The sequence below is a fragment of the Streptomyces sp. SCL15-4 genome (assembly GCF_033366695.1).
Taxonomy (GTDB): Bacteria; Actinomycetota; Actinomycetes; order Streptomycetales; family Streptomycetaceae; genus Streptomyces.
Genome location: NZ_JAOBTQ010000001.1, coordinates 804036 through 860252 on the forward strand (window position 1 = coordinate 804036; position 56217 = coordinate 860252).

The 56217-nt window shown below is 72.6% G+C and carries 50 protein-coding genes and 1 pseudogene (2 of these 51 running past the window's edge); 22 read left to right on the top strand and 29 right to left on the bottom strand.

What is annotated here, in order from left to right; genetic code table 11:
- The 6 genes from ahcY to SCK26_RS03350 all read right to left on the bottom strand — a co-directional run.
- Positions 1-1278 carry the 5' portion of an adenosylhomocysteinase gene (ahcY, locus tag SCK26_RS03325; protein WP_318199730.1) on the bottom strand. 186 nt of this gene lie to the left of the window's left edge, so the window shows 1278 of its 1464 coding nt (coding positions 1-1278); the start codon lies at positions 1276-1278; its stop codon lies off the left edge, out of view.
- A gap of 68 nt (positions 1279-1346) precedes the next feature.
- Positions 1347-2228 carry a methylenetetrahydrofolate reductase [NAD(P)H] gene (metF, locus tag SCK26_RS03330; protein WP_318205892.1) on the bottom strand — a complete coding sequence of 294 codons (882 nt, stop codon included), beginning with the start codon at positions 2226-2228 and terminating at the stop codon, positions 1347-1349.
- 96 nt (positions 2229-2324) lie between these two features.
- Positions 2325-5822: a methionine synthase gene (gene metH, locus SCK26_RS03335; protein ID WP_318199731.1), complete on the bottom strand. Its 3498-nt coding sequence runs from the start codon at positions 5820-5822 to the stop codon at positions 2325-2327.
- Positions 5819-6802 carry a carbohydrate kinase family protein gene (locus SCK26_RS03340; RefSeq protein WP_318199732.1) on the bottom strand — a complete coding sequence of 328 codons (984 nt, stop codon included), beginning with the start codon at positions 6800-6802 and terminating at the stop codon, positions 5819-5821. The genes metH and SCK26_RS03340 overlap by 4 nt, the downstream gene beginning before the upstream one ends.
- A gap of 43 nt (positions 6803-6845) precedes the next feature.
- Complete coding sequence (gene metK / locus SCK26_RS03345; RefSeq protein WP_318199733.1) at positions 6846-8054, bottom strand: methionine adenosyltransferase; 1209 nt, start codon at positions 8052-8054, stop codon at positions 6846-6848.
- Between the two features lie 422 nt (positions 8055-8476).
- Positions 8477-9955 (bottom strand): MFS transporter, encoded by a 1479-nt coding sequence (locus SCK26_RS03350; protein ID WP_318199734.1) that lies wholly within the window; start codon positions 9953-9955, stop codon positions 8477-8479.
- 362 nt (positions 9956-10317) lie between these two features.
- Here SCK26_RS03350 and SCK26_RS03355 point away from each other — a divergent pair, with 362 nt between their 5' ends.
- Entirely contained in the window at positions 10318-10689 is a 372-nt protein-coding gene (locus tag SCK26_RS03355) for a helix-turn-helix domain-containing protein (protein WP_318199735.1), read from the top strand.
- A 97-nt stretch (positions 10690-10786) separates the two neighbouring features.
- On the top strand, positions 10787-11872 hold the full coding sequence (locus tag SCK26_RS03360; RefSeq protein WP_318199736.1) for an LLM class flavin-dependent oxidoreductase: 1086 nt from the start codon (positions 10787-10789) through the stop codon (positions 11870-11872).
- Positions 11873-12099: 227 nt separating this feature from the next.
- Here SCK26_RS03360 and SCK26_RS03365 read toward each other — a convergent pair whose 3' ends face one another.
- The 7 genes from SCK26_RS03365 to SCK26_RS03395 form a co-directional block, all read right to left on the bottom strand.
- A complete protein-coding gene (locus SCK26_RS03365) occupies positions 12100-13125 on the bottom strand; it encodes a methyltransferase (RefSeq protein WP_318199737.1) in 1026 nt (341 codons plus the stop codon).
- 127 nt (positions 13126-13252) lie between these two features.
- On the bottom strand, positions 13253-14164 hold the full coding sequence (locus tag SCK26_RS03370) for a Gfo/Idh/MocA family protein (protein WP_318199738.1): 912 nt from the start codon (positions 14162-14164) through the stop codon (positions 13253-13255).
- Entirely contained in the window at positions 14161-14661 is a 501-nt protein-coding gene (locus SCK26_RS03375) for a flavin reductase family protein (RefSeq protein WP_318199739.1), read from the bottom strand. Before SCK26_RS03375 ends, SCK26_RS03370 begins: the two co-directional genes overlap by 4 nt.
- Positions 14662-14939: 278 nt before the next feature.
- Complete coding sequence (locus tag SCK26_RS03380; protein ID WP_318199740.1) at positions 14940-16478, bottom strand: trehalose-6-phosphate synthase; 1539 nt, start codon at positions 16476-16478, stop codon at positions 14940-14942.
- Complete coding sequence (locus SCK26_RS03385; protein WP_318199741.1) at positions 16475-17545, bottom strand: zinc-dependent alcohol dehydrogenase; 1071 nt, start codon at positions 17543-17545, stop codon at positions 16475-16477. The genes SCK26_RS03380 and SCK26_RS03385 overlap by 4 nt, the downstream gene beginning before the upstream one ends.
- A gap of 122 nt (positions 17546-17667) precedes the next feature.
- Positions 17668-18867: an acyl-CoA dehydrogenase family protein gene (locus SCK26_RS03390; RefSeq protein ID WP_318199742.1), complete on the bottom strand. Its 1200-nt coding sequence runs from the start codon at positions 18865-18867 to the stop codon at positions 17668-17670.
- A 204-nt stretch (positions 18868-19071) separates the two neighbouring features.
- Complete coding sequence (locus SCK26_RS03395) at positions 19072-20250, bottom strand: transposase (protein ID WP_318199743.1); 1179 nt, start codon at positions 20248-20250, stop codon at positions 19072-19074.
- A gap of 513 nt (positions 20251-20763) precedes the next feature.
- Here SCK26_RS03395 and SCK26_RS03400 point away from each other — a divergent pair.
- Together SCK26_RS03400 and SCK26_RS03405 are read left to right on the top strand one after the other, a co-directional pair.
- Positions 20764-21372: a TetR/AcrR family transcriptional regulator gene (locus SCK26_RS03400; RefSeq protein WP_318199744.1), complete on the top strand. Its 609-nt coding sequence runs from the start codon at positions 20764-20766 to the stop codon at positions 21370-21372.
- Positions 21373-23543: 2171 nt separating this feature from the next.
- A complete protein-coding gene (locus SCK26_RS03405) occupies positions 23544-24176 on the top strand; it encodes a TetR/AcrR family transcriptional regulator (protein WP_318205893.1) in 633 nt (210 codons plus the stop codon).
- A gap of 10 nt (positions 24177-24186) precedes the next feature.
- Here SCK26_RS03405 and SCK26_RS03410 read toward each other — a convergent pair whose 3' ends face one another.
- Positions 24187-25221 (bottom strand): LysR family transcriptional regulator, encoded by a 1035-nt coding sequence (locus tag SCK26_RS03410; protein ID WP_318199745.1) that lies wholly within the window; start codon positions 25219-25221, stop codon positions 24187-24189.
- A gap of 181 nt (positions 25222-25402) precedes the next feature.
- On the opposite strand from SCK26_RS03410, the gene snpA reads away from it, so the two are divergent.
- Entirely contained in the window at positions 25403-26092 is a 690-nt protein-coding gene (snpA, locus tag SCK26_RS03415; protein ID WP_318199746.1) for a snapalysin, read from the top strand.
- Positions 26093-26256: 164 nt separating this feature from the next.
- The gene (locus SCK26_RS03420; RefSeq protein WP_318199747.1) at positions 26257-26763 is read left to right on the top strand and encodes an NUDIX hydrolase; all 507 of its coding nucleotides are present in this window, start codon (positions 26257-26259) and stop codon (positions 26761-26763) included.
- Positions 26764-26829: 66 nt separating this feature from the next.
- Here SCK26_RS03420 and SCK26_RS03425 read toward each other — a convergent pair whose 3' ends face one another.
- The gene (locus tag SCK26_RS03425; RefSeq protein WP_318199748.1) at positions 26830-27453 is read right to left on the bottom strand and encodes a TetR/AcrR family transcriptional regulator; all 624 of its coding nucleotides are present in this window, start codon (positions 27451-27453) and stop codon (positions 26830-26832) included.
- Between the two features lie 106 nt (positions 27454-27559).
- Here SCK26_RS03425 and SCK26_RS03430 point away from each other — a divergent pair, with 106 nt between their 5' ends.
- Positions 27560-28504 (top strand): beta-ketoacyl-ACP synthase III, encoded by a 945-nt coding sequence (locus tag SCK26_RS03430; protein ID WP_318205894.1) that lies wholly within the window; start codon positions 27560-27562, stop codon positions 28502-28504.
- Between the two features lie 69 nt (positions 28505-28573).
- Positions 28574-28819 carry a hypothetical protein gene (locus tag SCK26_RS03435; RefSeq protein ID WP_318199749.1) on the top strand — a complete coding sequence of 82 codons (246 nt, stop codon included), beginning with the start codon at positions 28574-28576 and terminating at the stop codon, positions 28817-28819.
- Between the two features lie 689 nt (positions 28820-29508).
- Here SCK26_RS03435 and SCK26_RS03440 read toward each other — a convergent pair.
- Both SCK26_RS03440 and SCK26_RS03445 read right to left on the bottom strand, forming a co-directional pair.
- On the bottom strand, positions 29509-30369 hold the full coding sequence (locus SCK26_RS03440; RefSeq protein WP_318199750.1) for a carbohydrate-binding protein: 861 nt from the start codon (positions 30367-30369) through the stop codon (positions 29509-29511).
- Positions 30370-30449: 80 nt separating this feature from the next.
- Positions 30450-31388, bottom strand: coding sequence for an AraC family transcriptional regulator (locus SCK26_RS03445; protein WP_318199751.1), 939 nt, complete (start codon positions 31386-31388; stop codon positions 30450-30452).
- 179 nt (positions 31389-31567) lie between these two features.
- Here SCK26_RS03445 and SCK26_RS03450 point away from each other — a divergent pair, with 179 nt between their 5' ends.
- The 8 genes from SCK26_RS03450 (at position 31568) to SCK26_RS03485 (ending at position 39529) form a co-directional block, all read left to right on the top strand.
- On the top strand, positions 31568-32551 hold the full coding sequence (locus tag SCK26_RS03450) for a LysR family transcriptional regulator (RefSeq protein ID WP_318199752.1): 984 nt from the start codon (positions 31568-31570) through the stop codon (positions 32549-32551).
- 123 nt (positions 32552-32674) lie between these two features.
- Positions 32675-34033 carry a trypsin-like serine protease gene (locus SCK26_RS03455; RefSeq protein ID WP_318199753.1) on the top strand — a complete coding sequence of 453 codons (1359 nt, stop codon included), beginning with the start codon at positions 32675-32677 and terminating at the stop codon, positions 34031-34033.
- 287 nt (positions 34034-34320) lie between these two features.
- Positions 34321-35280 (top strand): alpha/beta hydrolase, encoded by a 960-nt coding sequence (locus tag SCK26_RS03460; protein WP_318199754.1) that lies wholly within the window; start codon positions 34321-34323, stop codon positions 35278-35280.
- A gap of 147 nt (positions 35281-35427) precedes the next feature.
- Positions 35428-35784 (top strand): PRC-barrel domain-containing protein, encoded by a 357-nt coding sequence (locus SCK26_RS03465; protein ID WP_318199755.1) that lies wholly within the window; start codon positions 35428-35430, stop codon positions 35782-35784.
- Positions 35785-35809: 25 nt separating this feature from the next.
- Positions 35810-35983, top strand: a complete 174-nt coding sequence (locus tag SCK26_RS03470; protein WP_318199756.1) for a hypothetical protein — start codon at positions 35810-35812, stop codon at positions 35981-35983.
- 117 nt (positions 35984-36100) lie between these two features.
- Entirely contained in the window at positions 36101-37270 is a 1170-nt protein-coding gene (locus tag SCK26_RS03475) for a polysaccharide pyruvyl transferase family protein (RefSeq protein ID WP_318199757.1), read from the top strand.
- A 37-nt stretch (positions 37271-37307) separates the two neighbouring features.
- A complete protein-coding gene (locus tag SCK26_RS03480) occupies positions 37308-38717 on the top strand; it encodes an FAD-dependent oxidoreductase (protein ID WP_318199758.1) in 1410 nt (469 codons plus the stop codon).
- 95 nt (positions 38718-38812) lie between these two features.
- On the top strand, positions 38813-39529 hold the full coding sequence (locus SCK26_RS03485) for a family 16 glycosylhydrolase (RefSeq protein ID WP_318199759.1): 717 nt from the start codon (positions 38813-38815) through the stop codon (positions 39527-39529).
- A gap of 13 nt (positions 39530-39542) precedes the next feature.
- On the opposite strand, the gene SCK26_RS03490 is transcribed toward SCK26_RS03485, so the two are convergent.
- On the bottom strand, positions 39543-39776 hold the full coding sequence (locus SCK26_RS03490) for a hypothetical protein (RefSeq protein WP_318199760.1): 234 nt from the start codon (positions 39774-39776) through the stop codon (positions 39543-39545).
- A gap of 174 nt (positions 39777-39950) precedes the next feature.
- On the bottom strand, positions 39951-40643 hold the full coding sequence (locus tag SCK26_RS03495) for a PepSY domain-containing protein (RefSeq protein ID WP_318199761.1): 693 nt from the start codon (positions 40641-40643) through the stop codon (positions 39951-39953).
- Positions 40644-40768: 125 nt separating this feature from the next.
- Between SCK26_RS03495 and SCK26_RS03500 the strand changes: the two genes are divergently transcribed.
- The 3 genes from SCK26_RS03500 to SCK26_RS03510 all read left to right on the top strand — a co-directional run bounded on the left by SCK26_RS03500 (position 40769) and on the right by SCK26_RS03510 (position 43130).
- Positions 40769-42286, top strand: a complete 1518-nt coding sequence (locus SCK26_RS03500) for an MFS transporter (protein WP_318199762.1) — start codon at positions 40769-40771, stop codon at positions 42284-42286.
- Between the two features lie 137 nt (positions 42287-42423).
- Entirely contained in the window at positions 42424-42639 is a 216-nt protein-coding gene (locus tag SCK26_RS03505; protein WP_318199763.1) for a hypothetical protein, read from the top strand.
- Positions 42640-42704: 65 nt separating this feature from the next.
- On the top strand, positions 42705-43130 hold the full coding sequence (locus tag SCK26_RS03510; RefSeq protein ID WP_318199764.1) for a pyridoxamine 5'-phosphate oxidase family protein: 426 nt from the start codon (positions 42705-42707) through the stop codon (positions 43128-43130).
- 77 nt (positions 43131-43207) lie between these two features.
- Here the strand turns inward: SCK26_RS03510 and SCK26_RS03515 are convergent, their stop codons facing one another.
- From SCK26_RS03515 to htpG, 3 genes are all read right to left on the bottom strand, one after another.
- Positions 43208-44389 (bottom strand): alpha-lytic protease prodomain-containing protein, encoded by a 1182-nt coding sequence (locus SCK26_RS03515; RefSeq protein WP_318199765.1) that lies wholly within the window; start codon positions 44387-44389, stop codon positions 43208-43210.
- Positions 44390-44487: 98 nt separating this feature from the next.
- A complete protein-coding gene (locus SCK26_RS03520; RefSeq protein WP_318199766.1) occupies positions 44488-44823 on the bottom strand; it encodes a hypothetical protein in 336 nt (111 codons plus the stop codon).
- Between the two features lie 144 nt (positions 44824-44967).
- Positions 44968-46869, bottom strand: a complete 1902-nt coding sequence (gene htpG / locus SCK26_RS03525; protein WP_318199767.1) for a molecular chaperone HtpG — start codon at positions 46867-46869, stop codon at positions 44968-44970.
- 281 nt (positions 46870-47150) lie between these two features.
- Between htpG and SCK26_RS03530 the strand changes: the two genes are divergently transcribed.
- On the top strand, positions 47151-47630 hold the full coding sequence (locus tag SCK26_RS03530; RefSeq protein WP_318199768.1) for an SRPBCC family protein: 480 nt from the start codon (positions 47151-47153) through the stop codon (positions 47628-47630).
- A 76-nt stretch (positions 47631-47706) separates the two neighbouring features.
- Here SCK26_RS03530 and SCK26_RS03535 read toward each other — a convergent pair whose 3' ends face one another.
- From SCK26_RS03535 to SCK26_RS03565, 7 genes are all read right to left on the bottom strand, one after another.
- The gene (locus SCK26_RS03535; protein ID WP_318199769.1) at positions 47707-48930 is read right to left on the bottom strand and encodes an alginate lyase family protein; all 1224 of its coding nucleotides are present in this window, start codon (positions 48928-48930) and stop codon (positions 47707-47709) included.
- Positions 48931-49038: 108 nt separating this feature from the next.
- Positions 49039-49800, bottom strand: coding sequence for a cupin (locus SCK26_RS03540; protein ID WP_318199770.1), 762 nt, complete (start codon positions 49798-49800; stop codon positions 49039-49041).
- The gene (locus SCK26_RS03545; RefSeq protein ID WP_318199771.1) at positions 49794-50714 is read right to left on the bottom strand and encodes a PmoA family protein; all 921 of its coding nucleotides are present in this window, start codon (positions 50712-50714) and stop codon (positions 49794-49796) included. The genes SCK26_RS03540 and SCK26_RS03545 overlap by 7 nt, the downstream gene beginning before the upstream one ends.
- Entirely contained in the window at positions 50711-51826 is a 1116-nt protein-coding gene (locus tag SCK26_RS03550) for a Gfo/Idh/MocA family oxidoreductase (RefSeq protein WP_318199772.1), read from the bottom strand. The genes SCK26_RS03545 and SCK26_RS03550 overlap by 4 nt, the downstream gene beginning before the upstream one ends.
- 364 nt (positions 51827-52190) lie before the next feature.
- Entirely contained in the window at positions 52191-53447 is a 1257-nt protein-coding gene (locus SCK26_RS03555; protein WP_318199773.1) for an MFS transporter, read from the bottom strand.
- Positions 53444-54559 (bottom strand): PLP-dependent cysteine synthase family protein, encoded by a 1116-nt coding sequence (locus SCK26_RS03560; protein WP_318199774.1) that lies wholly within the window; start codon positions 54557-54559, stop codon positions 53444-53446. The genes SCK26_RS03555 and SCK26_RS03560 overlap by 4 nt, the downstream gene beginning before the upstream one ends.
- 102 nt (positions 54560-54661) lie before the next feature.
- Positions 54662-55090, bottom strand: coding sequence for a hypothetical protein (locus SCK26_RS03565; protein ID WP_318199775.1), 429 nt, complete (start codon positions 55088-55090; stop codon positions 54662-54664).
- Positions 55091-55174: 84 nt separating this feature from the next.
- Between SCK26_RS03565 and SCK26_RS03570 the strand changes: the two are divergent.
- Together SCK26_RS03570 and SCK26_RS03575 are read left to right on the top strand one after the other, a co-directional pair.
- Positions 55175-55632: pseudogene (locus SCK26_RS03570) on the top strand (hypothetical protein); the annotation flags it as partial.
- Between the two features lie 110 nt (positions 55633-55742).
- Positions 55743-56217, top strand: partial view of a hypothetical protein gene (locus SCK26_RS03575; protein ID WP_318199776.1) — the 5' portion only. 383 nt of this gene lie beyond the right edge of the window; the window shows 475 of its 858 coding nt (coding positions 1-475); the start codon lies at positions 55743-55745; its stop codon lies off the right edge, out of view.

Genomic DNA, 56217 nt, shown 5'->3' on the forward strand with positions numbered 1-56217 from the left:
CTCGATCTGGGCCAGGGTCTGGTCCGCGAAGGAGTTGGACATCACGAACGACGGATGACCGGTGGCGTTGCCCAGGTTCAGCAGACGGCCCTCGGACAGCACGATGATCTTCTTGCCGTCCGGGAAGGTCCAGGTGTGGACCTGCGGCTTGACCTCGTCCTTGACGATGCCGGGCACCCGGGCCAGACCCGCCATGTCGATCTCGTTGTCGAAGTGGCCGATGTTCCCCACGATCGCCTGGTGCTTCATCCTGGCCATGTCCGAGGCCATGATGATGTCCTTGTTCCCGGTCGTGGTGATGAAGATGTCGGCCGTCTCCACGACCTCCTCCAGCGTCGTCACCTGGTAACCGTCCATCGCCGCCTGCAACGCGCAGATCGGGTCGATCTCGGTCACGATCACCCGCGCACCCTGCCCGCGCAGCGACTCCGCACAGCCCTTGCCCACATCACCGTAACCGCACACCACGGCCGTCTTGCCGCCGATCAGCACATCGGTGGCACGGTTGATACCGTCGACCAGCGAGTGACGGCAGCCGTACTTGTTGTCGAACTTCGACTTCGTCACGGCGTCGTTGACGTTGATCGCCGGGAAGAGCAGCGAACCCTCGCGCTGCATCTCGTACAGGCGGTGCACACCCGTCGTGGTCTCCTCGGTCACCCCGCGGATCTCCGACGCCAGCTGCGTCCACTTCTGCGAACCGCCCGAGATCGTGCGGTGCAGCAGCTGAAGGATCACCCGGTGCTCGTCGGACTCCGCGCTCTCCAGCGCGGGGACCTCACCGGCCTTCTCGTACTCCACACCCTTGTGCACCAGCAGCGTGGCGTCACCACCGTCGTCCAGAATCATGTTCGGACCACCCGTGGGGCTGTCCGGCCAGGTCAGCGCCTGCTCCGTGCACCACCAGTACTCCTCCAGCGTCTCGCCCTTCCAGGCGAACACCGGCACACCCCGCGGATCGTCCGGCGTGCCCTCGGGCCCCACCGCGATCGCGGCCGCCGCGTGGTCCTGGGTGGAGAAGATGTTGCAGGACGCCCAGCGCACCCGCGCGCCCAGAGCGACCAGGGTCTCGATCAGCACGGCCGTCTGCACCGTCATGTGCAGCGAACCCGTGATCCGCGCACCGGCCAGCGGCTGCGCCTCGGCATACTCCCTGCGGATCGCCATCAGACCGGGCATCTCATGCTCGGCGAGGCCGATCTCCTTACGGCCGAACTCGGCCAGCGAAAGATCGGCGACCTTGAAATCGGTGACATCTGCGGGACGCTGCGAAGACATGTCTACTCCGTGTGCTGTCGGCGGCCTGGGGCCGGTCGAATACGGCAATGGTGTGCGGCTCGGGCGGGTCAGCCCCGCAGGGCCGGTGCCGCACCGCGTTCCGCCAGGACGTCGCGGTGGATCTCGATGGCCGCGTCGGACTGGTTCAGCGTGATGTAGTGCAGGCCGGGGGCGCCCTCCGCGAGCAGCCGGCAGGCCATCCGAGTCGCGTACTCGACTCCGACGCGGCGCGAGGCGTCCGGGTCCTCCCGGGCGGCTTCGAGGCGGTGGGCGAGGTCTTCCGGGAAGGCGGCGTTGGAGAGTTCGGCGAACCGGCGGATCTGCCGGACGTCCGTGGCGGGCATGATCTCCGGGATGATCGGCGTCTCGCACCCGGCGGCGGTCACCCGGTCGCGCAGCCGCAGATAGTCCTCGACGTGGAAGAACATCTGGGTGATGGCGTAGTCCGCGCCGGCCCGGCACTTGGCGACGAAGTGCCGGATGTCGCTCTCCCAGTCCGGCGAGCGCGGATGACGCTCCGGGAACGCGGCGACACCCACACTGAAGTCGCCCAGCTCACGGACCAGTGAGACCAGTTCGTGCGCGTGGGTGAAGCCCTCGGGATGTGCGACCCAGGGCCCGCCGGGGTCGCCCGGCGGGTCGCCGCGCAGGGCCAGGACGTCCCGGATGCCGACGTCCGCGTACTGGCCGATGATCCGGCGCAGTTCGGCCACCGAGTGCCCGACGGCCGTCAGATGGGCGACCGGCCGCAGCGTGGTCTCGGCCGCGATCCGCTTGGTGACCTCGACGGTGCGCTGCCGGGACGACCCGCCGGCGCCGTAGGTGACGGACACGAACGTCGGGGACAGCGCCTCGATCCGGCGCACCGTCCGCCACAGCCGGTGCATCCCGGCGTCGGTCCTGGGCGGGAAGAACTCGAAGGAGAAGGACGGTTCGCCCTCCACCAGCAACCGGCGCGGGGAGGGACGCGGGCCAGGGCGCTCGGGCGCGGTCGACAAAGCGGAACTCCTTTCGCTGTACGGGCGGTTACGGCCATGGGGTCGCCGCTAACGTGCGTTGAAGTACTTCGCTTCGGGGTGGTGGATCACGATGGCGTCGGTGGACTGTTCGGGGTGGAGCTGGAATTCCTCGGAGAGGTGGACGCCGATGCGTTCGGGCTGGAGGAGGGCGGCGATCTTGGCGCGGTCCTCCAGGTCGGGACAGGCGCCGTAGCCGAGGGAGAACCGGGCGCCGCGGTATTTCAGGGCGAACATGTCCTCGATGCCGGCGGGGTCCTCGCCGGCGAAGCCGAGTTCGGCCCGTACCCGCGCGTGCCAGTACTCCGCCAGTGCCTCCGCCAGCTGCACGGACAGGCCGTGCAGTTCGAGGTAGTCGCGGTAGGCGTTGGCCTGGAACAGTTTCGCGGTCTCCTCGCCGATGCGCGAGCCGACGGTGACGACCTGGAAACCGACGACGTCCCTCTCGCCGGACTCCTGGGGGCGGAAGAAGTCGGCCAGACACAGCCGCCGGCCCCGGCGCTGGCGCGGGAAGGTGAAGCGGGTGCGTTCGTTGCCGTGCTCGTCCAGGATGATCAGGTCGTCGTCCTTGGACACGCACGGGAAGTAGCCGTAGACCACGGCCGCTTCGAGGAGGCTCTCGCTCTGGAGGCGGTCCAGCAGGCCCCGCAGCCGGGGCCGGCCCTCGCTCTCCACCAGTTCCTCATAGCTCGGGCCCTGCCCGGTGCGGGCCTGCTTCAGCCCCCACTGGCCCTTGAACAGCGCGCCTTCGTCCAGCCAGCTCGCGTACTCCTTCAGCTGGATGCCCTTGACGATCCGGGTGTCCCAGAACGGCGGGACGGGCACGGGGTTGTCGGTGGCGACGTCGGAGCGGACGGCGCCCTGCCGCGGGCTCTCCTCGGCTTCGACGACGGCCGTGGCGCGGACCCGGCGGGGGCGCAGTTCGGGGAGTTTCGCGCCGGGGACGCCGCGTTTGACGCCGATGAGGGCGTCCATCAGGTGCAGGCCCTCGAAGGCGTCGCGGGCGTAGCGGACCTCGCCGTCGTAGATTTCGTGCAGGTCCTGTTCGACGTAGGCGCGGGTCAGTGCGGCGCCGCCGAGGATGACGGGGAAGCGGGCGGCCAGGTTGCGCTGGTTGAGTTCCTGGAGGTTCTCCTTCATGATCACGGTGGATTTCACCAGCAGGCCGGACATGCCGATGACGTCCGCGCGGTGTTCCTCGGCGGCCTCCAGGATCGCCGAGACCGGCTGCTTGATCCCGAGGTTGACCACGTTGTAGCCGTTGTTGGACAGGATGATGTCGACCAGGTTCTTGCCGATGTCGTGCACGTCCCCGCGCACGGTGGCCAGCACGATCGTGCCCTTGCCCTCGGCGTCCGACTTCTCCATGTGCGGCTCCAGATAGGCCACCGCGCTCTTCATCACCTCCGCCGACTGCAGCACGAACGGCAGCTGCATCTGCCCGGAGCCGAACAGCTCACCGACGACCTTCATGCCGTCCAGCAGGGTGTCGTTGACGATGTCCAGCGCCGGCCGGTCCTCGAGCGCCGCGTCGAGGTCGGCCTCCAGGCCGTTGCGCTCACCGTCGATGATCCGCCGCTTGAGCCGCTCCCGCAGCGGCAGCGCCGCCAGTTCCTCGGCCTTGCCCGCCTTCAGCGACTTCGCCGTGGCACCCTCGAACAGCCGCATCAGCTTCTGCAGCGGGTCATAGCCCTCCGAGCGGCGGTCGTAGATCAGATCGAGGGCGGTGGTGACCTCCTCCTCGCTGAACCGGGCGATCGGCAGGATCTTGCTCGCGTGCACGATCGCCGAGTCCAGTCCCGCCTTCACGCACTCGTCCAAAAACACCGAGTTCAGCAGGATCCGCGCGGCCGGGTTCAGGCCGAAGGAGATGTTCGACAAGCCCAGCGTGGTCTGCACCGCCGGATGCCGCCGCTTCAGCTCGCGGATCGCCTCGATCGTGGCGACACCGTCCTTGCGGGACTCCTCCTGGCCCGTGCAGATCGTGAAGGTGAGGGTGTCGATGAGGATGTCCTCCTCGCGGATGCCCCAGTTCCCCGTCAGGTCCGCGATCAGCCGCTCGGCGATTGCGACCTTCTTCTGCGGGGTGCGGGCCTGGCCCTCCTCGTCGATGGTCAGCGCGATCAGCGCCGCACCGTGCTCCCGCGCCAGCCCGGCGACCCGGGCGAACCGCGAGTCCGCCCCGTCGCCGTCCTCGTAGTTCACCGAGTTGATCACCGCACGGCCGCCCAGCCGTTCCAGGCCCGCCCGGATCACCTCCACCTCGGTGGAGTCCAGCACGACCGGCAGCGTGGAAGCGGTCGCGAAACGGCCCGCCAGCTCCTCCATGTCCGCCACACCGTCACGGCCCACGTAATCCACACACAGATCCAGCATGTGCGCGCCCTCGCGGATCTGCTCCCGCGCCAGCTCCACACAGTCCTCCCAGCGGCCCTCCAGCATCGCCTCACGGAACTTCTTCGACCCGTTGGCATTGGTGCGCTCGCCGATGGCCAGGTAGGAGGTGTCCTGACGGAACGGCACCGACTGGTACAGGGAAGCGGCACCGGCCTCGGGACGCGGATCACGCTCCGGCGGCGTCAGACCCCGCACACGCTCCACGACCCGGCGCAGATGCTCCGGGGTGGTGCCGCAGCAGCCGCCGACGAGGGAAAGGCCGTACTCGCGCACGAAGGTCTCCTGCGCGTCGGCCAGCTCCGGCGCCGACAGCGGATAATGCGCGCCGTCCTTGCCCAGGACCGGCAGGCCCGCGTTGGGCATGCAGGACAACGGGACACGCGCGTTGCGGGCCAGGTAGCGCAGGTGCTCGCTCATCTCCGCCGGACCGGTGGCACAGTTCAGCCCGATCATGTCGATACCCAGCGGCTCCAGCGCGGTCAGCGCCGCACCGATCTCCGACCCCAGCAGCATCGTGCCGGTGGTCTCCACCGTCACGGACACGATCACCGGCAGATCCAGGCCCAGGGCTTGCAGACCGCGCCGGGCACCCAGGACGGCCGCCTTGGTCTGGAGGAGATCCTGCGTGGTCTCCACCAGCAGCGCGTCCGCACCACCGGCGAGCAGGCCCTCGGCGTTGCGCTGGTAGGCATCGCGCAAAGTGGTGTAAGGGGCGTGGCCGAGAGTGGGCAGCTTGGTGCCCGGGCCCATGGAGCCCAGCACCCAGCGCGGCCGGCCGTCCCGCGCGGTGAACGCGTCGGCGGTCTCACGCGCCACCCGGGCACCCGCCTCCGACAGCTCGTGCACCCGCCCGGCGATGTCGTACTCACCGAGCGCGGAATGGTTCGCCCCGAAGGTGTTGGTCTCCACGCAGTCCACACCCACGGCGAAGTACGCCTCGTGCACGGAACGGACGATGTCGGGACGGGTGACGTTCAGGATCTCGTTGCAGCCCTCGAGGTTCTCGAAGTCCTCAAGAGTGGGCTCCTGGGCCTGGAGCATCGTGCCCATGGCTCCATCGGCGACCACCACACGAGTGGCGAGCGCCTCACGGAGCGCGGACACACGGGCCCGGCTGTCGGTGTCACTCATGCGACGCCTGCCAGGAGGGGCTCCAGTCGGGCGGCGGAGGCCCGGCCGTAGGTCTGGTCGACGCGGGCGACGAGGTCCGCCGGCACGAGCTTGTACTCCTGGGTGCCGACGGATTCGAGGACGACGGTGGCGAAGGCGCAGCCGAGTTCGGCCGCGCGCCGGTAGGGCAGTTCCCAGGCGAGGCCGGCCAGGAAGCCGGCGCGGAACGCGTCACCGACACCGGTCGGGTCGGCGATGCGTTCGGTGGGCACCGCGGCCACGTCCACCCGCTCGGTGTGCCCGGACAGCAGGGTGACGCCGTCGGCGCCGCGGGTGATGACCCAGGTGCCGACCCGGTTCTGCACCTCGCGCTCGCTCCAGCCGGTGCGCTCCTGGAGCAGGGCCGCCTCGTACTCGTTGGTGAACAGCCAACGCGCCCCGTGCACCAGCCGTTTGGTCTCCTCGGTGTCGAGGCGGGCGAGCTGCTGGGAGGGGTCGGCGGCCACGTCGAGGTCGAGGTCGTGCGCCGTCCTGGTGTGCCGCAGCATCGCCTGCGGGTCGTCGGCGCCGACCAGGACGAGGTCGAGTCCGCCGACGGACTGCCGTACGGCGTCGAGGTCGATGTGCCGGGCCTCGCTCATGGCGCCCGGGTAGAAGGTGGCGATCTGGTTCTGGTCGGTGTCGGTGGTGCAGACGAAGCGCGCGGTGTGGTGTTCCCCGCTGATCCGCACGGCAGAGGTGTCCACGCCGGCCGCGCGCAGCCGCGCGTCGTAGTCGGCGAAGTCGATTCCCGCCGCGCCCACGAGTACGGGGTCGAGTCCGAGCCGGCCGAGGCCGAAGGCGATGTTGGCGGCGACGCCTCCGGTGCGGATCTCCAGTGCGTCGGCGAGGAAGGAGAGGGAGACGTGGGCGAGTTGGTCCGGGATGAGCTGGTCGGCGAAGCGGCCCGGGAAGGTCATCAGGTGGTCGGTGGCGATGGACCCCGTGACAGCGATACGCATCGTTGCTCCTATGGGTTCGAACTTCTCGGCCTGCGACGGTTCCTCAGGCGCTCGCGATGTCCTTGAGCTGCTGTGCGCGGTCGGTGCGCTCCCAGGTGAAGTCGGGCAGTTCGCGGCCGAAGTGGCCGTAGGCGGCCGTCTGGGCGTAGATCGGGCGCAGCAGGTCGAGGTCCCGGATGATCGCGGCCGGGCGCAGGTCGAAGACCTCGGTGATCGCCTTCTCGATCTTCTCCTGGGGCACCGAGCCGGTGCCGAAGGTCTCGACGAACAGGCCGACCGGCGCCGCCTTGCCGATGGCGTAGGCGATCTGGACCTCGCAGCGTTCCGCCAGGCCGGCGGCGACGACGTTCTTGGCGACCCAGCGCATGGCGTAGGCGGCGGAGCGGTCGACCTTGGAGGGGTCCTTGCCGGAGAAGGCGCCGCCGCCGTGGCGGGCGTAGCCGCCGTAGGTGTCGATGATGATCTTGCGGCCGGTCAGGCCCGCGTCGCCCATGGGGCCGCCGACCTCGAACCGGCCGGTCGGGTTCACCAGCAGCCGGTAGCCGTCCGTCTCCAGCTTGATGCCGTCCTCGGCGAGCTGCTTGAGCGCGTGCTCCACGACGTGCTCGCGGATGTCCGGGGTGAGCAGGGTCTCCAGGTCGATGTCGGCGGCGTGCTGCGTGGAGACGACCACGGTGTCGAGGCGGACCGGCTTGGAGCCCTGGTACTCGATGGTCACCTGGGTCTTGCCGTCGGGGCGCAGGTAGGGCACGGTGCCGCTCTTGCGGACGTCCGTCAGCCGACGGGCGAGCCGGTGGGCCAGCTCGATGGGCAGCGGCATCAGGTTGGGGGTCTCGTTGGTGGCGTAGCCGAACATGATGCCCTGGTCGCCGGCGCCCTGGCGGTCGAGTTCGTCGTCGTCGCCCTCGACCCGCGCCTCGTAGGCGGTGTCGACGCCCTGGGCGATGTCGGGCGACTGCGCGCCGATGGACACGGAGACACCGCAGGAGGCGCCGTCGAAGCCCTTGGCCGAGGAGTCGTAACCGATGTCGAGGATCTTCTGCCGCACCAGCTGGGCGATGGGCGCGTAGGCCCCCGTCGTCACCTCCCCGGCGACGTGCACCTGACCGGTGGTGATCAGGGTCTCGACGGCGACCCGGGAGGCGGGGTCCTCGCTCAGCAGCGCGTCCAGGATCGTGTCGCTGATCTGGTCGGCGATCTTGTCCGGGTGGCCCTCGGTCACCGATTCCGATGTGAACAGACGACGGGACATGACTCTCCAAGGGGAAGAGGAGGTTTCAGGGGTGCCACGACGCCCATGACAGTACGCAAAACCTCGTACGGCGAGAACGCGCGGACCACAGCCCGGGGAGACTTTGGGAAGTCCGCGCACCTGCGCCTGTGACGGCACGCGCGTCCGTGCGCGAGCACGTCCGCGCACGGGCAGCGGCCCGGCGCGGCCCGGTCCGCGGCGGGTCTGATGCCCGCCGCGGGCCGGGTGCGCCGGGCCGCTGCCCGGTGTTGCGGAGAGGGAACCGCTGCCTGGTTCCGATGCGGAGCCGTTGCCTGGTTCCGGGTGGAAGCCGTTCCCCGGCTTCCGCGCGGGAGCCGGGGAGCGGCTCCGGAGTGGGACCGGACGGCGGGCGGGGAGCCGTGCGGGGGATTTCCGGCCCCCGGGTGCCCGCCGTCCGGGGTTCAGCGGGCCGCGAGGGCCTCTTCTTCGTCGCCGCCGGGCGCGGGCACGGCGGGGGCCGCCGGCTGCCGCCTCAGGGCGAGCGTGACGAGCAGGCCGATGACCATGCCCGCCGCGGTGAGCATCACGACCAGGAACTCGCCGTCCGCCTGGGCCGACTTCAGCGCCTGGCCCGCTTTGCCGTCGGTGCCGATCTCGGCGATGACGGTGAAGATCGCCAGACCGATGGCGTTGCCGATGTTGAGCGCGGTGGAGGCGATGCCGTTCGCCACGCCCTGCTCCTGAGGGGCGGTGCCGGTGGCGGCGGCGATCCACATCGCGGTCCAGACGATGCCCTGGCCGACGCCGGAGACGATCAGGCCGGGCACCAGCATGGCGTAGCTCGCGTCGGCGTCGAAGCCGAAGGCGAGGGCGGCCGTGCCGACGATGCCGACGACGAAACCGATGATCAGCGTGGTGCGGGTGCCGATCTTGCTGGCGAACCGCTCGCCGAGCTGGGTGCCCGTGGCGATCGCGAGCGAGGGGATCAGGAAGCCGAGGCCGGTCTGCAGGGCGCTGTAGCCGTGCACGCTCTGCATCAGGACGGTGAGGAAGTACGGCAGCACACCGAAGGTCGCCATGTAGAGGAAGGTGACCAGCATGCCCACGGTGAGATTGCGGTTCTTGAACAGCCGGAACGGCATCAGCGGGTCGGCGCTGCGCGACTCGACCACGGCGAACAGCGCGAGCAGCACGATGGCGAGGACGAACGCGCCGACCACCAGGCCGTCGCCCCAGCCCCGCTCGGGACCCTCGACGAGCGCGAACACCAGCAGCGTGGAACCGCCGGTGACGGTGAGGGAGCCCGGGAAGTCGAACTTGCGGCGCTCGGTGCGGGCCGGGTCGCGCGGGATGACGAACAGGGCGCACAGGGCGACCAGGCCGCCGAAGGGGACGTTGACGAAGAAGACCGACGGCCAGCCGAAGTTCTCCGTCAGCACACCGCCGAGCAGGGCACCGATGGTCAGACCGCTGGCCCCGGCGCCGCCCCAGACCGCGAGCGCGCGGTTCCGCTTGGGGCCCTCCTCGAAGAGGGTGTTGATCAGCGAGAGGGTGGACGGCAGCAGCAGGGCACCGGCGATGCCCTGGACGGCGCGGGCCACGACGATGACCTCGGGGCTGGGCGCGAGGCCGCCGGCCAGCGACGACACCGCGTACATCGAGAGGGCGAGGACGAACATCCGGCGCCTGCCGAGCAGGTCCGCCGCGCGCCCGCCGAACAGCAGGAAGCCGCCCGCGAAGACGACGTAGGCGCTGACCACCAGCTGCTGGGTCTGGCCGGGGAAGCCCAGTTCCTGGCCGATCTCCGGCAGCGCCACGAACACGATGTTCAGGTCGAGACCGTAGAGCAGCTGCGCGAGGGCCAGCAGCGTCAGGATCCAGCCCAAGTGGCGTGGGGCGCCGCCCGAGCTTCCTTGGTTCAGCGCTGATGTAGAGGACATGACAGAAGTGCCCCTTCTGGATCTGGTGGTGTGGTTCTCGGAGCTTCGGAACGTGTGCTCTCTCGCGGCCCGGAAGCCCGGGGCGGCGCGCCCGGCAGCCCGGACAGCGCCGCATCGTTACGACTGTTCGTATTCTTACGTACGCTGCTTCGTTCGGCAACCTTAGTACAGTCGAACCATCGCGCCCCCGCAGACCGCCCTGGTCGGGCGCGGGCGCGCCGAGAGGAGATCCATGCAGACGATCAGCTCCCCGGGGGAGCCGAGGGGGGCGTCGGGTGGGCCGCCCGGTGTCCGGAAAAGACACGAACGAACCGCAAGCGCCCAGGTGATGGAAAGTATGAATGTCGCGGTACTGTGGGATTATGAGCCGCCATCCAGACCGCGACCAGATTCGGATCGAAAGCGTGCTGTCCGCGCTGGGCAGCCCTGTACGACTCGCCGTTGTCCGTGTACTCGACGCGGGCGGGGAGCACAACTGCGGCAGCGTCCTGGGTCTCCTGGGGATCACCGCCAAGTCCACGATGACGCACCACTGGCGTGTTCTGCGCGAAAGCGGTGTCATCTGGCAGCACCCCTCGGGCAGGGAGAACCTGTTGTCCCTGCGCCGCGACGACCTCGACGCGCGCTACCCGGGCCTGCTGGACGCCATCCTGGCGGGAGCCGACGAGGACGAAGCGCTGGAGAAGGCCACGCGTTTGCTGTCCGCCGCCGGCCGGGGCCGATCCGACACCTGACCTGCGCATCCGGGACCGGCACGGCCCACGCCTCCCCCACAGCGGGTGCGCAGCACTGCGACCTGTCGTCACTGCCACACCTGTGAGGAGCTGCACCATGCAATTCGGCATCTACAGCGTCGGAGACGTCACTCCTGATCCGACCACGGGCCGGGTCCCGACCGAGCACGAGCGGATCAAGTCGATGGTCCGCATCGCGCTCAAGGCGGAGGAGGTGGGACTCGACGTCTTCGCCACCGGCGAGCACCACAACCCGCCCCACGTGCCCACGTCCCCCACGACGCTGCTCGGCTACATCGCCGCGCGCACCGAGCGGATCATCCTGTCCACCGCGGTCACGCTGATCACCACGAACGACCCGGTGAAGATCGCCGAGGACTACGCGCTCTTACAGCATCTGGCCGACGGACGCGTGGACCTGGTGCTCGGCCGGGGCAACACCGCTCCGGTCTACCCGTGGTTCGGCAAGGACATCCGGCTGGGCATCCCCCTCGCGCTGGAGAACTACGCGCTGCTGCACCGGCTCTGGCGCGAGGAGGAGGTGAACTGGCACGGCAAGTTCCGTACACCGCTGAGCCATTTCACCGCCACGCCCCGCCCGCTGGACGGCGTGCCCCCGTTCGTCTGGCACGGCTCGATCCGCAGTCCGGAGATCGCCGTGCAGGCCGGCCACTACGGCGACGGGTTCTTCGCCAGCAACATCCTGTGGCCCAAGGAGCACTTCCAGGACCTCATCGCGCTCTACCGGCACCACTACGCGGAGAGCGGGCACGGCCGGCCCGAGCAGGCCGTCGTCGGCCTCGGCGGGCAGGCCTTCATGCGCAAGAACTCGCAGGACGCCATCAGGGAGTTCCGGCCGTACTTCGACAACGCGCCGGTGTACGGGCACGGCCCGTCCCTGGAGGACTTCATGGAGATCACCCCGCTGTCCGTGGGCAGTCCGCAGCAGGTGATCGAGAAGACCCTGCGGTTCCGTGAGTACTTCGGCGACTATCAGCGGCAGATGTTCAACATGGACCACGCCGGGCTGCCGTTGAAGACCGTGCTGGAGCAACTGGACATGCTCGGCGAGGTGGTTCAGGTGCTGCGCAAGGAGTTCGCGAACCAGCGCCCCGCCGGGGTCGCCGAGCCGCCGGTGCACCCGGCCGTGGCGGCCCGGCGCCAGGAGACCGCGGCCGGCTAGCCCGTCTTCCGTGCGTCGTCGCAGGCCGGCGGCCGGTTCCCGTTCTCCGGGGGCCGGCCGCCGGCCCGTCGGCGTGCCGGAGCGGGCCGGGTGTACGGGCCGGGCGGGCGGGCGTCATGACCGTACGGTGGCGCGCCAAGCAGGCGGCCCCCAGGACCGGGCGGGTCCTGGGGGCCGTCGCCGCGCGCGGGCCGGGGGAAGCGGCGCGGCGGGGTGGGAGCGGTGCGTCAGGGCTTACGGGCGACCAGCACGCCGTTGGCCCCCTGGCCTTCGAAGGGGGTCACGCCCTCCGGCTTCAGGCCGAACTCCTCCATCCAGGCGGAGTACTCGGCCGCGGTGTAGTTGCGGCCCCAGGTCTCGATGAGCATGTTCAGGCTCATCAGCGCCGCGGGCGCCGGACCGCGCTTGTCGTCGGCGACGAACGACTCCGTGATCAGCAGGACGCCGCCGGAGGACAGCGCCTCCGCACAGGAACGCAGGATCTTGCGGGCGTCCTCCACGCTCCAGTCGTGCAGGATGTTGGAGAGCAGGATCGCGTCGTAACCGCTCGGCACGCCGCCGACCTTGAAGAAGTCACCGCTGGCGAAGGAGATGCGGTCCGCCAGACCGGCCTTCTCCACCCGGGGCTTGGTCAGGTCGCACACGAACGGCAGGTCGAAGACGGTCGTCTTCAGGTGCGGGTAGCGGTTGCACAGCTCGATGTCGTACGCCGCGCCGCCGCCGCCCACGTCCAGCAGCGTCTTGATCGAGGTGAAGTCGAAGTGCTCGGCGAGCTGGCCGGCGGTGTACGCGGACAGCGAGTGCATCGCGTCCCAGAAGTGCTCCTTGACCACCGGGTCGTCCGGCTCGAACAGCGAGCCCTGGTTCTCCACGTCCCAGGTGTAGGGGCGGTTGCCGCGCAGCGAGTCGAGCATCTTGACGTAGGCGGGATACTCGTGCTTGTCCACCAGCGTGACCCAGCCGCCGAAGTACCGCGGCTTGCCCTTGACCAGGAACTCCTCGGACAGCGGGGTGTTGTGGTAGGTGTCATCGTCGTCGAGCCGCAGCAGGTCGAGCGAGACGAGCGCGGTGAGCAGCAGCTCCGCGGGACGCTCGTCGATGCCGTGGCGTTCGGCGAAGGCGGCGAGGGTCGTGCTGCCGTCCCCGGCCAGCTCGGTGAAAAGCTCCAGCTCCGTGGCCAGTCCGAGCGCCTTGAACGCGTAGACGCCGAGGGTCAGGTCCATCAGAGGGGTCGGGGTGAGGGGCGAAGTCATGTAGGTCCTCCGTTGCTCTTCGATGGCGTGGAGCTGCTCGACTCGCTTCGACAGTACGAGTACTGGCGAACTCTCTCCAGAGGGTGCGAGGCGAGCCGCGACGACTTTGGGAGGTAAGGCGGTCGGTCTACTCCGGCTCGGCGCGCGCCGCCAGGTCGATGGCGTCCAGGACACGGGCGGTGCGCACGATCTCCCGGGCGGTGGGCGGCTCCCACCCGAGGTTCCCCCTCAGCTGGCCGAGGAAGGCCTCCAGCGCGGCTCCGGCCCGCAGCCGCGGTTCGACGGTCACGCTGGCGTGCGTCCCCTCGATGTGCAGGAGCATCCCGCCGGGCCGGGACGTCCAGCCCGCCTGGAGGGTCACCGGGACGCCGCCCCAGGACAGGACCGCCGCGCCGCCCACGTTCAGGTCGGTGCCGGGCCGGCCGAGGTAGGACGCGCCGCACACCCGCAGGCCGGCCGAGGGGTCCAGCCATTCCAGCAGGTCGACCAGGTGGACCGCGAGGTCGGCGAAGGCACCCGCGGCGCCGTGCCGTTCGGCCAGCATCCAGGCGGCGGACCCGGTGAACACGTCGTCGAGCAGGCCCGGGTGGGTGAAGCGGAGGTGCACGCCCGCCAGCTCGCCCAGGGCGCGGTCGGCCAGCTTGGCGCGCACCTCCCTCAGTTCGGGTGCGCAGCGCAGGAACATCGCGGTGGTGACCGGGCGTTCGGCCGCCGCGAGCAGCACCGCGAGCCGGCCGGTCTCCTCGGCGGAGGACGCCAGCGGCTTCTCGATCAGCGCCGGGACGCGCGCTCGCACGGCCTGGCGCAGCAGGGTGCCGTGCTGGGCCGTGGTGGAGACGATCACGGCCGCGTCGGCCCGGGCCAGCGCCTCGGCCGCGTCCGTCGAGGGTTCGATGCCGGCCACCGGTGAGGGGCGGTCGCTGTAGACGGCGGCCAGCGCGGCCCGCGGGTCGCGGGCGACCACCTCCAGGTAGTCCGGGAGGTGCACGTGGTCCGTCCCGAGCACCGCGAGCCGGAGCACGGCCGTGGCTGGGGTCATCCGGTCGCGGCCATCTGGTCGTTGGGGACGGGCCGGCCGAACGCGCGGTCGGTGTAGACGAGGGGCGCGCGATCGCCCGCGTGGGTCGCCTCGACCCGGCCGACGAGGATGCTGTGGTCGCCTCCGTCCAGGATCTCGTGGGTGGTGCAGGCGATACGGGCCGCCGCCTCCGGCAGTCCGGGCAGGCCGAGTTCGCAGGGCGTCATGTCGCCGGCCTCGAACCGGTCCACGCCCGAGGTCGCGAAGCGCAGGGCGACGTCGCTCTGGTCGTGGGCGAGCACGTTGATGAGGAAGTGCGAGGCGGAGGTGAAGGCGCCGTGTGTGCTCGCGCCCTTGTCCAGGCAGATGAGCACGAGCGGCGGGTCGAGGGACAGCGAGGAGAAGGAACTTCCGGTGAAGCCCCACCGCCGCCCGGACGCGTCGGCCGTGGTGGCCACCGTGACAGGGGCGGGTACGCGGGACATGGTCCGGGTGAAGGCGAGGCGGTCGACAGGCATGCGATATCCGTTCGTGTGTGGGGCGTGGGCGGGCGGAGGTGAGGGGTGGGCGCGCGCCGTCCGCCGGGGCGCCGCGCGGGGCTCGCGCGCGGCGCCGCCGCCCGGCGAGGGGCGGCCGGGCAGGGCTGTCCGTCCCCGCCACGGCCCGCACGGCCGGTACCCCGCTGTCCGGGCGGCGCGGCCCCGTCGCCGCGCCGCCGCGGTATGCGCCCGGTGCGCCCGTGTCCGGCCGGCCGCCGCTCGGCGGCGGACGGCGCGGCGCCGGGCGGCGCCTGCGGTCAGGCGGTCCGGCGCACGGGCTCGTCGACCGGCGTCCGGTCCTCGAGCGTGCTGAGGAAGGACTGTGCCCAGTGCCCCACGTCGTGGGTGAGCACTTGGCTGCGCAGCGCGCTCATCCGGCGGCCCGCCTCGGCCCGGCTGATGGTCAGGGCCTTCTCCAGGCCCGACTTCACCTCCTCCAGATGGTAGGGATTGACCTGGAAGGCGCTGGTCAGTTCGGCCGCGGCGCCGGCGAACTCGCTGAGCACCAGGGCGCCTTGGAGATCGTGCCGGCAGGCGACGTACTCCTTGGCGACGAGGTTCATCCCGTCGCGCAGCGGAGTGACGAGCATGACGTCGGCCGCGCAGTACAGGGCGGCGAGTTCCTCACGGCCGACCGAGGTGTGCAGATAGTGCACGGCCGGCTGGCCGACGCGGCCGAACTCGCCGTTGATCCGGCCGACGGTGCGCTCGATGTCCTCCCGCATGCGCAGGTAGTGCTCGACGCGTTCCCGGCTGGGCGTGGCGATCTGCACCATCGTGGTCGACTCGGCGGTGACGCGGCCCTCGGCCAGCAGCTCGTGCAGCGCGCGCAGCCGGATGTCGATGCCCTTGGTGTAGTCGAGCCGGTCGACGCCGAGCACGATCTTGCGGGGGTTGCCCAGCTGCGCGCGGATCTGCTCCGCCCGCCGCCGCACGTCGTCGCGCCGGGCCAGCCGGTCCAGGTCGGCGGCGTCGATGGAGATGGGGAACGCGCCCACCTTCACGGTCCGCCGGCCGGCCGGGGACTCCGCGACGCTGAGGAGTCCGGGTTCGTCCCCGACGTCGGACACGGCGCGCTCCTCGCGCACTCCGGTCAGCCGCCGGGCGAGCCACTGGAAGTTGCGGGCGCCGCCCGGGCGGTGGAAGCCGACGAGGTCCGCGCCCAGCAGGCCTTCGATCAGCTGGGTGCGCCAGGGCACCTGCATGAACAGCTCGACCGGGGGAAACGGGATGTGCAGGAAGAAACCGATCCGCAGGTCGGGCCGCATCTCCCGCAGCATCGCGGGCACCAGCTGCAACTGGTAGTCCTGCACCCAGACCGTGGCCCCGGGTCCGCTGATGTCAGCGGTGGCCTGGGCGAACTTGCGGTTGACGTGGACGTAGGCGTCCCACCAGCTACGGCGGTAGCGGGGCGGCATGATCACGTCGTGGTAGAGCGGCCACAGGGTCGCGTTGGAGAAGCCCTCGTAGAAGCCGTCGACCTCGTCGGCGGTCAACGCGACCGGGTAGAGCAGCAGTCCGTCGTGCTGCCAGGCGTGGGTCGGAGTGCCGGCCGTCTCCGCGGAGCCGGGCCAGCCCACCCAGGCGCCCCGATGGGTGCGCAGGAACGGTTCCAGCGCGTTCACCAGGCCGCCGGGGCTGCGCCGCCAGCGCCGGCGACCGCCGTCGGTGCCGTCGTCCTCCAGGCTCACGGGCAGCCGGTTGGCCACCACGACGAGCCCGGCACCGGCTGCGGGCGGCGAGGAGCCCTGCGGAGCGAGCGTCTCCTGCGCCGCGTCCGTCGGCAGTGGTCTCATCGCCGGAAGTCGACGATGGTCTTGAGGTCGGTGGTGGAGCGGTAGTTCTCGAAGATGTCCACCAGGCCGTCGTAGTCGTCGAACCGGTGCACGGTCGACAGCAGCGCCTTGCCGTTCACGACGCCCGACCGCAGCATCTGCATGGCGGAGGCGATCACGTTCGCGCTCTTGTGCATCGGGAAGCTGGTGACGTCGAAGGGCGCGGAGCGGATGGTGATGCCCTTGGCGAGCATCAGCCAGGTGTCGAACTTCTGCATCTCCTGGGAGGCGCCGTAGAGGATGTAGCGTCCGCCGGCCTTGAGCTTGCGCATGGCGACGCGGCGCGGGTCCTTGTTCTCGTCCTCGACCCGCACGGTGGGCAGGGCGTCGAAGACGTAGTCGAAGGTGCCGTCCTCGACGGTCTCGATCAGCTCGTCGGGCAGGTACGCCTTCTGCGAGAACTGGTCCTCGGCGAAGACGTTGCGGGCCGGGTTGTTGTCGACCGAGACGACGGAGTTGGGGGCCAGCAGGCGCCGGATGATGCTGCCCGCGATGACGCCGATCGGTCCGGTGCCCATGATGAGGACCCGGTCGCCGATGCGCGGCGGGTTGGACAGCACCGAGCGCAGCGCGCCGGTCACCGGCTCGATGAAGGAGGCCTCGAGGTCGCTCATGTCCTCGGGGATCTTCACGGCCGCCGCGTGGTGGTCGTCGTTGAAGTTGCGGTCGGCGGCGAAGACGTCTTCCTTGACCTGGCCGGAGAAGATCGGCCGGACGGTGCGGTACTCGGCGAAGCCGCCGAAGTCCGTCTGACCCCAGTACACGATCCGGTCGCCGATCCGGATGTCGGTGCCGCTGCTGTCGAAGTCCGCGCCTATGTCGACGATCTCGCCGAGGTACTCGTGTCCGAGGATCACCGGGTACTCGGACGGGAAGAGGTGTCCTTCGAAGAAGGAGATGTCGGTCGAGCAGATCGACACGCAGCGGGTCTTCATCAGCAGCCCGTCCGCCGGGGTGGCGGGGATGGGCAGGTCGGCCAGCACCGTCTTGCGCGGGGCGAGGAGTTGCACGGCCTTCATCGTCTGCATGAGTGAGTCCTCGTCATGTGGTGGGGCGTGGTGTCGGTCGGGCGTGCGGGGCCCTTGGGGGCCGGCCGGGCGCCTGGGCGCCCGGCGCCGGCCGGTGCGGGAGTGGTGCGGGGGTGGCGCTGCTAGCGCCGCATCACGAGCCGGCCGCCGAGCAGGTACTGGCCGACCGTCTCGAAGTGCATGGAGGAGAGCGTGATGTGCTTCGTGGCCGAGTGGATGTCGCGGAAGCAGCGCTCCAGCCGGCTGGTGGCGTACACGGAGGTGGCGCCGGCCAGGGTGAACAGCGAGTCCACCGCGGCGACGGACTTCTCGGCGACCGTCGCGGCGGTCAGGCGCACCAGCGCGGTCAGCGCGTCGCCGCCGTCGGTCCCGTGCGCGGTCACCTGCGCCGCGGCGTGCGCGAGCAGGGTCTCCGCGATGTGCACCTCTCCCTGGGCGCGGGCCAGCTTCTCCTGCACCGTGTGGCTGGTGGCCAGGGTGCTGGAGGCGCCGGTCGCGGTCTTGCGGGCGGCCAGCGCCTTGAAGTCGGCGAGGGCGTCCTGGGCCACGCCGAGGGCGGTGGAGGCGGAGGTGAAGGGGCCGAAGTCGTAGTAGCTGATCGGGTAGGCCCGGGAGGGGCGGTCGGCGGGCGGGCGGTGCATGGCCGAGCCGTCGACGGTGAACTCCTCCGGGACGAACACCTTGTCGACCCGGTAGTGGTTGCTGCCGGTGCCGCGCAGGCCGACGGTGTACCAGGTGTCGCGGATCTCGGCGTCGGAACGCCGGATGAACAGCATGCGCACGGCCGGTCCGGCGGCGGTCCGGCGGACCTCGCCGCCGTCGGTGACCGGGGCGGCGCACACCAGCCAGTCGGCGTGGGCCGATCCGCTGGCGAAGGCCCACTCGCCGCTCAGCAGGTAGCCGCCGTCCACCGCCTCGGCGTTGCCGGAGGGGTTGACGCCGCCCACGACCAGGCCCTCGCTGTCCCGGAAGAGGGTGCGCGAGGTGCTGTCCGGCAGGTAGTCCGACAGGCGTCCGATGGCGCCCTGGACGCCCATCTGCCAGGCGATGGAGGCGTCGAGCCGGGCGAGCGCCTGGATGATGGCCGAGCCGGTCTCGATGGGCAGCTGCTCGCCGCCGAACTCCTTGGAGACCCACATGCGCGGGATGCCCAGGTCGCGCAGTGCCTCGAACACGGGACGGGGGGTGACCCGGTCGTGTTCGGCGCGCTCGCGGTTCTCCTCGATGACGGGCGCGATCTTCTCCACGCGCGCCAGCCAGTCCTGGGTCTGCTCGGAAGGTGGCGGGCGGAGTATGTCGCCTGCGGCGCCGGCTGAGCTCACGGGAATCTCCATTCGTAAGTACTACAACTTACGTACTAAAAGGTACGCAAGTGGGTGGACGGTGAGATCGAAGAACTGGGTGTGGTCCGGGAACGCGGGGCCGTATCACGCGGATTCACGGTGATTCTTGGGGTTGGCCCTCGGCGAGGGCAACCTCGACTTGCGGAAGTCGCAGGGCGTATCGGCGCCCGTTTCCGCGCCGGGTCAGGCGCAGACGCTGTCGGGCGCGGCGAGGGCCACGACACGGCCGCGCGCGGTCAGCCGGGTGAAGGCGTGCGCGGCGGAGGCCATCGTCATGTGGTGGTGCCAGCCGGGATAGGACCGGCCCTCGAAGTCCTGTACACCGAAGTGTCCGAGGTCCCGGACGGCCGACTCACCGGCGGCGGCATGCCGGGCCAGGGCGAGTACCTCCTCCGCCCGCCAGTCGGCCAGGCTGGTGATCCAGTAGCGTGCGCCCCCTCTGCCGATACCGCCCGGGCGGGCCAGGGCACGGTAGAGACGTGGCCCGCCGGACGTTTCCCCGGACCGTCCCGGCAGCCGGACCTCCCCGCAGTGGACGGCCAGCCGTTCGAGCCGGCCGGTGACGGCCTGGCGCACCACCACCTGTGGCTGGCGCAGATGGCTGCGCGCCATCAGCTCGCCCAGTCCGCTCGCCGGGGCCACGGCGTACGCCGGGAGAACGGGTTCCCCGGCGTTCACCTCGCAGACGAAGTCCAGCCCGCGCCGGGCCAGTCCCTCCACGACCGCGCCCGCGTCGGGTGTCCGGCGCAGGTCGAGCGCCCAGGGGATGCCCGACAGCGAGGGGTTGGCGGCCACGTCCGCGGCGAAGTCCAGGATGTGTCTCCAGGCCGGCCGGGCGGTGACGGTCACCGGTATGCGCGCCCGGGAGCGGCGTTCCTTGTCCGCGCACCAGGACTCCTCCAGCAGCAGACTCCAGTTCACGGGTACGCAGCCGATCTCGGCGGCCAGGAAGAGCCCCATCGCTCGCTGGCAGTTGACCGTCCGGCCCAGATCGGCGTCGAAGCGGCGGTGCACGCCCACGGAGTGCACACCGCGCTTGGGAATCGTCAGTTCGGCCACGGTCAAGGCCCGTGGCAGTCCCTGGGAGGCCACGGACCGCGCCAGACTGCGGCGGACCGGTCCCCAGTCCCAGGGACTGGCGTTGATGAACTGCTGCAGCCCGTGGGCGGCGGCGGGAGCGGGTGAGACCGCCTTGGCCAGCCGCTGCAGCGTCTTCTTGCCTGGCACACTCAGCAGGGCGCCGAGATACGCACGAGCCCAGCGTCGCTGGTCTGCGCGCTGGAGCGGTTCGAAGACCTCCTCGACGAAGGTCCGAAGCTCATGAGTGTCGATCGAAGTTGCGCCTAAGGTGCCTGCCGGCATGTTGAAACCTCTCCCCCTGGCATCGGCCGCACCGCCGTACGGTGCGGTGCTCGGTGCATATGCGCAATCAACCCCGAGACAAAATACCTTCTCAAACGTCAATTTCTGGGGAGCGGTCGACGACTTTCCAACCTTTCCCCGCCACCTGCGGGAACGCGTCGGCGGCCGGGCGGCCCACGGCGCCGGTGCGGGCCGGAACCGGCGGACCGCGGGCGTGGCGGGGCCTCCGCGCACCGCCGCCGAACCGCCGTCCGCCACCGCCGGCCGGCCGGGCGGCGCGCGCACGGGAGGGCCGGTGGTGCACGGCGTGACCATTGAGCCAGGAGAGACAGAAGTTATCCGGCCAGCCGGCCGCGCTTCTTTCCATGGCCGGGCCACGCCTTCCTAGGGAGCCGGTAGCAAGCGGTGTCGGTTTCGGACAGCTCATCTCACTCCGCTTGTGGGCCCCGCAGCGTTAAGAAAGGATTTCTTGGGGGTGATTTGTCGATCCATTCCGGAGCACGAAGGGGCACCGTGATCAAGCAAGACAGAGCGCGCAGGACTCATGAGTTACTGCTCGACGCGGCAGCGGGGGAGTTCGTCCGGCATGGGTACATGGGTGCGAATCTTCAGCGCGTGGCGCAGGAAGCCCAAATGACGAAGGGCGCCTTGTACGCCCATTTCGCATCGAAGCGGCTCCTGGCCAAGGCGCTGACCGGGCCCTTCGAACAGGCCTGGCAGGAACTGCTGACACAGGTCGAGCGCTGCGACGCCCCGCCGATGGAGAAACTGCGCCTCCTCGCCGTCCGGCTGGCCGAGCGGCTGCAGACGGATCTGCGTTTCCGCGCCGGATTCCACCTGTGCAGCGAGGCCGCCCGCGCACACGGCCGGCTGCCACGGGTGGCCCAGGATCTGTGCGGCACGGTCGCGACCCTCATGACACAGGCCCGGCAGCGGGGAGAGCTGACCTGGCCCCAGGACCCGGAGCGCCTGGGCAAGCTGCTGCTGGCCCTGATGTTCGGCGTCTACTACTCGACGCCCGAATGCCGGATGGACCGCTTCAGCGAACTGCTGTGTACGGCTTGGTGGCAGGCGTTGAGCGACGGTCAGCCGGCCGCCCCGGCCCCCTGCCATCAGGCCTAGCGGAGGCGCGAGCGGGCACGCGCCGCGCCCAGCCGGGCCGGGGAAGCGGCCGGCGAGATCCGCCGGCCGCTTCCCGCCTGACGGGTGGCGGTGCGGCACCAGACCTCCAGCCCCTCTCCGGCGGCGGTCCGGTGCCGCACCGTCACCCCCGGCCCAGGTAACGCACCAGACCGGACCCTGACCCCTCGCCGGCAGCGGCCCGGACCGGCCGCCATTCCCTCCCCGACGGCAGGACCAGACAAGTCCGCCGACCCACCCCGGCCGGCAGGACCGGCCCCAGCGTCGACCCCTTCCCGGTAACCAGCCGGACCGGCCCGGCGACTCCACCCCAGTCGACGGACAACACCGGGCCCCACCAGCCCTCCCGACAGCGGGCGCAGTGCCGAGCCGCCAGCCCCTCCCGATGGCGGGCGCGGGGCCGGGCCACCGATCCCTCACCATCGGCAGGACAGGAGACAAGACCGCCGGCCCACCCCGGCCGGCAGGACCGGACCCACCGTCGACCCTTTCCCTGGTAACGAGCCAGACCGGGCCGCCGGCTCCCGGTCGACGGGCCACACCGGGCCTCACCAGCCCCTCCCGACAGCGGACGCGGCGCCGGGCCACCAATCCCTCGCCGACGGCAGGACGAGATCCGACCGTCGGCCCACCTTTGCCAGCCGGCCGGACCGGGCCGCCAACCCCTTCTCGGTAACGAGCCGGACCGGACCGGCGACTCCACCCCAGTCGACGGGCCACACCGGGCCACCAGCCCTCCCGACAGCGGGCGCAGTGCCGAGCCGCCAGCCCCTCCCGATGGCGGGCGCGATGCCGGGCCACCAACCCGTCACCAACGGCAGGACCAGGCACAACCGCTGGCCCACCCCTGCCGGCGGGCCAGACCGACCGTCGACCCCTTCTCGGTAACGGGCCAGACCGGACCGGCGACTCCACCCCAGTCGACGGGCCACACCGGGCCACCAGCCCTCCCGACAGCGGGCGCAGTGCCGAGCCGCCAGCCCCTCCCGATGGCGGGCGCGATGCCGGGCCACCAACCCGTCACCAACGGCAGGACCAGGCACAACCGCTGGCCCACCCCTGCCGCCGGGCCAGACCGACCGTCGACCCCTTCTCGGTAACGGGCCAGACCGGACCGGCGACTCCACCCCAGTCGACGGGCCACACCGGACCGCCAACCCTTCCCGATGGCGGGCGCGGGGCCGGGCCACCAATCCGTCGCCACCGGCAGGACCAGACAAGACCGCCGGCCCACCCCGGCCGGCAGGACCGTACCGGGCCGCCAACCCCTCCCGGCAAGCGGCGAGACCGGACCGGTGGCCCATCCCGGCGGCCGAGGCGACGCCGGGCCGCCAACCCCTCCCCGGCGGCAGACCCGGACCAGGCCGCCGGCCCGCCCCTGTCAGCGGGCCAGACCGGACCGCCACCTCTTCCCCGGCAGCACGGCCAGACCGGACCGCCAACCCCTTCCCCGTAACCGGCGCAGACCGGCCCGGACCGCAAACCCTTCCTCCTCCCCCGTAACCGGCCAGACCAGCCCGTCCTGCCCCTCCCCCGCGGCCGTATGGCGTCGGCGCGGGCAACCGGGCCTATAGGCAGTCGTGTTACGTCCGGGTTCGCCCGCACACTTCAATAAGTAAGACGCCGTTCCTGGCGCCGACCTGACGTCCGGTGGGTCGGTCCGGTATGCATGGGACGGTTTTCCGCCACATGGGAGTACATGATTCACACAGATGGCCGTTCCGCCGCCGCGCGCCTCCACGCTCACGCACACCGTGCCCCGCCCGCCGAGGGGCCCGGCCCCCGTTGTGCCCGGAGATACCGCTTACCTCACACACCGGCGCCGGCGCCTCGCGGAAGGGTCCGTGACGGCGGTCGGCACCATTCCGTTTCCGCCTCGGGGATCCAGGCATGTGCGCTAGTGTGCATATCGCCCGCACAACCTCCCGGTCACGTATGCAGACGGTTGCACGCGTGTGGCCGCCACCGACCCGGACCATCTTTTGAGAAGGTCTGTTCCGGGGGCAGTCCGCCGCGACACGTTGTTGATGACGTATCAGACAAGGGAGGCCTTCGTGAAACTTCCCCGCAATCCCACCACGGGCCCTACCCCTGCCACCCGTGCCAAGGAACTCAAACAGGAACGCGCCATCCGGTCCCGGCACAACATTCTGCTGGCCGCAGCTCGTGCGTTCGCCGAACGGGGCTACCCGGCCGTAACCATGCATGACGTGGCCGAACTCTCCGGAATGACCAAAGGGGCCGTCTACTTCCACTACGCCAGCAAGGAGTGTCTGGCCATCGCCGTGAGCGAGGAGTTCGCCAGGCGGCTGCCCGTCATCTCCGACGCCGTCGCCCAACTCTCCCTCCCGCCGGTGGCGTCCGTGGCGGAACTGCTGCTGCGTACCGCCGCCGGGCTGCGCGACGAACCGCTGATGCGAGCCGGGGCGCGCTTGCAGATCGAGCGGGGTCTGATCGACGCCGAACTCCCCCTGCCCTTCGAGGACTACACCTCGCTGATAGCCGCCTGGCTGCAGGGCGCCCTGGCCGCGGGCGACCTGGAGCACGCGACGCCCCCGGAGCCGCTGGCCCGGGTTCTGGTCTCGGCGTTCTTCGGCGCGCAGTTGCTGTCCTGGATCGGCAACGACCGGACGGACATCATCGAGCGAACCGTCGAGGTCCTGCACGCCGTCGTGCCGTGCACGAGCGATCCACGGCACATCAGTCCGTATCTTCACGAATCGGCCACGGCGCCCAAACCCGTACCGGCTCGACCGCACAGCCACGTCGGCCGCCCGCCGGCTTAGCCCCCGCCCCCTACCCCGTGCGCAGGTCGGCCGTCACCGGCCACGGCCAGGGCTCCGGAGGCGGGGCCGCGGCCGGACGGCCGGGCGCACCGGCGCCCCGCGGTCCGCCGCCCGCCGGGTGCGCGCGGCCGAACCATTCGCGGTAGGCCGGCGCCTCGCGCGCCACCGCCCAGTAGGCCTCCTCCAACTCCGGGTAGGCATCGTTCAGTTCGCTCTCCGTGCGGGCCGCCAGCAGCAGCCGTACCCCGATCGGGTCGCCCTCCAGAGGACGGATCGCGAGATCGGGCCGGGGCGGGACGGTCGGCTGGCTGACCGTGACCACCTCGCCGATGGCGGCCAGCGAGTAGGCGGTGAGGTAGTCGCCGTGCAGCATCTCGCACCGCAGGCCCGCCGCGCGCAGCACCCGGCACAGGGCGTCCCACTCGCCGTCGACCGTGGAGTCGACCATCCAGCGGTCCCCGGCCAGGTCGGCGAGGCGCACCTGGGGCCGCGACGCCGCCGGATGGTCCGCGGCGAGCGTGACGAACTGCGGCTCCCGCTCGACCAGCACCCGCAGGCACAGTCCGGGCGGCACCCGCAGCGGACTGCCCTCCACCTCGTGCACGAAGGCCAGGTCGAGCCGGCCGGCCGCGACCATGCCCAGCAGCGCGTTGGCGGAGACGCTCATCTGCAGCGCCGGCTCGATCCCCGGGCGGCGGGCCCGCAGCAGCCGCAGCCAGCCTGGGATGGCCCTGCTCGCCGTGGCGCCGATGCGCAGGTGGAACCCGCCGGCGGCCCGGGCCGCCGCCGCCCTGGTCTCGGTGACGATCGCCGCGAACTCCGCCACCAGCGGCCTGGCCCGGCTGAGCACCGCGAGCCCCAGCGGGGTGGGCCGGCAGCCGGTGCGGGCGCGCACGAAGAGCTGGGCACCGAGCGCGCGCTCTATCCGTCGTAGCTGGGTGCTCAACGAAGGTTGCGCCAACCCGAGTTCCCGGGCCGCTTTGTGCAGGCTGCCGGTGTCGGCGATGGCGCAGAGCACACGCAGATGCCTCACCTCCAACTCCATGGAGGGAGCGTAGGGCGGCACGGAACACGACACCAGATGTTCAAGTTACAAGGAAAGCGGACGAGTCGGCCGCCGATAGCCCGGTGCTATCCCCAAGTGCCATCATCCCTCTCCCCGTTGACCTGCCCGAGACTCACTGGCAACCGATCGTTCAACCCCACAGGACGAGAAGGAGCCCCCCATGGCATCGTTCCGAACCAGCACCGGGTCGAAGAGCACCAGGAGAGTACTGGCACTGGCCCTCGGCCTCGGACTGGCCTCCGCCGCGCTCGGCACCGCGAGCCCGGCCAGCGCCCAGGACACCGCGGCGGCACCCGCCCGCACCGCCGCCGCGGGTTACGTGGGCAGCGCCGAGGACGCCGGCACCAAGGCGTTCTTCGACGCCGTGCTGAAGTCGGTCGCCGAGCGGCAGGCCGAGCAGCCCTCCCTGAAGGCGGTGACCGTCTACTACAACGCCTCCCAGGCCCCGAGCTTCCGCAACCAGATATCGAGCGCCGCCTCGATCTGGAACAGCTCCGTGTCGAACGTCAAGCTCCAGGCGACCTCCAGCGGCGGCGACTTCGCCTACTACGAGGGCAGCGACTCGCGCGGGTCCTACGCCTCCACCGACGGCCACGGCCGCGGCTACATCTTCCTGGACTACGCGCAGAACCAGCAGTACGACTCCGTCCGCGTCACCGCCCACGAGACCGGCCATGTGCTGGGGCTGCCGGACCACTACAGCGGCCCGTGCAGCGAGCTGATGTCGGGCGGCGGCCCCGGCCCGTCCTGCACCAACCGCTACCCGAACGCCACCGAGCGCTCCCGGGTCAACCAGCTGTGGGCCTACGGCCTCACCAAGGCACTCGCGCAGGTGAACAAGGCGGGCTGACGCCGGGGGAACACTCCGGGCCGGCCTCCCCACCGCCGGTACGCCACGGACCGCGGCGCGTGACCCGCGGTCCGTGGCGCCGCCGTGTCGCCGCGGTGCGCGCACCTGCGGAAGCCGACGGACGGCTCCCGCGCACAGCAGGGCCGTGAATAGCATCGGCTCCCATGACACCGACACAGCGGCGGACTTCCCGTGTCCTTCTGGTGGACGACCGCGATCGGCTCCTGCTGCTGTGCGGGCGTGATCCGCGCCGGCCGGGAGCGCGCTGGTGGTTCACCGTCGGCGGCGGCGTCGAGGACGGTGAGGACCATGTGCGGGCGGCCGTGCGCGAGGTCTTGGAGGAGACGGGGCTGACGCTCGCCGCGCACCGGCTGAGCCCGGTGGTGTGGACCCGGCAGGCGGTCTTCAGCGTGGACGGCCGGGGCTTCGACCAGTACGAGGAGTACCGCCTCGCGCGCGTCACGGCCGACGAGGCGCGCGGCGTAGAAGTCACCACGGAGGAGGCCCGGTACGGGCACCACTGGTGGACCTTGGCGGAGCTGGCCACCACCAGGCAGACCGTACGTCCGAAGAGGCTGGCGGCGCACCTGAGCACCGTGCTCGCGGCCGGCACGTCCTGCCCGGCGCCGCTTCATCTGGGCGATTTCGACGAGGACGCCGATCCCGACTGACGGCATCTCCCGGAAGCGCGCCCGGCACCTCCGCGGTGGGCGCCCGGCGTGCCCGGCGCCTTCCGGCTACGCGTCCGGCCGCGGGCCGAGCAGCCGGTCCAGCGCCCGCCGCGTGCGGTCGGTGGCATCCGGCGCCGCGAAGAGCTGTATCTCCTGGTTCAAGGCCATGAAGAGACCGATCAGCTCGAACACCACCTGGTCCGGATCGGTGTCCTCCGGCAGTTCGCCCGCCGCCACCGCCGTGCGCACCTCGGCGGCGAGACGGCGCCGCCACACCCGGGACATCCGGGCCACGGCCTCGCGGACGGGCCCGCTGCGGGCGTCGAACTCGACGGACGCCGTGGTGAAGAAGCACCCGCCGGGGAAGACGGCCCGCCCGGCGTCCAGGTGCAGATAGCCGATCCAGGCGTCGCAGACCGCCCGCAGCCGGAGCAGGCCCGGCCGCACCTGCGCCGCGGGCTCCCACACCAGACGGGAGAACGCCGCCGCGGCGCCCTCCAGGGTGGCCAGCTGGAGGGCCTCCTTGGTGCCGAAATGCCCGAGCACCCCGGCCTTGCTCATGTTCAGGTCGGCGGCCAGCCGCCCGATCGTGAGTCCCTCGAGGCCGTCGCAGGAGGCGAGGGCGATACCACGCTCGACGATGCGCTGCCGCGTCCTGCGGGCTTCGGCTGCGGAGTTGCGAGGGCTCATGCCTCCCATCGTAGGCGAGGCGGGACGGCTTCAGCTTCCGACCGATCGGTTGCTATATTCCGGGACACCTGCCGCCGAGCCGAGGAGACCAGCTGTGCGTTCCGCCGTGCCGGGAAGCCGTATCACCGCCTTGGGGCACTACCAGCCGACGCGCGTCCTGACCAACGACGACCTGGCCACCATGGTCGACACCAGCGACGAGTGGATCCGGCGCCGTACCGGCATCGCCACCCGCCGCATCGCCGCGCCCGAGGAGTCCGTCACCGACATGGCGGCGGCCGCCGCGGGCAAGGCGCTGGCCGCGTCGGGGCTGGAACCCGCCGACATCGGGCTGATCACGGTGGCGACCTGCACAGCCGTGGACCGCTGCCCCTCCATCGCCGCCCAGGTCGCCGGCCGCCTCGGCTTGGCCGCGCCCGTGGCCTTCGACCTCAACAACGGCTGCGCCGGCTTCTGCACCGCGCTGGCCTGCGCCGACCACTCGCTGCGTGCCGGGGCCGCGCGGCACGCGCTGGTCATCGGTGCCGAGAAGATGTCCGACGTCACCGACTGGACCGACCGGCGCACCTGTGTACTGCTGGGCGACGGGGCGGGCGCCGCCGTGCTCAGCGGCTCCGCCGACGGCGGGATCGGCCCGGTGTGCTGGGGCTCGGACCCCGCCCGCGGCGACGCCGTCCGGCTCGTCGACGACTGGCACCCGCACTTCGCCCAGGAGGGGCAGACCGTCTTCCGCTGGGCCACCGGCGAGCTGCCCGCGATCGCCCGGGAGGCCTGCGCGCGGGCCGGTCTGACCACGGCCGACCTGGCGGGCGTGGTCACCCACCAGGCCAATCTGCGCATCATCGACGCCGTCGTGCGGCAACTCGGCCTTCCGGAGAGCACGGTGATCGCCCACGACGTCGTGGAGTCCGGCAACACCTCCGCCGCGTCCGTCCCGCTCGCCCTGTCCAAGCTGACCGAACGCGGTGAACTGCCCAGCGGCGCCCCGGTCCTGCTCCTCGCGTTCGGCGGCGGCCTGTCCTGGGCCGGCCAGGTCGTCACCTGCCCCTGAGCGCCGCACCCGGCAGCGTGCGCGCCGGCGACGCCGCCGGTCCTGTCACCACCGGCCCGTCACATCGATGTGACTGCGAGACATACCCCCGCCTCGCACACCGATGCCCTGCTGGACGGCGGCGCGTCCCGGGACGCGGCCCTGACCGGCGGCTACCAACTCGCCTTCCGGACGGGCGCGGTCTTCGTCCTGGGCGCCCTGGTGATCGCGGCGGCCGTCCTGCGTACCCCGCGCGGAAGCGCGAGCGGGGCCTCCGCGGACGCTCCCGCGTCCTCCCGGGCGGCGGAAGCCGACAGCACGTCGGCAACCTCCTGAGCGTGCCCCTCCTCGCCGGTATACCGCCAGGGTTCACGGCGGCGGCGTCCTGTCGCCCTGGGATGACGGTGGTGTCCTGCGCCCGTCCGATGCGTCCGGCCGTGCGTGGCGCCTAGGTTGAGCCGCGCACGGCACGGCACCTCCGCACCGAAGCACCGCACACGCATCGGCAGAGAGGATCTGTTCCCCATGTCCCGCATGCTGCGCATCGCACGTTCACGAGCTTCGGCCAGGCCGCCCGCGAGGAGGCCGACAGCAGGGTCTGGCTCGGCGTCCACTACCCGTGGGACGCGAGCGACGGGCTGACACTCGGTGAGAACGTCGCCGCCTGGGTGTACACACACAAGATGAAGTCCGTGGGTTCGTAAGGCGGTTGCGCATCCGCATCCCGCCCGCGCCCGTCTCAGCCGGTCCGGGCGCCCGCGCGGCCACCGCCGCGCTTGGCCTGCCCGCGGTTCAGCCCCAGGTCCCGCCCCGCCCAGCGGCACCTGCGCGCGACAGGACGGACAGGGCCGGGGCCCGTTCCCGCCAGTCGGACCACCAGACCGCATGGCGCACGTCGACGACGGCTCTTTGTCCGGGCGCCCGCCCGCCCCACAAAGGCGCGCTCGTACGGATGGTGCCGGGCCGCAGACGGGCGTCGCGCCGGTCCCCCCTCGGCACCGGCGCGACGCCCGGGTACCCGTGGCTCAGACGGCGCGCCACAGAGCCGGTACGGCCGGCGGCTCCCAGCCCGGCTGGGCGGTGTGGGGCTGGAGGCAGGTGTAGCCGCGGCCGCCGTACGTGACCTGGTCCCCCGTCCGGTACGCGGTGCCGATGGTCCAGGTGCCGCCGGGCGGGGTGGGGCCGGGGCCCGGGTCCTGCGCGACGTCGAGGACGAAGTCGAACGCCGCCTCCCGGCCGCCGTTCCCGTCGCGCACGGTCATCAGCAGCCGCGGGTCGAAGATGGTGTCGGTGTTGTTGCGCGGCTCGTTCGGGAAGTACAACTGCGTGGTCAGCACGCGCTGGTGGGGGGCCTGCACCTTGACGTGGATGTGCCGGGTGCGCCCCGGGTAGAGGCCCGGCACGATCGTGGTGAGCGCGAAGGCGCCGCGCGAGTCGGTGTACTGGTGGCCCCGGAACCGGAACCCGGTGTTGTCGTAGGCGCCGTTGTTGTCGGCCTGCCAGAAGTCCAGCAGGACACCGGACAGGGGCCGGCAGGCCCGGCCGAAGACATAACCGGTCACGGTGAGCCGGGTGCCGGGCAGGCCGGGCTCCAGGAGGCTGCTGCGCTCGGGCGAGTTGGGCTTGAAGTAGGGACCCTCGGTCTGCTCGGGGGTGGGGTCGTCGCCGTCGTCGCACTCCGGGGTGAGCTGGGGCTCCGTACCGCTCGCGGCCAGGGTGCGGGCGAGGGCGGGGCCGCCGGCCAGGGCCAGGGGGATCGCGGCGGTGGCCGCGAGTGCCGCGCGCAGCACCGTCTTGCGGCCGACGAGCCGGGCGGCGCCCGGCGCCTCGGCGCCGTCCCTGCCGGTGCCGTTCCGTTCGGGGTCGTGCGTACCTGCTCCGTCCATGTCTCCTCCTGCTGTGGGGGGCGGACTGTGGTGGTCCTCCTGTGGGGGCGGACGCCCGTGGGGCCGGATCGCCAACGAACCTAGGCGTGCGCCGGTGGGGCTTCGAGGGACTGATGAGGGCGGCTGTGGTGTTTTCGGAAGTCGCCGGGGCTGCTGCCGGTCTCGCGCCGGAAGAACCGGCTGAAGTACGCGGGGTCGGCGAACCCGGTGCGGGCGGCGACCTGCCGTATCGACAGCTGGGTGTGGGCCAGCAGCCGCTGTGCCTGGTAGGCCCGGGCCTCTATGAGCAGCCGTCCGGGCGGGCGGCCGGTGGCGGCCCGGACCGCCTGGGTGAGGTAATGGGGGGTCACGCCGAGCCGGTCGGCGCACTCCCGCACGGACCAGGTCGCCGCCTCCGGGCGGCCGACCAGCCGGGCGAACGCCTCGGCGACGGCGGCCGGCCGGCCCTGGGCGCGCGGGTCCCGGCCGGTGCCGGTGCGGCCCGGCAGCCGGGCGGCGCGTACGACCAGCACGTGCAGCAGGGAGCGCAGCACGCTCTCGTGCCCGGGGGCGCGCTGCCGGTGTTCCGCGACGAGTTCGGCCATCAGGCGCCCGACGGACCGGTCCTGCTCGGGGTCCAGGGCGAACCAGCACCGCTCGCCGAGTTCCCGCAGCACCTCGCGGTCGCGGGGGTGGTCCACCAAGAAGTCGTCGGTGAACAGCGCGAGCGTCCCCTCCGGTCCCCGGCCGCCCTCCCAGTGGTGCACCTGGCCGGGCAGGATCACCGCGAGGTGCGGAGGACGCAGCGGCCAGCGCGCGAGATCGACGACATGGGTGCCGGAACCGGCGCTGACATGGACGATCTCGTAGAACGTGTGCCGGTGCGGCCGGTCCCACCGGGACATCGGTCCCACGGCGTCGAAGGAACCGGCGGCGAAGGGTACGGCGTCGGGCCCGGCCACCTCCAGCCGGTGCAGCGGCACGTCCCCGGGCGCGGGTGGCGCGCCGGGGCTTCCCGGTAACACGGTGGTGCTGCGCATCGGCCATGCTCCCCTTGTCTCCCAGACCTGCCGGGCACCGCACGGGCACGGATCAGGTACAGACCAATCGCGTCGCTGTGACCATGCCACGGACCGGAACGCCGGGAAACAGCGCACGCCGCCGCTCTGGTCCGTACCAGCCTCTTGCCCCGGGCCCGCCCACCGCGCAAGCTCCCCTCATGGAGCTGGAGTTGCGGCATCTGAAGACCATTCGGGCCATCGCGGAAGCGGGCAGTCTGACCAAGGCGGCGACGGTGCTCGGGCTCGCCCAGCCCGCGCTCAGCGCGCAGCTCAGGCGCATCGAGCGGGCCTTGGGCGGCACGCTGTTCGAACGCGGGCGGTACGGCGTGCGGGCCACCGCCCTGGGGGAGCTGGTCCTGGAGCGCACCCGGATCGTGCTGCCCGCGGTCAGCGAACTCCAGCGGGAGGCGGCCCGGTTCGCGCGCACCCGGCGGGACGGGGAGCGGCTGCGGCTCGGCGGCACGCACGGTCCGCTGCTGGGCGCGCTGGTGGACCGGCTCGCGGACGCCGTCCCCGGCACCGCCGTGACCACCTGTGCCTCCTGGTCGGAGCGGGAGTTGGCGGAGCTGCTGGCCGAAGGGCGCCTGGACTTCGCGCTCGCCGGCGCCTGCGGCTCCGCCGCGCCGCCCGACGCCCCGCACCTGGTCTGGGAGGAGATCGCCGTCGACCCGGTGTTCGTGATGCTGCCCGAGGGCCATCCGCTCGCCCGCGGCCGGGAGGTCGACCTCGCCGCGCTCGCCGACGAGGAGTGGGCGTGTGTCCCGGGCGACGGCTGTTTCGGGGACTGTTTCACCGCGGCCTGCGCCGGTGCCGGTTTCACGCCCCGCCGCCTGTACGAGACGGACACCGCGTCCTGTGCGCATCTGGTGCAGGTGGGCCGGGCGGTGGGCCTGTGCCGGGCCACCTTCCCGCCGACACCGGGACTCACCACCCGTCCGCTGTCCGGGACGCCGCTGGTGTGGCGGCACCTGCTGGGCTGGCACCGCACCGGCCAGCGGCCGGACACGGCGGCGACGGTACTGGCCCAGGCCCGCACGGCGCACGCCGCCGTGGCGGCCCGCAGCGACAGCTACGCGCACTGGCTCGCGCGGCGCGCGGACCGGGAGGCCGCGGCCCGGCACCGCACCGGCCTCGCGTCCTGACCGGGCCGCCTCCGCCCACCTCCCGTACATAACGCGGAGGCAGGGGGTCGGCTGACGTCTTATGGGGCGGGGCGCGATCTCCGTACGGTTTCGGCACCCCACCGAATCCGAGGAGACCTCCCCATGCTCCCACGACACCTCAGAGCCGCGTGCGCTGCCGCCGCGGCGGCGGGTGCCCTGCTCGTGGCCGGGCTCAGCGGCTCCGCGAGCGCCCAGCCGGCCGCCTCCCCCGCCCCGCCCACGGCAGCCCGGACGCTGCGCTCCGACGCGCCGCCGCCCGCTCTCCTCGGCGCGCTCCGGCGGGACCTGGGGCTGAACCGCGGGCAGGCGGAGCGCCGGCTGGCCAACGAGGCCGAGGCGGGTGCCACCGCGGGGCGGCTCGGGGCGGCGCTGGGCGCGGACTTCGCCGGTGCCTGGGTGCGCGGCGCGGAGTCGGGCACGCTGACCGTGGCCACGACCGACCCGGCCGACGTGCCGGCGATCCGGGCGCGCGGCGCCCGCGCGGTCGTGGTGGACCACTCCCTGGCCGCGCTGGACGCCGCCAAGGCCCGCGTGGACCGCGCCGCCGCCCACCGCGCCACCGCCGACACCCCGGTCTGGTACGTCGACGTACCCACCAACACACTGGTGGTGGAGGCGATACGGCCGGACGCCGCGCGTTCGCTGCTGGCCGCCGCGCACGTCGACGCCGCCCTCGCCCGGACCGTGAAGTCGGCCGAGCGTCCCCGGCCGCTGTACGACCTGCGCGGCGGCGACGCGTACTACATCGGCAGCGGCAGCCGCTGCTCGATCGGCTTCCCGGTGACCCGGGGCGCCCAGCAGGGCTTCGTCACGGCCGGGCACTGCGGCCGGGCGGGTGCCACCACCACCGGGTCCAACCGGGTCGCGCAGGGCACCTTCCAGGCGTCGGTCTTCCCGGGCAACGACATGGCGTGGGTGGCGGCCGGCTCCAACTGGACCGCCACGCCGAACGTCAACGGCGCCGCCGCCCAGGTCGCCGGCTCCGTCCAGGCCCCGGTGGGCTCCTCGGTGTGCCGCTCCGGGTCCACCACGGGCTGGCACTGCGGCACGGTGCAGCAGCTCAACACCAGCGTGACGTACCAGGAGGGCACCGTCAGCGGTGTGACCCGTACGTCGGTGTGCGCCGAACCGGGCGACTCGGGCGGCTCGTTCATCTCCGGCAGCCAGGCGCAGGGCGTCACCTCGGGCGGCTCGGGCAACTGCACGAGCGGCGGTACGACGTACTTCCAGCCCGTCAACCCGATCCTGCAGTCCTACGGCCTCACCCTCACGACGACCGGGACCGGCCCCGAGGACCCGGAAGACCCCGGTGACCCGGGCGGCACCTGGGCGGCCGGCACCGTGTACCAGGCGGGCGACACGGTGACGTACGGCGGTGCGGCCTACCGCTGCCTCCAGGGCCACCAGGCGCAGACCGGGTGGGAGCCGGCGAACGCACCGGCGCTGTGGCAGCGGCTGTGACCGGCTGATCCACCAGGCCACCGAGGGCCCGGACGCCGACGACGGGGCGCCCGGGCCCGACCGCCGGGATCGGCCCGGGTCCGCCGCCGCCGTCCGGGCCACGGCGGCGCGCCCTGCGCGAGACGTTCCGGAGCGCGCCGGACGTCGAGCCGCCCGCGCGGTGGTGCGCCCGTCCCGGTACCAGTGCACGCACCCTCGCCCGCCTGTTCCGGCCGCACACCGCTCCGGCGCAGCGCCGGCGTGCGGGTCGCCGTCCGCGCGATGATCACGCGGGTAGTCTCGGGACCATGGTTGAGCATCGCATGGTCGACGTGAACGGCATCCGGCTGCACATCGCCGAGGAGGGCGAGGGCCCCTTGGTGGTCCTGCTCCACGGCTTCCCGGAGTCATGGCACTCCTGGCACCGCCAGTTCGGCCCGCTGGCCGCCGCGGGCTTCCGGGTGGTGGCTCCCGACCAGCGCGGATACGGGCGCAGCGACCATCCGGAGGCCGTCGACGCGTACACCATCCTGCACCTGGTCGGCGATGTCGTCGGGCTGATCCGGGCACTGGGCGAGGAGAAGGCGTACGTCGTCGGGCACGACTGGGGGGCGCCGGTCGCCTGGCACACCGCGCTGCTGCGGCCGGACCTGGTGCGCGGGGTGGCCGGTCTGAGCGTGCCGCCGCCGTTCCGGGGCGCGCAGCCGCCGCTGCCCGCCATGGACCGGATGTTCGGCGGCCGGTTCTACTGGAACTACTTCAACCGTCCCGGTGTCGCCGACGCCGAGTTCGCCGAGGACACCCGCACCGCGCTGCGCAAGTTCTTCTACTGGGCTTCCGGCGACACTCCCGGCGCGGGCGAGAAGCAGCCGCTCGTGGACCCCGAGCGCGGCTGGCTCGCGGACATGGCCGACCCCGAGACGCTGCCGGAGTGGTTCACCGAGGAGGATCTCGACGCGCTCACGGAGAGCTTCTCCGGGGGCTTCACCGGCGCCCTCAACTGGTACCGCAACCTCGACCGCAACTGGGAGCTGACCGCGCCCTGGCACGGCGCCGTCGTCACCCCGCCGGCCCTGTACGTCTACGGCGACCGGGACGTCGTACCCGCCTTCCCCGGCACACCGGAACTCATCGAGCGACTGCCCTCGCTGATGCCGAACCTGTGGCGCGAGCCCGTGAAGCTGGCGGGCTGCGGCCACTGGACGCAGCAGGAACGCCCGGACGAGGTGAACGCGGCGCTGATCGACTTCCTCACGTCGTGCCCCTGACCTGATCCTCCGGCGTCCCGGCCCGGGCCCGGGCATCCGGCCCCGGGCGGGTACGCCTTCCGGGGGCTTCGACCGCGCCTGGGCCACATCCCCGGCGTCCGGGTGGGTACCCCGTGCACAGAAGGCCCCCGTGCACAGGAGGTACCGATGTTCGAGGCATCCGATATCCGCGAGTGGCGGGGCCACGACGTGGTCGACGCGAACGGCCACAAGGTCGGCGTCCTGGAGTCGGTCTACGTGGACACCGCCACCGACCAGCCCTTCTTCGCCGCGGTGACCGTGGGGCTGCCCACCCGCCGCCGGCTGGCGTTCGTGCCCCTCACCGGCGCGACGGTCGGCCCGGGCTACCTGAAGGTCGCCCAGAGCAAGGACCGGGTCAAGAAGGCGCCGTCCATCGAGACCGACGGCGAACTGACCGCCGCCGACGAGCCGGGCGTCTTCGCCCACTACGAACTGCCCTACGCACCGGGCGCCGGCGGCGTGCGACGCCTGGCCCGCCGCTGATCCACCCAACCCGCCGGGAGATCCGATGAGCCTGTTCCTGTTCCTGATCCTCGCGGCCGTCGTCCTGGGGATCATCGGATTCGTCGTCAAAGGTCTGTTCTATCTGCTGATCATCGGCGTCGTCGTGCTGGTCATCGCCCTCGTCTTCGCCGCCGTGCGCTTCCGCCGGGGCGGACGCAAACACCGCGTCGCCCGCTGACGGCCGGCCGCCGTCGCGCGAGGCGGTCCACGCGGCCCGGCGCGGTCCCGGTCGCGTGTTCCCGCCCGGCGGCGGCAAGCTGGAACAGCTTCTGCTGCGAGCGACGAGGGAGCGGTCATGGAAGGCACGGACGGCGTGACCGTAGGCGTACTGGGCTCCTACGGGGGCCGCAACGTCGGTGACGAGGCGATCCTCACCGCCTTGCTGGACCAGATCCGGGCCGGCCGCCCGGACACCCGGTTCGTGGTCTTCTCCCGCGATCCCGCGCACACCCGCGCGGCCCATCCGGACGTCGAGGTCGTGGGCTGGGAGGGAGTGTGCCGGGAGGGCATCTCCGCGCCGCTCGGCCGGCTCGGCGTCCTGGTGCTCGGCGGCGGCGGGATCCTCTACGACACCGAGGCGCGCCGCTATCTGCGGCCCGCCCGCACCGCCCAGAGCCTCGGCGTGCCCGTCTTCACCTACGCGGTGGGGGCCGGTCCGCTCACCGACGAGACGGACTGCGCGTGCGTCCGCACGGTGCTGTCGGACGCGGTCGAGGTGACGGTCCGCGACGAGGAGTCCAAGCTGGTCCTGGAGGAGGCCGGCGTCACCCGGCCCGTGTCCGTCACCGCCGATCCCGCGCTGCTGCTGGAACCCGGCGACCGCGGCCGGGCCCTGCTGCGCGCGGAGGCGGTGCCCCGCCGGGTGCGGCTGGTGGGGATGAGCGTGCGGGAACCCGGGCACGCCGCCGAGCACCTGGACGAAGAGGGGTACCACCAGTTGCTCGCCAGTGTGGGCGACTTCCTGGTGCACCGGCTGAACGCGCACGTCGTCTTCGTCTCCATGGAGCGCGGCGACATCCGGCACGCGCACGCCGTGGCGTCCCGGATGGCGGCGGCCGACCACTGCACGGTGCTGCGCGGCGACCACGGGCCGCAGGAGGTCCTCGACATCGTCGCGCAGCTGGACCTGGCCGTCGGTATGCGGCTGCACTTCCTGGTCTTCGCCGCGCTCGCCGGGATTCCGCTGCTGCCGCTGCCGTACGCGGGGAAGGTCTTCGACTTCGCCCAGCGGATCGGCGCGCCCGCGCTGCGCGGGGTGGTCCGGGAGACGGCGGGGCTGCTGCTGGCGGAGGTGGACCGCCTGTGGGACGAGCGGCACGCGCGCGCGGCGGACGCGGCGGTGCGCACGGCCGCGATGCGGCTGCGGGCGGCCCAGACGGCCGAGCGGCTCCTCGCCTACCTGGAGGCCGCCGCGCCCGGCGACCGCCACCCCGGCGCGCCGATGCCCGCCTCCACCGCGCCCTGACACCGGCGGCCCGCCGGTCCGCCCCGAGGGAGTGAACGTGTCCCAGCTGATACCGCCCCGGGTCCCCACCACGGTGGAACTGCCGCCGCGTCGGGCCCTGCACGCGGGCTCCACCCAGGTACTGGTGATCGGCGGCGGTCCGGCCGGGATCGGGGCGGCCCTCGGCGCGGCCAACGCGGGCGCCGAGGTGGTCCTCGTGGAGCGCTACGGGTTCCTCGGCGGCAACGCCACCGCGGCCCTGGTCATGCCGCTCATGAGCTTCCACAACGAGGTCAGGCAGGCCGTGCCCGGCGACCCCGCCAGGCTGCTGCCGCCCGACCACGGCGAGGGCGAACCGGTCGTCGGCGGGGTGCTGTGGGTGCTGCTCGACCGGCTCGTCCGGGCCGGGGCGGCGATCCGGCCGTCGCTGGAGACCGGCTACACCGTGCCGTTCGACGCGGAGCTGTTCAAGCTGGTGACGTACGAGCTGCTGGAGGACCACGAGGTCCGGATGCTGCTGCACGCCTTCGCGTCCGGCGTGGTCGGTCTGCCGGACCGGGCACGGGCGGTGTTCGAGACCAAGTCGGGGCCGCTGGTGCTGGACGCGGACGTGATCGTCGACTGCACCGGGGACGGTGACATCGCCGCGGCGGCGGGGGCCGGGTACGAGACCGGCCGGCCGGAGGACGGCTGGACCCAGCCGATGACGCTGATGTTCCGCATGATCCGCTTCGACCACGAGAGGTTCACCGCCTACACCCGCGAACGGCCCGACCAGTGGAAGGGCGTGCACGGGCTGTGGGACCTGGTGCGCGCCGCCACGGACGCCGGCGAGCTGGACCTGCCGCGCGAGGACATCCTCTTCTTCGCCACTCCGAACGCCGGCGAGATCGCGGTCAACTCCACGCGGGTCACCGAGGTGCTCGGCACCAGCGTCTGGGACCTGACCCGCGCGGAACTCGCCGCGCACCGCCAGATGGCGCAGATCGCCGGGTTCCTGCGCAGCCGCGTGCCGGGCTTCGCCGACTCCTACGTGGTGCAGAGCGGCGTGCAGGTCGGTGTGCGCGAGACGCGGCGGATCGCCGGCGAGTACCGGCTGACCGGCGAGGACGTCCTGAGGGCCCGCAAGTTCGACGACGCCGTCGCGCGCGGCGCCTATCCGGTCGACATCCACAACCCGAGCGGTCGCGGCACCACGCTCGAACGGCTGCCGCGCGGCGAGTCCTACGACATCCCGCTGCGCTGCCTGCTGCCCAGGGGCCTGGAGCGGGTGCTGGTCGCGGGCCGCTGCATCTCCGGGGACCACGTGGCCCATTCCTCCTACCGCGTGATGCCGATCTCCATGGCCACCGGACAGGCGGCGGGCGTCTGCGCGGCCCTGGCGGCGACCGCGGGCCGACGGCCGCGAGAGGTGCCGGTGGGCGCGGTCCAGCGCCAGCTCCGCGCGCAGGGCGCGAGCCTGCGCTGACACCGCCGCACACCTTCGTTCACCCACACGAAGGAAATGGGACGCGAGGATCCGCCCTCGCGCATGACGGGGCCGCCGCCGGTGAGACATCGGACATGGACGAACCGACGACGAGCGCCTCGCTGCCGGGCCCCCGGAACCCGCGCCGGACCGACGTGGTGTTCACGGCGGACTTCGCCTCCACGGCCCAGTGGACCGCGGGCCGCTCCTCGGCCTACCCGGGAGGCGGTCCGGTCAATCCGGACGACGACAAGCTGGATCACCTCGTGGACGACGCCGGCCACAGCCGCTCGGGCGTCTTCCGGGCCACCCGGCGGTCCGACGGCGGATGGGACACCGGCCTGCTGACCACCGAGGACAGCGAGGAGGAGTTCGTGCTCCTGCCGGGTGACGTGCTGGAAGCCCGGGTGCGGCTGCCCACGGAGACCGGCGCGTGGCCGGCCATCTGGACCTGGCGGGACGGCGGCCAGGAGGTCGACGTCTTCGAGTACCACCCGGACCACCCGGACCTGCTGGAACTCACCAACCACGTGCGCGGCTCCCAGCGGTACATGTACGCCGACGCGGTCCGGCCGGGAGCCTGGATCGACCTGCGCACCGAGTTCGGGCGCCGCTCGGTGGTCTGGTGGCTGAACGGCGAACAGGTCTTCGCGGACCGGCGGGGCGTGGGGCGCCGCTGGTACGCCTTCCTCATCGTCAACCTCTCGGTCTGCGCCGGGCGCTACCATCCCGCGCCCGACCCGGCGACGACCGAGATGACCTTCGAGGTGAGCAGCCTGCTGGTGCGGCGCCCGTCCGGGGACGACGCGTAGCGTCCGGCGGCGGTCAGCCGTCGAGCGGGGTCTCCTCGTCGCCCCGCGGCCGGTCCTCGGCCTCGACGCCGCGCAGCGGTTCGCCGGCCGTGGTGCCGCTGTCGGGCTGGTAGCCCTCCTTCGCGCCGGCCGTACCCGGGACCGTCCGTTCGCGGGCCGGGCTCTCGCCGCCCGAGTGCGCTCCGGGTTCCTCGTCGTCGCGGGCCCGCCGGTACCGGTCGGCGGGCTCGCCGGTGTGTTCGCTCATGGCGTCCTCCGCTCCACTCCTCGGCCCGCCCGGGTTCCCCCGTACCGGACGGGAAAACGGAGGCCGGCCTTCAGCCGGCTGGGGCGGATGCCGCGTCCGGCACCCGCCGGCCGGTCCGCGCGGCAGCCGGGAGAGATCCGCCAGGGCCCGCGGTACCAGGAGCGGCGCGGTGGGTCAGTCGCGGTCGACGTGCTCGCCGAGGATCTTGCGGTTGGTGGCATCGATGTCGTAGGTCGTCTTGTTCCAGTCGTCGGTCGTGACGACGTCGACGGACCACTTCGGGGTGCCGCCGTCGGTGTCGTCGAGTTCGACGGCGGTGACGGTGCCCTTGGTCTTGTCCGTGGCGGTCCGCGCGGCCTGTTCCGCGGTGACGGTGGCCTTCTTCAGCAGGTCCGCCAGTTCGCGCTTGTCGTCCTCGTCCTCGTGCTTGGCCCGCGCCTCGCCGGCCTTTCCGCCGGCCGCGTCGACTGAGACGGTGTGGGCGGTGCCGTCGCCCGTGGCCACCTCGGCCTCCCACCGGGGGCTGTCGGGCGTGCCCTTGAGTTCCACGGAGACCGGCTCGGACTTCGCCACGGCGGCCGTCGCGGCGTGCAGCGCGTGCTCGTAGCCGGTCTTGGCCTTGGGGACGAGCGCCTTGCGTTCGCGCTGGTCCTCGGTGAGGTGGCTCGCGTCCGCCGACGGCGAGGTCGAGGCCGCGGCGATCCGGGCGGCCTCGGCAGCGCCGTTCCGCGTCGCTTCGCCGTCGGTGTCCTGGCCGCACCCGGTGAGCAGGGCTCCGGCCGCGGCCGCCGCGCAGACCAGGGCCGCGCCCCGGAAGACCGGGAGGTATTGACGCTTCGGAAATATTCCGTCACTCTTCGTGTCCATGCGGTCAGTTTAGGTGAGATGTCCGCCTGGGGCCTCGGGGGAGAACGGCATCCGGGGTGCCAGGTGTGCCGCGTGGGGGCGGGGGAACTTGGTCCGCCCGGTGGCCCCGGTGGAGAGGAGTCCACGTGACAGCGTCGACGTCGGCCGCGGGCGGCGGGGGACCGGACGCGCCGGGAGACGGGTACGAGCCCGATCCGCAGCGCTGGCGCGCCCTGTGGGTCACCCTGGTGGCCGGGTTCATGAGCCTGCTCGACGTCACCATCGTGGCGGTCGCCCTGCCCACCATCCAGCGCGATCTGCACGCCTCCCCGGCGCAGGTGCAGTGGGTGGTGTCCGGCTACGCCCTCACCTTCGCCCTCGCCCTGGTCACCGCCGGCCGGCTCGGCGACGCGCTGGACCGGCGCCGTATCTTCCTGGTGGCCCTCAGCGGCTTCGTGGTCTGCAGCGCGGCCTGCGGCGCGGCCCCGGACATCACGCTGCTGGTGGCGGCCCGGCTCGCGCAGGGCCTGGCGGCAGGTTTCATGGCTCCGCAGAACTCCGCGCTCATCCAGCAGATGTTCCGCGGCGCCGAGCGCGGCCGGGCCTTCGGCTTCTTCGGCGCCACCGTCGGCATATCCTCCGCCGCCGGCCCCCTCACCGGCGGCGCCGTCCTCGCCCTCGCCTCCGGTGCCCAGGGCTGGCGGTGGATCTTCTACGTCAACGTTCCCATCGGCATCCTCGCCGTCCTGCTCGGCCGCCGTCTGCTGCCGCGCACCCGGCGCTCCGGCCGCGGCCGGGTGGACGTGCCCGGGGTGCTGCTCCTCGGGGCCGGTGTCCTCGCGCTCATGTGGCCGCTGGTCCTGGCGGAGTCCGGCGGCATCGAGCACCTGTGGTGGCTGTTCCCGGCCGGTGCCGCGATCCTCGCCGTCTTCGTCCGGTGGCAGCGCCGTCTCGTCGCCCGGGACGCCCAGCCGCTGCTCGACCCCCGCCTGTTCACCACCGTGCGCGGCTACGCCGTCGGCGCCGGCATCGGCACGCTGTACTTCGTCGGCTTCAGCGGCGTGTGGCTGGTGTTCGCCCTGTTCTACCAGCGCGGACTGGACTTCTCCCCGCTCCGCTCCGGCCTCGCCGTCACCCCCTTCGCCCTCGGCTCGGCGAGCGCGGCCGTCGTCGCCGGCCGCCTGGTGGAGCGGTACGGCCGCCTGCTCACCGTCTGCGGCCTCACGGGCGTGATCGCCGGCCTGGGCGGGACCGCGCTGCTGCTCCGCCTCGCGCCCCCGCACCTGGCGCCCTGGGTCGCCGCGCCGGTCCTCTTCCTCGGCGGCGTCGGCGGTGGCTTCGTGGTCTCCCCGAACATCACCATGACGCTGCGGGACGTACCCGTGCGCATGGCGGGCGCGGCGGGCGGCGCGCTGCAGACCGGACAGCGGCTCGGCGCCGCGCTGGGCACCGCCGCGCTGCCCGGGCTGTTCTACCTGGTGCTGGAGCGGAGCGGCGACTACCGCGGCGCTCTCGTCATCGCGCTGGGCGCCGCGCTGGCCGGCATGGCGGCGTCCCTGGCCCTCGCGGTGTTCGACTGGCAGCGCGACCGGCGGCAGCGCAAACCACGCCGGAAGTGCCCGGACGAGGTCGCCAACGCGCCGGTGCACGCCCGGCAGACCTGACGGCGTCCGGGAGACGGGAGGCCCGGCCGGGCGGCAGGGCCATCAGGGTGGACCCGGCCCGTGTCGGGCGGCGGGCGCGCGCACGGTTGGCCATGCTGGGCCGGGAGCGGCACCCTCGCGGCGACAAGGAGCACGGCATGCCGACGGACCCGGTCGAACGATTCCTGGCGGCGCTGGACCCCGACCACCGCAAGACCGTCGGCGCGCGGCCGCGCGAGGAGCAGGAGCGGCTCGCGGCGGCCTGGACGCGGGAGCTGGAAGCGGACGACGAACTGGACACGCTGGACGAGCTGTCCCCGCCGGCGGCGGAGGCCGAGGCGGCCCGCCGCGTCCTGGAGCGCGGCACCGGCTGACCTGCCCGCGCCCCGTGCGCGACGGCTTGTTGTCCGTGCCGGACCGGGACGTTAGGGTCGGCCGGGTGGCACTCTCCCAGCGCGAACGCGAACTGTTTCTGGCGGAGCCGCACATCGGCGCGCTGTCGGTCGTCGAACGGCCGGACCGCGCGCCGCTGACGGTTCCCATCTGGTACCAGTACACGCCGGGCGGCGACCTGTGGGTGCGCACCGGGCCCGATTCCCGCAAGGGCCGGGCGATCCGCTCGGCGGGGCGCTTCAGCCTGATGGTGCAGCGCACGGAACCGACCGTGCGCTATGTGTCGGTGGAGGGCCCGGTCGTCGCGACGGCCCCGGACAGTCCCGAGCTGTCCTGGGAGATGGCCGCGCGCTACCTCCCCGAGGACAAGGTCGCCGCCTTCGTGGAGTACGACCGGACCCGGCTCGGCGAGCACTGCGTCATCCGCATGCGCCCCGAGCACTGGGTGGCCGCCGACCTCGGGGCCTTCTGAGGCCCGGCGCGGCCGGGACGGCGCGAGGGGGACCGGGCCGGCCGGTGTCACGGGGAGCGGCCGGCCCGGTGGGCGGGTCAGCCGGTGTAGGTGTGCAGGGTCAGGCCGTAGCGGCTGAGGATCTCGTTGACCGGCTGGAACCAGGTCTCGCCGCCGGAGGAGCAGTTGCCCCACCCGCCGGAGGTGACGCCTTGGGCCTGGTCGCCGGTGAGGAAGGAGCCGCCGGAGTCGCCGGGCTCGGCGCAGACACTGGTCTTCGTCAGCTGGTACACCGCGCCCTGGCTGTAGTTGACGGTCTCGTTCGTCGCGAGCACCGTGCCGCAGTGCCAGTGGGAGGTCGAGCCCGAGCGGCACACGGAGGAGCCGACCGGTGCCACGGCCGAGCCGCGCACGAGCTGGTCGGGCACCGTGCCCCAGCCCAGGACGACGGGGACCGTCCACCAGCCGCTGCCCACGCTGACCCAGGCGTAGTCGTCGCCCGGGAACGAGGAGCCCTGGAAGGTGCCGACGTAGGAGCCGTCCCAGCCGTTGACCCCGGCGCCGGGGCGGCCGCAGTGACCGGCGGTGACGAAGCCGCCGTACACCGAGAAGCCGATGGAGCAGCGGACGTTGCCGGTGTAGTACGGGTCGCCGCCCACCGTTCCGGCGGCCAGGGTCCGGGGCGCGGCGGGGACGGTCCGGACGGTGACGGGACCCGCCTCGCGCGCCCGGGAGAGGAAGCGCCGGACATCGTTGTCGGAGCGGTCGTTCCGGACGACGTCGACGACGACCGTGTTGACTCTTGGGTCGACGTGCCAGCCGCTCACGCCGGACGGGGCGGACAGCCGGTCGAGGCGGCCCTTGACGGTGTCCAGCAGGCGGGCGGAGTGCGCGGCGGTGCGGACGGCGGCGCCGGACGCCTCGATCGCGCGGCGCGCGGCCGGGGCGACGTCCGGGGTGAGCGCCACCGTCAGGCGGCCCGACGCGGCGTCGAACCAGGAGCCGGCGTAGGCGCCGCCGGCCGTCCGGCGGGCCTTCGGGGCGAGGGTCGCGGCGGTCCGCTCGGCCGCGATCCGGGCCTCGGCCTGCTCGCGGGTGAGGCCGAGATCGCGCCGCATGGCGGTCACGAGGCCGTCGGACGCGGGCTGCCGGGGCTCGGCGGGTACGGCGGCGGCCGGGCCGGTGTCGGCCGCCGTCGCGGGAAGCGTGCCCGCGACGCCCCAGCCGGCGAGGAGCAGCAGCGCGGACAGGACGGCGTGCGTAAGTCTTCTGCGTCTCACGGGGGATGGCCTTTCGTCGTTCCAGTGGTGGGGTGGAACAGCCGAATTCCGAGAGCGCTCTCAGGCGTGGCGGAGCAGAGCCTAGACCTCCATTCGCGTCAGGTCCATGCCAATGCGGGAATCACCGGCGGACGATCGGGCGGTGGCGGTCGCGGTCGGTCCGTGAGCAGCCGGTCCTGTCCCGTCAGGGACATGCCGTCGTACCAGACCAGGGCCTTGCCGAGGCGGACCAGTCCGCCATGGCGGGCCGGGACGAGCGGCCGGAGATCGTCCACGCGGCCCGCGACTGGCCGGCCAAGCTGCGCCTTGCGGCCGCGGACTCCCGACTCCGGGCCGGCCGTGTTCGCCGCCGCCGTGCCGTCCGGGGCCGCGTCCTCCCGGTCCGCGCCGGGCCCAAGGAGCAGCGGTGAGTGCTCCTCGCCCCTCTCCCCCATTCGCCGTCCGAGGCGGCCGAACGCGTGTCCGCCGCCCTGCGCGCCGCCGCCCTCGGCCTGGACGCCTCCGCCCCCGTCGCCGTGACGGTGGGGCGGAGGCGTCCGCGGTGGACGGACGGGCGCCGGCGGCCCGCGCGGGCGGGTTTACAGCGCGCGTTCCAGGCGGTCCGCCATCAGCTTGACGAAGCGGGCCGGCTCCTTGGGCTGGCCGCCTTCGGCGAGCACCGCCAGGCTGTACAGCAGCTCGGCGGTCTCGGCCAGCTCCGTGTGGTCCTCGCGCTCCCGGTACGCCTGGTTGAGGCCCTTCACCAGCCGGTGCTCCGGGTTGAGTTCCAGGATCCGCTTGGCGCGGGGCACCTCCTGGCCCATCGCGCGGTACATGTTCTCCAGCGCCGGGGTGAGGTCGTGCGCGTCGGAGACGACACAGGCCGGGGAGACGGTGAGGCGGGAGGACAGGCGTACGTCCTTGATGTCCTCGTCCAGCCGCTCCTTCATCCAGCCGAGCAGCCCGGCGTACTCCTCGCTCCGCTTCTCCCGCTCGGTGTCGGCGCTGTCCTCGTTCTCGGCGTCGAGGTCGATCTGCCCCTTGGCGACGGAGCGCAGCTTCTTGCCCTCGTACTCGCCGACGGCGTCGGCCCACACCTCGTCGACCGGGTCGGTGAGCAGCAGCACCTCGATGCCCCGCTCCCGGAAGGCCTCCATGTGCGGGGAGTTCTCGATGCTCTGCCGGGACTCGCCGGTCAGGTAGTAGATGTCCTCCTGGCCGTCCTTCATCCGCTCGACGTACTGCTTGAGCGTGGTCGGCTCGGTGTCGTGGTGCGTGCTGGCGAAGGAGGCGACGGCGAGGAGGGCGTCGCGGTTCTCCGGGTCGGTGACCAGTCCCTCCTTCAGGACCGTGCCGAACTCCCGCCAGAACGTGCCGTAGCGCTCCTGGTCCTTGGTCATCATCTCCTTGACCGTGGACAGGACCTTCTTCGTCAGCCGTCGCCGCATCATCTCGATGTGGCGGTCCTGCTGGAGGATCTCGCGGGACACGTTCAGCGAGAGGTCGGCGGCGTCCACGACGCCCTTGACGAAGCGGAGGTACGGCGGCAGCAGCGCCTCGCAGTCGTCCATGATGAACACGCGCTTGACGTACAGCTGCACGCCGCGCTTGAAGTCCCGCGTGAACAGGTCGTGGGGGGCGTGCGCCGGCAGGAACAGCAGGGCCTGGTACTCGAAGGTGCCCTCCGCCTGGAGCCGGATCGTCTCCAGCGGGTCGCGCCAGTCGTGGCCGATGTGCTTGTACAGCTCGTGGTACTCGTCGTCGGACACCTCGTCGCGGGGCCGTGCCCACAGCGCCTTCATGGAGTTGAGGGTCTCGGGCTCGGGCGTCTCGTCGCCCTCACCGGCCTTCTCGGGCACCATGCGGATCGGCCAGGTGATGAAGTCCGAGTACCGCTTGATGATCTCCCTGATCTTCCACGGGGAGGTGTAGTCGTGGAGCTGGTTCTCCGGGTCGGCGGGCTTGAGGTGCAGCGTGACCGAGGTGCCCTGCGGCGCGTCGTCCACCTTCTCCAGCGTGTACGTGCCCTCGCCGCGCGACGACCACCGGGTGCCCTGGCTCTCGCCGGCCCGCCGGGTCAGCAGGGTGACCTCGTCGGCCACCATGAAGCCGGAGTAGAACCCGACACCGAACTGGCCGATCAGCCCGTCCTCGCCGGCCTTGTCCTGGGCCTCGCGCAGCTCCCGGAGGAACTGTGCGGTGCCCGAGTTGGCGATCGTGCCGATGAGCTGCCCGACCTCGTCGTACGACATCCCGATGCCGTTGTCGCGCACGGTGAGCGTACGGGCGTCCTTGTCAATGTCGATCTCGATGTGCGGGTCGGACACATCGGCGTCCAGCGAGTCGTCCCAGAGCTTCTCCAGACGCAGCTTGTCCAGCGCGTCGGAGGCGTTGGAGACGAGTTCCCGCAGGAAGACATCCTTGTTCGAGTAGACCGAGTGGATCATCAGCTGGAGCAGCTGACGGGCCTCTACCTGGAACTCAAACGTCTCGGTCGGCATGTTCGCGATTCCCTCACAGGTCCTGTTGCCCTGAACTGGTGGCAAACACTGTAAAACACCACGTCAGCGCAGTGGCTCGAAGAAGCCGTCGGTGGCCGGATCCGCACCCCTGCGGCCGGGGCGCGCGCGTCCGGCCCAGGCGCGCGCCGGGTGCCGGGCGGTGGTGATCGGAATCGGTGGCCATGACCGTCGGCTCCCCGGGTACCCGGCAGACTCCGGCCGGGTCGGCCCGCGCGGCGGGCGGCCCGGGACACCCCACCAGTGAGAACGGAGACGTGGAGATGAGCACGGTCAAGGAAGCGGTGGAAGTGGACGTTCCGGTGCACACCGCCTACAACCAGTGGACGCAGTTCGAGAATTTCCCGAAGTTCATGGACGGCGTCGAGGAGGTCACCCAGCTGGACGACCGGCACAACCACTGGACCACGAAGATCGGCGGGGTACGGCGTGAGTTCGACACCGAGATCGTCGACCAGCTGCCGGACGAGCGGATCACGTGGCGCACGGTCAGCGGCGACACGAGCCAGCGGGGCAGCGTCCGCTTCGAGCGGGTGGACGACACCCACACCAGGGTGGAGCTGGTGATGGACATCGAGCCCAGCGGGCCGGTGGAGAAGGCCGGAGACCTGATCGGCACGATCGACCGGCGCGTCAAGGGCGACATGAAGCGGTTCAAGGAGTACATCGAGGAACGCGGCGCCGAGTCCGGTGCGTGGCGCGGCCGGATCCGGCCCGGCGACACGAGCGGCCCGGCCCTGTGAGCCCACGCCGTGTGACCTGACCGGGCCGGACCGGGCGGCGTACGCCCGGCCCGGCCCGGTGGCGGTTGCCGGGAACTCAGTTGGGATTGTCGCCGTGGGTCAGGGTCTCCCAGGCGACGAAGAGGTTGTTGCTGCCCGCCGGGCGGTTCTGCGCCGTCAGGTTCCCGGTGTTGGTCATGGCGATGCCCAGGCGGTTGTGGAGGGCGTTGTAACCGACCTCGGTGACCGGGCCCAGGCCTCGGTTGACGCTGCCGCCGCACAGCCAGCTCGGGACGGTGGCGCCCAGTTCGTAGGTGGACTGGAAGCCGAGCGCCTGCCGCAGCCGCTCGCCGACGTCGGTGCCGTAGAGGTCCTGGCCCTGGATGCGGCTGGTCTCGGCGACATGGGAGATGGCGGAGATGCCGTACCCGGTGTGGGTGAAGTCGCGGCAGGTCTCCTGGGTGAGTCCGGTGACGAAGGTCGACTGGCCCTGCCAGTAGGAGACGATCTTGTCGCGGGTGTTGAGGTTCTGGCTCGGCACGGTCTTCGGCAGGTCGCCGTCGGAGGCGAGGTACACGTAGGCGGCGGTGCGGGTGCGGAATTTCGCCATGGCGGTGTCGTACGCCGACTTGTCCTCCAGGAAGACGGAGATGCCCACGGCCGCCTCCATCATCGACAGCTCCCAGTTGCCGTTGGAGTTCGAGCCGTTGACGAGCTTCGGCAGATAGACATCGCGCAGCATGGCCGCGAACCGGCCGGAGCCGGCCCACGTGCCGGTGTAGGTGTACTTGATGATCTCGGCGGCCTTCGGCCAGGAGGAGCCCGCCCAGCCCGTCTGGAGCGGCGCGTTGCTGTTGGTGTGGTCCTGGAGCACGGCGGACCAGGCGTCCATCAGCTCGATCGACTTCTTCGCGTAGCGCTCGTCGCGGGTGATGTACCAGGCGAGCGCGTCGGTGTAGGCGGCGATCGCGTCCTCGCGCTCGTCGGTGCAGCCGTAGTTGGGGTTGGAGTAGGAACCGCACTCGACGACGGCGCGGGGCTTGGGAGTGCGGCTCAGGCTCGCGTACTTGCTCGCCATCATCTGGTCGTACGCGCCCTTCCAGGGCTGGACGCCGGCCAGCACCTTGTCGCGGGCGAAGTCGAGCTGGGCGCGGGAGACCGTGACGCCGGGGTGCGCGAAGGCGGCGGGGGCGGCCTCCGCACGCTGGGCGCCGGGCCAGGAGAGCAGCCCGCCGGCGAGCAGGGCCGCCGTCGCCGTGAGAGCGAGAGCGCAGCGCGGGGACCTGCGGCGGCGAGGGGCGGGGGTGTCCTTGTCCTGCATCTGATCCGTCCTCATATGTGAACGCCAAACGGCTTTCTGAACGGCCGAGTTGACGAGACGATAGGTACGGACCAAGCACCCGTCAAGAGCGCCGTCGGCGGTCGCCCCTCACTCCTCGCCGGACGGCAGTGTCGTGCCCGGCAGCGCGTACTCGTCGCGGTGGCCGCACATGCCGTAACCGGCGAGCCGGGTGGGGTCGGCGCGGTGGGCGGTGGCGTCGTCGAGGTAGGCGGGCTCGCCGGTCTCCAGGGCGTCGAGCTGGGCGCCGGTGCGCTCGGCGGCGGCCAGGGCGCCCGCGCGCCACAGGGCGCGCCAGCGGGGCACCTCGGCACGGACCAGTCGGGCGGCGGCGCGCTGGAAGTCCCGATAGGGGCCCGCGTCCCCGGCGGTCAGGGCCTCGCGCAGCACGAGGAAGCCCTCGACCGCGAGGTCCCTGCGGCGCCGGGCCGCCGCCTCCGTGCCGGGGCCGGTGCCGGGTGGCAGCGTGGCCGCCGCGGCGTACCGCTCGGGGTCGGCGAGCACCTCGGGCGGGAAGGTGAACACCGCGTCCCCGGCCTCGGGCAGCCCGCTGTTCTGCATCAGCACGGTGACGCGCAGCCCGCCGCCCTGCACCATGCGGTGGACGGTGCCCGGGGTGAACCAGGCGACCGTGCCCGGCCCGAGCGGGATGTCCCGGTGACCGTCCGGACCGAGGGTCTGCACCGCGCCCCGGCCGCCGGTCACGACGTACGCCTCCGCGCACACCAGGTGCAGATGCGGGGTGCCGCCGCGCAGGCCGTCGGCGGCCGGCCAGTCGTAGGCGCTGAGGTGGGACAGGCCGACCGCGCCGGGCAGCGGGCTCGGCAGCCGGAGCTCCGGCCCGCTCACCACGGCAGGCCCGCCAGGTGCGCGGCGATCCGGTCCCGGTCCCACGCGCCGTCGGCGATCACCAGCCGGTAGCGGTAGCCGAAGCACTCCCCCGGCTCTAGGGTGAACTCCTCGAAGAACGCCCAGGAGAACGCGACCGTCGGAACGGGTTCGGCGCGCACGAACCAGTGGGACTCATGGATCGCCGACGTCTCGTCCAGGTTCTCCGGCGCGTGCGCGAAGACCAGCGTGGAGTGCCCGTCGACCTCGTCGTGCTCGGCGGTGAAGGCGAGCCAGGGCCCCTGGGTGCCCATCGGGTCCCCGGCGCCGGTGCCCGGGGCGAGGACCCGGCTGCCGGTGAAGTCGCGCGGCCCGCGCCACTGCAGTCCGGTGTATCCGGCCAGTTCGCGGCCCGCAGTGGTCGGGGAGCCGAACACCAGCGGCTCGGCGCGGATGTTGGTGAGCCGGATCGACCAGTCCAGGGCCCAGGCTCCGGCCTCCTCGTCGACCGAGTGCACCTCGATGCCGCGCTCCTCACGGGCCCACTCCTGCCCGCCGTGTGCGACCCAGGTCAACTCCTCGGCCAGGGCGAGCCGTTCGTCCTCGGCGGTGAGGGCGGTGAAGCCGTCGTGCCGCATGGAGCCGACCCGGTCGGGCAGCGCCTGATAACCCCGGCCGGGCACATAGCTGTTGCCGCCCCAGAAGTTCTGTCCGGACAGATGGCTGGCCGTCATCTGCACGCCTTTGTGCCAGCGGTGGTCGTTCGGGCGGTATCCGGTGACCGTGCGCCCGGACAGGGTGCGCACGGGATGGGCGTAGGGCTTGGGCGCCTCGAAGGGGTCCGGGTCGGGACGGTAGACGTAGCGGAGGATCTCGGTGCCGTTCGATGCCCGGACCGCGACATGTTCGCCGTGGACGTGGCCGACGCGGATGCTCACGCGCGCTCCTTCGGGGCCCAGTCGGGGTGGCCGCCGTGCATGGCCGTGTAGTAGGGGTCGCCGGGGCCGATCTCGCCGGCGCGCACCGGCTGCCCGGTGAACGCCGCCTTGTACAGGGCGGCGGCGAACTCCACGGCGGCACGGGCGTCCTGCCCGCTGCCGGACGGCCGTACCCCTTGGTCGTAGGCGTCGAGGAAGGCGCCGAGCTGCGCGGTGTGCGAACTGGGCACGTTCCGCGCCGGGGTGCGCCAGGCGGAGACGCGGTCGGGGTCGACGTGCGGCGCCGGGGTGTAGACCCAGTCGTCGTTGCCGTGTCCGTACAGGTGGGTCAGCTCGACCGTCGCGTCGGCGCAGTCGACGCGGAGACGGCTCACCTCCTGCGGGGACAGCACGCTGTTGACGACGGTGGCGAGCGCGCCGTTGCGGAAGCGGACCAGGGCGGTGGAGACGTCCTCGCTCTCGATGTCGTGGACCAGGCGGGCCGCCATGGCCCGGACCTCCTCCCACTCGCCGAGCAGGTGCAGCAGCAGGTCGTACTGGTGGATGCCGTGCCCCATGGTGGGTCCGCCGCCCTCGGTGGCCCACCGGCCGCGCCACGGCTCGGCGTAGTACGCGGCGTCCCGGTGCCAGGTGGTCTGGCAGTGCGCCACCAGGGGCGCGCCCAGCTCGCCGCGCGCGAGCAGGTCGCGGGCGTGTACGGCGCCCGAGCCGTAGCGGTGCTGGAAGATCACCGCGGCGTAGGCGCCGGACGCCTCCTCGGCGGCGGCGATGTCGTCCAGTTCGGCCTGGGACAGGCAGAGCGGCTTCTCGCACAGCACCCAGGCGCCCGCCTTGAGCGCGGTCACGGTCTGCTCCCGGTGCAGCGCCGGCGGGGTGCCGATGAGTACCAGGTCCGGCCGTACCGCGTCGAGCATGGCCTCGGTCGAGGTGAACCCGGCGACCCGCGCGCCCGCCTGCTGCCGGAAGGCGTCCAGCCGCTCCTGGTCCAGATCGACGGCGGCGACCAGTTCCGCCCGCTCGGCGTGGGCTCTGAGCGCGGGCAGATGGCCGCCGGTGACGATGGCGCCGGTGCCGATCACGGCGACGCGGCGGCGGGGTGCGGGCAGGGGCATGCGGCGCTCCTCGGGGAATCGACAGGACGCAGGCAGCCGGCGAGCTATGGAAAGCGCTTGCTACCGTACGCGGACGACCCTAGGGGCGAGGGATGGCGAGGACAACCCCCGGGCCGGGAGAGCCACTGGTCCGGAGGTCGAGGCGGCGTCCGGGCGGGCCCGGACCACATCGCCTTCGGCCTCGGCGCGCACTTCTGCCCGGGCTCGCACCTCGCCCGGCCGGAGGCCCGGATCGCGCTGCCCGCGCTGTTCGACCGGTTCCCGCGCCCGGCCCTGGCCGTCGGCCCGGAGGACGTCCCGTCCGGACAGACCTTCATCGGCAGCGGCATCGCGTCCCTCGAAGCACGGGTACACCCCCGTACCCCTATCCAGCGGCAAGTCGTCCGGCTGCCGGGACCGGCCGCGCGGCCAGGTGTCCGGCTCGGTTCAGCCCGGCGACCAGCGCCGCCGAGCCGAGTCCGGTCGCGGCCAGCACCGCCCAGGGCAGCCACCGCACGCCGGTGTCGAACAGCGCCCCGACCGCCAGGTTGCCGAGCGACACCGCGATGCCGGAGGCGGTGTTGTAGGCGCCGTAGTAGGTGGCCACGAGCCGGTCGCCGGAGAGCCGGACCACGGTGTCCATCTCGAACGGGTAGAGCAGCGCCCCGCCCCAGGCCAGCAGCACCGCGCACACCGTCAGGACGGCCACCCCGGTCACGGCTCCGTGCGTCCGGGGCAGCAGGGGCAGGAAGGCGGCGCCCATGACGGTCAGGCCGGAGACGACGGCACGCGGCCCGGGCAGGGTGCGCTGCGCCCACGCGGTCAGCCTCAGCTGTCCGGCCAGCGCGGCCAGCGCGGAGGCGGCGAAGACGGCGCCGGTCACCATTCCGGTCCGCGCGCCGAACAGTTCCCGGGCCTGCAACGGCAGGGCGAGGTACACCTGGAAGGCCAGCACGTAGGAGCCGCTCATGGCGGCGGCGAACAGCAGGAAGGGGCGGTTGGCGGCCACGGTGCGCCAGTCCGCGGCGACCGCCCGCCAGGCGGGTCCGGCATCCCGGCCGGCCGGGGGCCGGGCGGGCAGGGCGCGGGCCTGGAGCACCGCCAGGGCCGCGAAGACGGCCGCCGCGACCGTGCACACGGCGCCGAAGTCGAAGGCCAGCAGGGCCAGTCCGGCGAGCGGGCCGACCAGGATGCCCGCCTGGTAGAAGACGTTGAAGACGGCGAAGGCCGCCACCCGCCGCTCCTGGCCCGCGTCGGCCGCGAGATAGGCGCGCACGGCCGGGTTGAACAGGGCGCCCGCCAGCCCGGTCAGCGCCGAGGCCGCCACCAGGGCGGGCAGCGAACCGGCCACCGCCAGCAGGGCGAACGCGACGGCGCGCAGGGCGCATCCGGCGAGGATCATCGGTTTGCAGCCGTAGCGGTCGGCGAGCGTCCCGCCGAGGAGGAACATGCCCTGCTGGGAGACGTTGCGCACGCCCAGGACCAGACCGACGGCCCAGGCGGCGAGGCCGAGGCCGTGGGCCAGGTGGTCGGCCAGGTAGGGCATGAGCATGTAGAAGCCCAGGTTGATGCCGAACTGGTTCACCATCAGCAACCGGGCCGGCCGGCCGAAGCCGGCCGTCCGGGCCCACGGCCCCCTCATCGGACGCCTGCCTTCGCCAGATCGCGGGCGAGCGGATCGCGGACCCGGGAACACCGCGTCCACCGCGTCACCACGCGCGCGTCCGGTTCGGCGATCTCGTCGGGCTCCGGCGGCGGGGCGGGCCCGAGGAGCCCGTGCTCACGGCACCAGTCGTCGTCGTAGACGGTCTGGAGGTAGCGGTGCGGGCCGTCGGGGAAGACGGCGGCGATCCTGGTCCCCGCGGGATGGGTGCGGGCCGCCCAGCCGGCCACCAGCGCCACCGCCCCGACGCTCCAGCCGCCGGAGACGCCATAGCGGCCGGCGAGCCGGCGGCAGGCCCGGACGGCCTCGGCGGGACCGACCCAGTGAACCTCCGTGAAGGCCGCGTAGTCGACGTTGCCGGGATGGATGCTGGAGCCGAGCCCGCGCATCAGCCGGGGGCCGGCCGGCTGGCCGAAGATCGCCGAGCCGACCGCGTCCACCCCGATGAGCGTCAGGCCGGGCCGGCTCTCGCGCAGCACGGCGGAGATCCCGGCCGAGTGTCCGCCCGTGCCGACCGCCGCCACCAGCACGTCGACGCGGCCGAGCTGGGCGATCAGTTCGGCGGCGAGGGGCCGGTAGGCGGCGGCGTTGTCGGGGTTGCGGTACTGGTCCGGGCAGTACGCGCCCGGGGTGCGGGCCAGCAGTTCGGCGACCCGTTCCCGGCGGGCCTGCTGCCAGCCGCCCTCCGGGTGCGGCGCGGCGACCCGGACGACCCGCGCGCCCAGCGCGGCGAGCAGGCGGGCCACGGGAGGCTCCAGGCCGGGGTCGGTGACGACGGTGACGGGATGGCCGTAGGTCAGCCCGGCCAGGGCCAGGCCGAGACCGAGGGTGCCGCTGGAGGACTCGACGATCGGCGCGCCGGGCACGAGGTCGCCCCGGCGCCGGGCCTCGCGGACCATGTGCAGGGCGGGCCGGTCCTTCAGGCCGCCGGGGTTGGCGCCTTCCAGCTTGGCGTGGAAGCCCCGGCCGGGCGGGGCGAAGGGTTCGTCCACCCACAGGACCGGTGTGCCGCCGACGAGTTGGGCGGGGTGCCGGGCGGCCGGCGGGCGGGTCGCGGGCGTTCCGAGCGGCGCGAGCGGGGAGAGGGGCATGGGGGTACGGCTCCTTCACGCCCGGCCGCGGTACGGCGGGCGCTGTGCGAGTGGGGGCATGGCGCGCGGGCGCGCCCCGGACCGGGGCGGGCGGGCGCCGCCCTACTGCCGCAGGACGCGGACGGCCGCGAGCGAGGGGCCGCCGACGCGGCCGCGCGGAGGACTCGGGGGCTTGTGCCCCGCGGAGCGCGCCGGGCAGGCGCGCGGAAGGGCCGGCGGCACCGGCGGATGTGTCTCGTCGGCGAGCCCGGTGTCGTCCAGGGCGGCCCGCGGGCGGTCCGCCGTGTGGTCCGGATGACCGTCCGCCGCGTGCCGGTGCCGGGGCGGCCCGGTCGGACCCGTGTCGTGGCCGGTGTCCGCCGGGTGCGCGGCGGCCCGCGCCGGTGCGGCGGCCGGGCCGGGCCCGCGGAAGGAGCAGGCCTGCGCCGAACCGGTGAGATGGGCGGCGATCACCAGGACCAGCCCGATCAGCAGGGCGGCACGACGGGAGCGCCCCGCGCGTCCGTCGCCGCTGCCCCATGACCCGATCACATGCCGCAGGGTAGTGGGATAGTGACCCACTGTCACATCGCGGCACGCCCGCCGCCCGCCCGGCAGTCGCAGACCGGCGAGAACGGCCGTCCCGCGCCCGACCTGCGGTTCGCGGTCGTACGGGACGCCACCGGGCGCTCGCTCACCTCCTGCCGGGAGGAGCACACCGAGGAGCTGCACCTGATCGTCGCCTCCAGGGACCTGACGCGCTATCGGCATCCGCACCCGGCCCGCACCGCCGACGGCACCTGGTCCACTCCCGTGACGCTGCCGAAGGCCGGTGCCTGCCGGGTCTTCGCCGACTTCACACCCACCGGCGGCGAAGGCCTCACCACCTCCGGCGCCGCCGCCACGACCTCCAGCCCTGTCTCGGCGCCCGCCTACGGCCACCCGGTGGCACTGCGCTCCAAAAACCTCGGTATCTGCACGTGCACCCGGCCGGCGAGCCCGGCGACGGCCTCCGCGCAGCCCGGGAAGCACTCCGGACACAACCACTGAGCACGGCCGGGGCACCGGGCGGTGACACCGTCCGGACTCTGTGACAGCCGTGGCACAGCCGGGCCACGCGATCGTCAACTACCGTCCTTCGCCCGGCCGTTGTTGCCTAGCATGAGGCTCGACGCATGAGGATCGGGTGATTCCGGGGGGCGCTATGGTGCGGGGAGGGACGGCGGCGCGGCTCGGCTGCGCCGCCGCGGTGTGCGGCCTGCTGCTGGCCGGCTGTACCTCCGGCGGGGACGGCCCCGGGCGGCCGGCGGCCGGGACGGAGAGCGGCGGGACCGGGAGTACCGGTCCGTCGCCCAGCGCCGTGGTGGACGCCGACCCGGCCAAACTCCCCCGGACCCCGGCCCGGGCCGCCGCCCTGATCCGCGACATCATCCTCCGGCCTTCCGCCTTCGGCCCCGACACCGTCCGCCGCGCACCGTACGAGAGCGATCCGCGCCGGTGGGCGGTGCTCGGGGACACCTGCGTCTGGGAGCAGCGGGCGCTCCCGGCGGACGTCCTCGCCAGCCTGACCCGCCACTACGAGATCCCGGCGCGCGACGGCAAGGGCCCGCTGAGCCTGAGCGCGGTCGTCACGGTGCACCGGAGCGCCGAGCAGGCCGACTGGGAGAACGCCGAGGTCC

Bases quoted from the DNA above. Each gene is read 5' to 3' on its own strand.
- SCK26_RS03495 (WP_318199761.1), bottom strand. From the start codon at position 40,643: ATGGACACGAAGAGTGACGGAATATTTCCGAAGCGTCAATACCTCCCG.
- SCK26_RS03470 (WP_318199756.1), top strand. From the start codon at position 35,810: ATGAGCCTGTTCCTGTTCCTGATCCTCGCGGCCGTCGTCCTGGGGATC.
- SCK26_RS03350 (WP_318199734.1), bottom strand. From the start codon at position 9,955: ATGTCCTCTACATCAGCGCTGAACCAAGGAAGCTCGGGCGGCGCCCCA.
- metH (WP_318199731.1), bottom strand. From the start codon at position 5,822: ATGAGTGACACCGACAGCCGGGCCCGTGTGTCCGCGCTCCGTGAGGCG.
- SCK26_RS03475 (WP_318199757.1), top strand. From the start codon at position 36,101: ATGGAAGGCACGGACGGCGTGACCGTAGGCGTACTGGGCTCCTACGGG.
- SCK26_RS03550 (WP_318199772.1), bottom strand. From the start codon at position 51,826: ATGCCCCTGCCCGCACCCCGCCGCCGCGTCGCCGTGATCGGCACCGGC.
- SCK26_RS03520 (WP_318199766.1), bottom strand. From the start codon at position 44,823: ATGGGGGAGAGGGGCGAGGAGCACTCACCGCTGCTCCTTGGGCCCGGC.
- SCK26_RS03425 (WP_318199748.1), bottom strand. From the start codon at position 27,453: ATGAGCCCTCGCAACTCCGCAGCCGAAGCCCGCAGGACGCGGCAGCGC.
- SCK26_RS03385 (WP_318199741.1), bottom strand. From the start codon at position 17,545: ATGCAGACGATGAAGGCCGTGCAACTCCTCGCCCCGCGCAAGACGGTG.
- SCK26_RS03445 (WP_318199751.1), bottom strand. From the start codon at position 31,388: ATGCGCAGCACCACCGTGTTACCGGGAAGCCCCGGCGCGCCACCCGCG.
- SCK26_RS03340 (WP_318199732.1), bottom strand. From the start codon at position 6,802: ATGCGTATCGCTGTCACGGGGTCCATCGCCACCGACCACCTGATGACC.
- SCK26_RS03555 (WP_318199773.1), bottom strand. From the start codon at position 53,447: ATGAGGGGGCCGTGGGCCCGGACGGCCGGCTTCGGCCGGCCGGCCCGG.
- SCK26_RS03450 (WP_318199752.1), top strand. From the start codon at position 31,568: ATGGAGCTGGAGTTGCGGCATCTGAAGACCATTCGGGCCATCGCGGAA.
- SCK26_RS03465 (WP_318199755.1), top strand. From the start codon at position 35,428: ATGTTCGAGGCATCCGATATCCGCGAGTGGCGGGGCCACGACGTGGTC.
- SCK26_RS03530 (WP_318199768.1), top strand. From the start codon at position 47,151: ATGAGCACGGTCAAGGAAGCGGTGGAAGTGGACGTTCCGGTGCACACC.
- metK (WP_318199733.1), bottom strand. From the start codon at position 8,054: ATGTCCCGTCGTCTGTTCACATCGGAATCGGTGACCGAGGGCCACCCG.
- SCK26_RS03360 (WP_318199736.1), top strand. From the start codon at position 10,787: ATGCAATTCGGCATCTACAGCGTCGGAGACGTCACTCCTGATCCGACC.
- SCK26_RS03440 (WP_318199750.1), bottom strand. From the start codon at position 30,369: ATGGACGGAGCAGGTACGCACGACCCCGAACGGAACGGCACCGGCAGG.
- htpG (WP_318199767.1), bottom strand. From the start codon at position 46,869: ATGCCGACCGAGACGTTTGAGTTCCAGGTAGAGGCCCGTCAGCTGCTC.
- SCK26_RS03380 (WP_318199740.1), bottom strand. From the start codon at position 16,478: ATGAGACCACTGCCGACGGACGCGGCGCAGGAGACGCTCGCTCCGCAG.
- SCK26_RS03355 (WP_318199735.1), top strand. From the start codon at position 10,318: ATGAGCCGCCATCCAGACCGCGACCAGATTCGGATCGAAAGCGTGCTG.
- SCK26_RS03535 (WP_318199769.1), bottom strand. From the start codon at position 48,930: ATGCAGGACAAGGACACCCCCGCCCCTCGCCGCCGCAGGTCCCCGCGC.
- SCK26_RS03395 (WP_318199743.1), bottom strand. From the start codon at position 20,250: ATGCCGGCAGGCACCTTAGGCGCAACTTCGATCGACACTCATGAGCTT.
- SCK26_RS03420 (WP_318199747.1), top strand. From the start codon at position 26,257: ATGACACCGACACAGCGGCGGACTTCCCGTGTCCTTCTGGTGGACGAC.
- SCK26_RS03485 (WP_318199759.1), top strand. From the start codon at position 38,813: ATGGACGAACCGACGACGAGCGCCTCGCTGCCGGGCCCCCGGAACCCG.
- SCK26_RS03410 (WP_318199745.1), bottom strand. From the start codon at position 25,221: ATGGAGTTGGAGGTGAGGCATCTGCGTGTGCTCTGCGCCATCGCCGAC.
- snpA (WP_318199746.1), top strand. From the start codon at position 25,403: ATGGCATCGTTCCGAACCAGCACCGGGTCGAAGAGCACCAGGAGAGTA.
- SCK26_RS03505 (WP_318199763.1), top strand. From the start codon at position 42,424: ATGCCGACGGACCCGGTCGAACGATTCCTGGCGGCGCTGGACCCCGAC.
- SCK26_RS03375 (WP_318199739.1), bottom strand. From the start codon at position 14,661: ATGCCTGTCGACCGCCTCGCCTTCACCCGGACCATGTCCCGCGTACCC.
- SCK26_RS03365 (WP_318199737.1), bottom strand. From the start codon at position 13,125: ATGACTTCGCCCCTCACCCCGACCCCTCTGATGGACCTGACCCTCGGC.
- SCK26_RS03455 (WP_318199753.1), top strand. From the start codon at position 32,675: ATGCTCCCACGACACCTCAGAGCCGCGTGCGCTGCCGCCGCGGCGGCG.
- SCK26_RS03460 (WP_318199754.1), top strand. From the start codon at position 34,321: ATGGTTGAGCATCGCATGGTCGACGTGAACGGCATCCGGCTGCACATC.
- SCK26_RS03490 (WP_318199760.1), bottom strand. From the start codon at position 39,776: ATGAGCGAACACACCGGCGAGCCCGCCGACCGGTACCGGCGGGCCCGC.
- SCK26_RS03370 (WP_318199738.1), bottom strand. From the start codon at position 14,164: ATGACCCCAGCCACGGCCGTGCTCCGGCTCGCGGTGCTCGGGACGGAC.
- SCK26_RS03560 (WP_318199774.1), bottom strand. From the start codon at position 54,559: ATGCCCCTCTCCCCGCTCGCGCCGCTCGGAACGCCCGCGACCCGCCCG.